Annotated in this window: 49 protein-coding genes (2 of these 49 cut by a window edge); 26 read left to right on the top strand and 23 right to left on the bottom strand. The window is 66.5% G+C overall.

Annotated elements, in window-relative coordinates:
* Together chrR and SGCZBJ_RS06305 are read right to left on the bottom strand one after the other, a co-directional pair.
* On the bottom strand, window positions 1–291 hold the start of the coding sequence (gene chrR / locus SGCZBJ_RS06310; protein ID WP_101717155.1) for a cadmium/peroxide/UV radiation responsive anti-sigma factor ChrR. It extends 345 nt beyond the left edge of the window; the window shows 291 of its 636 coding nt (coding positions 1–291); the start codon lies at window positions 289–291; the stop codon falls past the left edge of the window.
* Window positions 288–848, bottom strand: a complete 561-nt coding sequence (locus SGCZBJ_RS06305) for a sigma-70 family RNA polymerase sigma factor (protein ID WP_240621427.1) — start codon at window positions 846–848, stop codon at window positions 288–290. Before SGCZBJ_RS06305 ends, chrR begins: the two co-directional genes overlap by 4 nt.
* Window positions 849–1050: 202 nt before the next feature.
* Here SGCZBJ_RS06305 and SGCZBJ_RS06300 point away from each other — a divergent pair, with 202 nt between their 5' ends.
* Complete coding sequence (locus SGCZBJ_RS06300) at window positions 1051–2280, top strand: SAM-dependent methyltransferase (RefSeq protein WP_101717153.1); 1230 nt, start codon at window positions 1051–1053, stop codon at window positions 2278–2280.
* Window positions 2281–2424: 144 nt separating this feature from the next.
* On the opposite strand, the gene SGCZBJ_RS06295 is transcribed toward SGCZBJ_RS06300, so the two are convergent.
* Window positions 2425–3468 (bottom strand): sensor histidine kinase, encoded by a 1044-nt coding sequence (locus SGCZBJ_RS06295; protein WP_101717152.1) that lies wholly within the window; start codon window positions 3466–3468, stop codon window positions 2425–2427.
* Between the two features lie 247 nt (window positions 3469–3715).
* On the opposite strand from SGCZBJ_RS06295, the gene SGCZBJ_RS06290 reads away from it, so the two are divergent.
* Window positions 3716–4012: a hypothetical protein gene (locus tag SGCZBJ_RS06290; protein ID WP_101717151.1), complete on the top strand. Its 297-nt coding sequence runs from the start codon at window positions 3716–3718 to the stop codon at window positions 4010–4012.
* 196 nt (window positions 4013–4208) lie between these two features.
* Here the strand turns inward: SGCZBJ_RS06290 and SGCZBJ_RS06285 are convergent, their stop codons facing one another.
* Window positions 4209–4865 (bottom strand): response regulator transcription factor, encoded by a 657-nt coding sequence (locus SGCZBJ_RS06285; RefSeq protein WP_165799256.1) that lies wholly within the window; start codon window positions 4863–4865, stop codon window positions 4209–4211.
* Between the two features lie 655 nt (window positions 4866–5520).
* Here SGCZBJ_RS06285 and SGCZBJ_RS06280 point away from each other — a divergent pair.
* The 5 genes from SGCZBJ_RS06280 (at window position 5521) to SGCZBJ_RS06260 (ending at window position 11279) form a co-directional block, all read left to right on the top strand.
* Window positions 5521–6111, top strand: coding sequence for a hypothetical protein (locus tag SGCZBJ_RS06280; RefSeq protein WP_101717149.1), 591 nt, complete (start codon window positions 5521–5523; stop codon window positions 6109–6111).
* Between the two features lie 118 nt (window positions 6112–6229).
* Window positions 6230–6922: a fimbrial biogenesis chaperone gene (locus tag SGCZBJ_RS06275; protein WP_476695733.1), complete on the top strand. Its 693-nt coding sequence runs from the start codon at window positions 6230–6232 to the stop codon at window positions 6920–6922.
* Window positions 6923–7019: 97 nt separating this feature from the next.
* On the top strand, window positions 7020–9506 hold the full coding sequence (locus SGCZBJ_RS06270; RefSeq protein ID WP_165799254.1) for a fimbria/pilus outer membrane usher protein: 2487 nt from the start codon (window positions 7020–7022) through the stop codon (window positions 9504–9506).
* A complete protein-coding gene (locus SGCZBJ_RS06265) occupies window positions 9469–10401 on the top strand; it encodes a hypothetical protein (RefSeq protein ID WP_133149201.1) in 933 nt (310 codons plus the stop codon). The genes SGCZBJ_RS06270 and SGCZBJ_RS06265 overlap by 38 nt, the downstream gene beginning before the upstream one ends.
* A gap of 233 nt (window positions 10402–10634) precedes the next feature.
* Window positions 10635–11279 (top strand): helix-turn-helix transcriptional regulator, encoded by a 645-nt coding sequence (locus tag SGCZBJ_RS06260; RefSeq protein WP_101717145.1) that lies wholly within the window; start codon window positions 10635–10637, stop codon window positions 11277–11279.
* Between the two features lie 196 nt (window positions 11280–11475).
* On the opposite strand, the gene SGCZBJ_RS06255 is transcribed toward SGCZBJ_RS06260, so the two are convergent.
* From SGCZBJ_RS06255 to SGCZBJ_RS06230, 6 genes are all read right to left on the bottom strand, one after another.
* Complete coding sequence (locus SGCZBJ_RS06255) at window positions 11476–14007, bottom strand: CheR family methyltransferase (RefSeq protein ID WP_101717144.1); 2532 nt, start codon at window positions 14005–14007, stop codon at window positions 11476–11478.
* 407 nt (window positions 14008–14414) lie between these two features.
* On the bottom strand, window positions 14415–15431 hold the full coding sequence (locus tag SGCZBJ_RS06250; RefSeq protein ID WP_240621426.1) for a glycine zipper 2TM domain-containing protein: 1017 nt from the start codon (window positions 15429–15431) through the stop codon (window positions 14415–14417).
* Between the two features lie 230 nt (window positions 15432–15661).
* A complete protein-coding gene (locus SGCZBJ_RS06245; RefSeq protein ID WP_101717142.1) occupies window positions 15662–16897 on the bottom strand; it encodes an extracellular catalytic domain type 1 short-chain-length polyhydroxyalkanoate depolymerase in 1236 nt (411 codons plus the stop codon).
* 65 nt (window positions 16898–16962) lie between these two features.
* On the bottom strand, window positions 16963–17706 hold the full coding sequence (locus tag SGCZBJ_RS06240; RefSeq protein WP_101717141.1) for a hypothetical protein: 744 nt from the start codon (window positions 17704–17706) through the stop codon (window positions 16963–16965).
* A gap of 51 nt (window positions 17707–17757) precedes the next feature.
* Complete coding sequence (locus SGCZBJ_RS06235) at window positions 17758–18108, bottom strand: hypothetical protein (protein WP_240621425.1); 351 nt, start codon at window positions 18106–18108, stop codon at window positions 17758–17760.
* Window positions 18109–18259: 151 nt separating this feature from the next.
* Complete coding sequence (locus SGCZBJ_RS06230) at window positions 18260–19051, bottom strand: SDR family NAD(P)-dependent oxidoreductase (protein WP_101717140.1); 792 nt, start codon at window positions 19049–19051, stop codon at window positions 18260–18262.
* A gap of 257 nt (window positions 19052–19308) precedes the next feature.
* Between SGCZBJ_RS06230 and SGCZBJ_RS06225 the strand changes: the two genes are divergently transcribed.
* The 4 genes from SGCZBJ_RS06225 to SGCZBJ_RS06210 are packed head-to-tail and all read left to right on the top strand — an operon-like array spanning window position 19309 to window position 22316.
* Window positions 19309–19881, top strand: a complete 573-nt coding sequence (locus tag SGCZBJ_RS06225; protein WP_101717139.1) for a ferritin-like domain-containing protein — start codon at window positions 19309–19311, stop codon at window positions 19879–19881.
* A gap of 1 nt (window position 19882) precedes the next feature.
* Window positions 19883–20986: an acyl-CoA dehydrogenase family protein gene (locus tag SGCZBJ_RS06220; RefSeq protein ID WP_133149200.1), complete on the top strand. Its 1104-nt coding sequence runs from the start codon at window positions 19883–19885 to the stop codon at window positions 20984–20986.
* The gene (locus SGCZBJ_RS06215; RefSeq protein ID WP_101717137.1) at window positions 20962–21738 is read left to right on the top strand and encodes a PIG-L deacetylase family protein; all 777 of its coding nucleotides are present in this window, start codon (window positions 20962–20964) and stop codon (window positions 21736–21738) included. Before SGCZBJ_RS06220 ends, SGCZBJ_RS06215 begins: the two co-directional genes overlap by 25 nt.
* Window positions 21735–22316 (top strand): SAM-dependent methyltransferase, encoded by a 582-nt coding sequence (locus SGCZBJ_RS06210; protein ID WP_101717263.1) that lies wholly within the window; start codon window positions 21735–21737, stop codon window positions 22314–22316. The genes SGCZBJ_RS06215 and SGCZBJ_RS06210 overlap by 4 nt, the downstream gene beginning before the upstream one ends.
* Here the strand turns inward: SGCZBJ_RS06210 and SGCZBJ_RS06205 are convergent.
* Window positions 22313–23236, bottom strand: a complete 924-nt coding sequence (locus tag SGCZBJ_RS06205; protein ID WP_101717136.1) for a glycosyltransferase — start codon at window positions 23234–23236, stop codon at window positions 22313–22315. The genes SGCZBJ_RS06210 and SGCZBJ_RS06205 overlap by 4 nt on opposite strands.
* Window positions 23237–23425: 189 nt before the next feature.
* Between SGCZBJ_RS06205 and SGCZBJ_RS06200 the strand changes: the two genes are divergently transcribed.
* Both SGCZBJ_RS06200 and SGCZBJ_RS06195 read left to right on the top strand, forming a co-directional pair.
* Window positions 23426–25621 carry a catalase gene (locus SGCZBJ_RS06200; RefSeq protein ID WP_101717135.1) on the top strand — a complete coding sequence of 732 codons (2196 nt, stop codon included), beginning with the start codon at window positions 23426–23428 and terminating at the stop codon, window positions 25619–25621.
* Between the two features lie 13 nt (window positions 25622–25634).
* Window positions 25635–26552 (top strand): NAD(P)/FAD-dependent oxidoreductase, encoded by a 918-nt coding sequence (locus SGCZBJ_RS06195; RefSeq protein ID WP_101717134.1) that lies wholly within the window; start codon window positions 25635–25637, stop codon window positions 26550–26552.
* Window positions 26553–26600: 48 nt separating this feature from the next.
* Here SGCZBJ_RS06195 and SGCZBJ_RS06190 read toward each other — a convergent pair whose 3' ends face one another.
* From SGCZBJ_RS06190 to SGCZBJ_RS25590, 3 genes are all read right to left on the bottom strand, one after another.
* Window positions 26601–26945 carry a CsbD family protein gene (locus SGCZBJ_RS06190; protein WP_101717133.1) on the bottom strand — a complete coding sequence of 115 codons (345 nt, stop codon included), beginning with the start codon at window positions 26943–26945 and terminating at the stop codon, window positions 26601–26603.
* 97 nt (window positions 26946–27042) lie between these two features.
* Entirely contained in the window at window positions 27043–27333 is a 291-nt protein-coding gene (locus tag SGCZBJ_RS06185; RefSeq protein ID WP_133149199.1) for a hypothetical protein, read from the bottom strand.
* 645 nt (window positions 27334–27978) lie between these two features.
* Window positions 27979–28146 carry a hypothetical protein gene (locus SGCZBJ_RS25590; RefSeq protein ID WP_165799253.1) on the bottom strand — a complete coding sequence of 56 codons (168 nt, stop codon included), beginning with the start codon at window positions 28144–28146 and terminating at the stop codon, window positions 27979–27981.
* Window positions 28147–28441: 295 nt separating this feature from the next.
* Between SGCZBJ_RS25590 and SGCZBJ_RS06180 the strand changes: the two genes are divergently transcribed.
* Window positions 28442–28648, top strand: coding sequence for a hypothetical protein (locus tag SGCZBJ_RS06180; protein ID WP_133149198.1), 207 nt, complete (start codon window positions 28442–28444; stop codon window positions 28646–28648).
* Window positions 28649–28778: 130 nt separating this feature from the next.
* Here SGCZBJ_RS06180 and SGCZBJ_RS06175 read toward each other — a convergent pair whose 3' ends face one another.
* Both SGCZBJ_RS06175 and SGCZBJ_RS06170 read right to left on the bottom strand, forming a co-directional pair.
* Window positions 28779–29084, bottom strand: a complete 306-nt coding sequence (locus SGCZBJ_RS06175; protein ID WP_240621424.1) for a DUF2958 domain-containing protein — start codon at window positions 29082–29084, stop codon at window positions 28779–28781.
* The gene (locus SGCZBJ_RS06170; RefSeq protein ID WP_240621423.1) at window positions 29069–29296 is read right to left on the bottom strand and encodes a zincin-like metallopeptidase domain-containing protein; all 228 of its coding nucleotides are present in this window, start codon (window positions 29294–29296) and stop codon (window positions 29069–29071) included. Before SGCZBJ_RS06170 ends, SGCZBJ_RS06175 begins: the two co-directional genes overlap by 16 nt.
* A gap of 328 nt (window positions 29297–29624) precedes the next feature.
* On the opposite strand from SGCZBJ_RS06170, the gene SGCZBJ_RS06165 reads away from it, so the two are divergent.
* A complete protein-coding gene (locus SGCZBJ_RS06165; RefSeq protein ID WP_133149197.1) occupies window positions 29625–31412 on the top strand; it encodes a sensor histidine kinase in 1788 nt (595 codons plus the stop codon).
* Window positions 31413–31652: 240 nt separating this feature from the next.
* Here the strand turns inward: SGCZBJ_RS06165 and SGCZBJ_RS06160 are convergent, their stop codons facing one another.
* Window positions 31653–33086 carry an efflux transporter outer membrane subunit gene (locus SGCZBJ_RS06160; RefSeq protein ID WP_101717128.1) on the bottom strand — a complete coding sequence of 478 codons (1434 nt, stop codon included), beginning with the start codon at window positions 33084–33086 and terminating at the stop codon, window positions 31653–31655.
* Between the two features lie 90 nt (window positions 33087–33176).
* On the opposite strand from SGCZBJ_RS06160, the gene SGCZBJ_RS06155 reads away from it, so the two are divergent.
* The 5 genes from SGCZBJ_RS06155 to SGCZBJ_RS06135 all read left to right on the top strand — a co-directional run bounded on the left by SGCZBJ_RS06155 (window position 33177) and on the right by SGCZBJ_RS06135 (window position 39312).
* The gene (locus SGCZBJ_RS06155) at window positions 33177–33800 is read left to right on the top strand and encodes a TetR/AcrR family transcriptional regulator (RefSeq protein WP_101717127.1); all 624 of its coding nucleotides are present in this window, start codon (window positions 33177–33179) and stop codon (window positions 33798–33800) included.
* Between the two features lie 90 nt (window positions 33801–33890).
* Window positions 33891–34979 carry an efflux RND transporter periplasmic adaptor subunit gene (locus tag SGCZBJ_RS06150; protein ID WP_101717126.1) on the top strand — a complete coding sequence of 363 codons (1089 nt, stop codon included), beginning with the start codon at window positions 33891–33893 and terminating at the stop codon, window positions 34977–34979.
* A complete protein-coding gene (locus SGCZBJ_RS06145) occupies window positions 34976–38068 on the top strand; it encodes an efflux RND transporter permease subunit (protein WP_101717125.1) in 3093 nt (1030 codons plus the stop codon). The genes SGCZBJ_RS06150 and SGCZBJ_RS06145 overlap by 4 nt, the downstream gene beginning before the upstream one ends.
* A gap of 55 nt (window positions 38069–38123) precedes the next feature.
* Complete coding sequence (locus SGCZBJ_RS06140; RefSeq protein WP_101717124.1) at window positions 38124–38588, top strand: PaaI family thioesterase; 465 nt, start codon at window positions 38124–38126, stop codon at window positions 38586–38588.
* A 304-nt stretch (window positions 38589–38892) separates the two neighbouring features.
* The gene (locus SGCZBJ_RS06135; protein ID WP_133149196.1) at window positions 38893–39312 is read left to right on the top strand and encodes a hypothetical protein; all 420 of its coding nucleotides are present in this window, start codon (window positions 38893–38895) and stop codon (window positions 39310–39312) included.
* A 113-nt stretch (window positions 39313–39425) separates the two neighbouring features.
* Here SGCZBJ_RS06135 and SGCZBJ_RS06130 read toward each other — a convergent pair whose 3' ends face one another.
* Complete coding sequence (locus tag SGCZBJ_RS06130; protein ID WP_101717122.1) at window positions 39426–40451, bottom strand: zinc-binding dehydrogenase; 1026 nt, start codon at window positions 40449–40451, stop codon at window positions 39426–39428.
* A 39-nt stretch (window positions 40452–40490) separates the two neighbouring features.
* Complete coding sequence (locus SGCZBJ_RS06125; RefSeq protein WP_101717121.1) at window positions 40491–41306, bottom strand: oxidoreductase; 816 nt, start codon at window positions 41304–41306, stop codon at window positions 40491–40493.
* A 104-nt stretch (window positions 41307–41410) separates the two neighbouring features.
* On the opposite strand from SGCZBJ_RS06125, the gene SGCZBJ_RS06120 reads away from it, so the two are divergent.
* The gene (locus tag SGCZBJ_RS06120; RefSeq protein WP_101717120.1) at window positions 41411–41995 is read left to right on the top strand and encodes a TetR/AcrR family transcriptional regulator; all 585 of its coding nucleotides are present in this window, start codon (window positions 41411–41413) and stop codon (window positions 41993–41995) included.
* 189 nt (window positions 41996–42184) lie between these two features.
* The gene (locus tag SGCZBJ_RS06115) at window positions 42185–42886 is read left to right on the top strand and encodes a LamG domain-containing protein (protein WP_101717119.1); all 702 of its coding nucleotides are present in this window, start codon (window positions 42185–42187) and stop codon (window positions 42884–42886) included.
* 286 nt (window positions 42887–43172) lie between these two features.
* On the opposite strand, the gene SGCZBJ_RS06110 is transcribed toward SGCZBJ_RS06115, so the two are convergent.
* On the bottom strand, window positions 43173–46145 hold the full coding sequence (locus tag SGCZBJ_RS06110; RefSeq protein WP_205685323.1) for a PAS domain-containing protein: 2973 nt from the start codon (window positions 46143–46145) through the stop codon (window positions 43173–43175).
* Between the two features lie 414 nt (window positions 46146–46559).
* The gene (locus tag SGCZBJ_RS06105; RefSeq protein ID WP_101717118.1) at window positions 46560–46820 is read right to left on the bottom strand and encodes a hypothetical protein; all 261 of its coding nucleotides are present in this window, start codon (window positions 46818–46820) and stop codon (window positions 46560–46562) included.
* A 188-nt stretch (window positions 46821–47008) separates the two neighbouring features.
* On the opposite strand from SGCZBJ_RS06105, the gene lov reads away from it, so the two are divergent.
* Complete coding sequence (gene lov / locus SGCZBJ_RS06100) at window positions 47009–48046, top strand: blue-light-activated histidine kinase (RefSeq protein WP_101717117.1); 1038 nt, start codon at window positions 47009–47011, stop codon at window positions 48044–48046.
* A gap of 224 nt (window positions 48047–48270) precedes the next feature.
* Complete coding sequence (locus tag SGCZBJ_RS06095) at window positions 48271–48792, top strand: pyridoxamine 5'-phosphate oxidase family protein (RefSeq protein WP_101717116.1); 522 nt, start codon at window positions 48271–48273, stop codon at window positions 48790–48792.
* Between the two features lie 428 nt (window positions 48793–49220).
* Here the strand turns inward: SGCZBJ_RS06095 and SGCZBJ_RS06090 are convergent, their stop codons facing one another.
* A complete protein-coding gene (locus tag SGCZBJ_RS06090) occupies window positions 49221–51263 on the bottom strand; it encodes a hybrid sensor histidine kinase/response regulator (protein ID WP_101717115.1) in 2043 nt (680 codons plus the stop codon).
* Entirely contained in the window at window positions 51256–52758 is a 1503-nt protein-coding gene (locus SGCZBJ_RS06085) for an ATPase domain-containing protein (protein WP_101717114.1), read from the bottom strand. The genes SGCZBJ_RS06090 and SGCZBJ_RS06085 overlap by 8 nt, the downstream gene beginning before the upstream one ends.
* 1120 nt (window positions 52759–53878) lie before the next feature.
* Between SGCZBJ_RS06085 and SGCZBJ_RS06075 the strand changes: the two genes are divergently transcribed.
* Complete coding sequence (locus SGCZBJ_RS06075) at window positions 53879–56371, top strand: TonB-dependent receptor plug domain-containing protein (RefSeq protein ID WP_205685322.1); 2493 nt, start codon at window positions 53879–53881, stop codon at window positions 56369–56371.
* Between the two features lie 647 nt (window positions 56372–57018).
* Window positions 57019–57230: the 5' portion of a CZB domain-containing protein gene (locus tag SGCZBJ_RS06070; protein WP_101717112.1), read on the top strand. Its footprint extends 151 nt past the window's final position; 212 of the gene's 363 nt are visible here — the first part of the coding sequence; it begins with the start codon at window positions 57019–57021; the stop codon falls past the right edge of the window.

The following is a 57230-nucleotide window of genomic DNA, read 5'->3' as shown; positions in this document are numbered from 1 at the left end:
CTGGTCGAGGGGCGCGGGCAGGACAGGGTCGGCCGAGGGCGGCCTCGGCTCGGCCGCGGGCTCGTCGGCGTCCAGGCGCGCCATGACGTCGCGCCGGGCGTCCAGGCTGATCGCCTCGGGCGCCTGGTCGTCCAGCAGCACGCCGCCCACGGCCGCGCCGAGCTCGGCCCACGGGCGCGTGGCCGGCCGCAGGCTGAGGTGCGCGGCCACGACGACGGCTTCGGGGAAGCTCAGGGTTCCCGCGGCGAAGGCCAGCAGCCTTTCCTCGCTGGGCTGACGGCGAAGGCTCATTGCGCGTCTCCCCTGTCCCTTTCGATGCAGGCCCGCAGCTTCATCATGCCGAACCGGATGCGCGCCTTGACCGTGCCGAGCGGCACGCCGAGCGTCCTGGATATCTCCGTATGGGTCTGCTCCTGGAAGAAGGCCATTTCGATGGCGGCGGCCTGGTCGGCGTTGAGGCTGAGCATCGCCGCCCTCACCCGCTGGGCGTCCTGCGCGCCGCTGAGGATGGCGTCGGGCTGGGCCGGCTCCTCCGCCTCCAGGTGAAAATCGAGCTCATGCAGGGTGACCGAGCCGCGCCTGAAATGGTCGATGCGCAGGTTTCGGGCGATGGTGAAGATCCACGCCGCCGCCGAGGCGCGCGCGGGATCGAAGAGGTGCGCCTTGCGCCAGACGACCAGCAGGGTTTCCTGGGCCAGTTCCTCGGCCGCCGAGGCGCTGGCGCCGCCGCGCATCAGCAGCGCCTTGATCCTGGGTGCATAGTGGTCGAACAGCCCCGCGAAGGCGTCGCGGTCGCGGCTCGCGCCGACACGCACGACGAGGTCGTCCAGCGCGCGCGAGGAACTCACGGCGTGACGGCCTGCAGGGTGTGCGGATAGGGCCCGAGTCGCATGCATGCCGATGATACGGCACGGCTGCGCTACCGGATCACCGGAAACGAAAAATAGCGCGCGCGGCCATCCGATCGGCGACCTCGGCCGTAGGACCTCGGGACATGTCCAGCCTCGCCCCGCGGCGCGGCGGACGCCACCCTGACGAGGGCCGCCTCAGATGAGCGACACATCCCTGGACCTGCGCATCGCCGGCGCATCGCGCGGCTCGCCCCTGTTCGACCTGGTCATGCGGCTGCTCTCGGCGCGCTGGACCTGGGGAGAGCTGACGATCGTCACGCCGGGCGGCGAGCGCCGTCACCTCGCGGGCGCCGCCCCGGGCCTTGCCGCCACCATCGTCGTGCGCGACTTCCGCTTCGCCGCGCGGGTGCTGGCCAACGGCGACATCGGCTTCGCCGAAGGGTTCATGGCGGGGGAATGGGACAGCCCCGACCTCGCGGGGCTGCTGACGACCCTGGCCAACAACTACGACCACATCCGGCGCCTGTTCGACGGCGGCCTGCCGATGAAGCTCGCCAACTGGGCGTTCCATCGCTTGCGCGCCAACAGCAAGGCCGGGTCGCGGCGCAACATCCACGCCCACTACGACCTCGGGAACGCCTTCTACGGAGCCTGGCTGGACGAGACCATGACCTACTCCTCGGCCCGGTTCGAGCATCCGGGCCAGTCGCTGGAAGCCGCCCAGACGGCCAAGTACGAGAGTCTGGCCGCCCTTATCGACCTCAGGCCCGGCCACAGCGTCGTCGAGATCGGCTGCGGCTGGGGCGGGTTCGCGGAATTCGCGGCTGCCAGGATCGGCGCGCGGGTCACCGCCGTGACCATCTCGCGGGAACAGCACGACTTCGCGCGCCGCCGGATCTTCGAAGCCGGGCTGGCCGAGCGGGTCGACATCCGCCTGCTCGACTATCGCGACCTGACGGGCCAGTTCGACCGCGTGGCGTCCATCGAGATGCTGGAAGCGGTGGGGCGCGACTACTGGGGCGTCTATTTCGACAAGCTGGGCTCGCTGCTGAAGCCCGGCGGCCGCGCCGGGCTACAGGTGATCACCATCCAGGACGCGCTGTTCGACGAGTACGACGCCCGCACCGACTTCATCCAGCGCTACGTGTTCCCGGGCGGGTCGCTGCCCTCCGAGAACCGTCTGGCCCCGCTGATCGCCGCCCGGGGCCTACGCTGGCGCAGAACCGAGCGGTTCGGCCAGGACTACGCCCAGACCCTGGCGCTGTGGGCCCAGCGGTTCGAACGCGCCTACCCCTCCATAGCCGAGGGCTCGAAGAGCTTCGACGCGCGCTTCCGCAGGCTTTGGCTCTTCTATCTCGCCTATTGCGAGGCAGGCTTTAGAACCGGCCGCACCGACGTCATCCAGATGGCGATCGACAAGCACGGCTGAACGCCCTGCGACTGCGAGGCGGTTGAGCGCGCATTGAGCCAAATTGCAGGTCGGTTGTTGACGATAAAGCCCGCTGAGCGGTCTTCGTCCCAGGCGAAGATGTCGCGCCATCAGCTGCGCCTGGGCTTTGCCCTGACGCGAATTTCACGCGTTCTGAGCCTGCAGTTGCGGCGGGTGGACAATGGCGACGCGGGCGCCAGGCCCCGAACCATCCACGACGATCTCGGCCCTCAACTGCTTGGCCAGGGCCTGGATGATGCTCGAGCCGAGGCCAACCCTGACGGATACGCTTGCGGGCGGCATGCCCACGCCGTCGTCGGCGACCGACAGCGTCCAGCCGCCTTCCGAGGCGCTGTACTCCACCCAGATATGCCCGCTCTCGCGACCTGGAAATGCGTGCTTGAGGGCGTTGATGACCAGCTCGGTGACGATCAGCCCCATGCTTACCGAAACCTCCGCGGCCACCCAGTGCTCGTCACTGACGACGGAAAGGGTCAACTTCTCGGGGTTGGAGACCATCGAGGCGGCGATACCGTCGCACAGCGCCCTGAAGTAGGCCTTCAATTCCACCTCACCCGCACCCGACTCCACCAGTTGGCGCTGGAGAGCGGCGACCGACATCACGCGGCTGTGGGCGTCGGCGACATGGGCGCGGATCTCGGGGGACGTCGCGTTGCGAGCCGACTGCATCAGGATGCTGGCGATGATCTGCAGGCTGTTGGCGATCCTGTGCTGCAGTTCGTCGAACAGCACGGCCTTCTCGCGCACCAGGTCGTCCTTGACGCGGTCGGCGAGGCGCGCGTCCGTCACGTCGAAGATGGTCAGAAGCAGAAGCGGGTTGGCAGGATCGCCGTAGTCGAGCCGGCGCGCCCTGATCACCAGCCGCCTGGCGTCCTCGCCAGCTCGGACCAGATCCATCTCACCGGCCTCGACGGCGCCGCCCCCCTTCAGCGCGGCGGCGAGCAAGTCGCGCAACGACGGCGCGTTCCATTCGCCTTGGCCAAGGACGAACGCCGACAGGCCGACCGCCTCCTCCACGTCGATGCGAAAAGCTTGGGCGAAGGACTCGCTCGCCGCGACGATCCTGATGTCGCCGTCGAGCAGAAGTATGGGCGCGTCCGACGAGCCCACCAGGGCCTGGGCCAGGGCGTCGATGGGCGACGGAACGGGGCGAGCCTCATCGAGCATAGGGGATCCACGACCCGAAGGCTCTCGAAACGATAGCCGTTCCCGGGCGAGAGATCGGCGCGTGCGCCGGACTCTCAACGCGGCGCCGAAGCTTTAGTTCTAGCACAAATCGGGATCGGCTCCGACGCCCAGACCCAAGCGACGAAACCGCGCAGCCGGGAACCCGAACCATAGCGGCGCCGGAACGTTTTATCAGAACGGCTTTCGCTGGCGCTCACCCCGGCTCGGGGTTTCGAAAGGGCCCGCCATGTCACCGACCTTCGAAGATGCGCTGGAAGTGGTTCTCAGCCACCTCGACAATCCGCCGGCCGAGGGAACGCCGGAGGACGAGGCCTTTCTGGCCGCCCTCGGCGAGGTTCTCGTCGCCTCCCAAGGCGGTCTGGACAACGACGACGGTGCCAAGCAGGCCATCGTCATCGATGATGATCTACGAACCCGGCTTGAGGCCATCGCCCATCGCCGTCGCCTCAACCCGTTCGGCGAACACCCCGACGGCATCGGCCCGACGCTCGGCATGGACTTGAGGGTGAAGCCGCCGCAGTGAACATCGGCCCATCCGATAGCAACGACGCCCCCAGAACACTAGAAAAAAGCACGAGGATAAATAGCCATCCACGAGCTTAGATGAAATACAACAATCCGCCCAAGCCATATAAATTTGTCGCAATGATGAGCATCGCGCACATATTTTTACCGCCCTTCTCGTGGGTGAATACGAGTTATTATTTTATGGTAGAGGATTAGAATCCCGCAAAATCGACAGCCTTCGCAAAGAGTTCTCCGCGACTCCTGACATCTAGCTTTCGATAGGCGTGCTTGATGTGGGTGCGCAGGGTTTCGATCGAGATATCCTGCTTCTGGGCGATCTTTCCCGTCTCCAGCCCCGTCAGCATCATCGAAACGATTTGCGCCTCGCAAGGCGTGAGGTGATGGATCTGAAGCATCGCCTCGTAGGAAACCGGCCCGGCCATACGATGAGCGGCGAAGCCGATGCTGGCGTCGTCACCAATAATCAGTTGCTGCGCCCATAATAGCCATTGCTGACCAGCGCCTGCTGGCGTGATGGCATAGAGCGCCACGTCCAGCCCGACCTCCTGAAGCAATCGCGCGAGGATCGCGGCCGTCGCAGGATCCCCTGAAACCAAGTTGTCCTCGAAGGCCCTGAAGCTGCCGCCATCACGGACCATCCGGTAGGCGGCGTCGTTGGCCCAATGGATACGCCCGGATCGCGAGAGCAACATCTTGGCCCGGGGATCGGTATTGACCCAGGCCGTGATCGCGCGTGACCAGGCGGGGAGTATTCCGAACTCATCTTCGAACATGAAGACCGTCTGCTCCGAATCCAGATCGTCGGCCTCATCGCCCATGGCGACAAAGCCCGAGACGCCCACCCTCATCGCTTCCTCCCTCGTCGGCCGCGTCGCTTGATACGACTTCGACCCATGCATCGAGCATAAGAACTCGCGCACCAGCCCTACGATCCACTCTAACCATTAATAATCGAATTGGCATACCCGATCCGGGTGATACATCACCAAGTCAAAATAAATACAAGAATACAAAAATCTGGATTTTTAACAATTAGACTAGGCCGACACCCAGCCATGATCACATGACGCAAACTCAATTAATATTGCGAGATACGAATGAAAATGCGCCGAATATTTCTCTCTCGAAAGCAAAAATACAACCCCAGGGCGATCACTAGAAAGTCGCCCCTCCCAGCTAAAGAGCGAGCCCGCACGAAGTCGCGCCAACCAGTAGCGCCAGCCCCCACGAGCCGCTGCGCCGCTCGACCAAGCCCCCCCGAGGAGGGAGTTCACGCAGCAAACCATCATCCGGCGCGTTACTTCAAACGCGAAAATTATACTGGCCGCCTTATAAATATTACCTCCGCCTGAACCTCTACAAAATTTGACTAGGCGATAACAACTACCGCCTTCGACGATGCGGAGAACGCTCGACATTGAATAGATGCCATCGCCGCGATCGAAGTCGCGACCTCCTGCATTCAATCATTGAGGCGGGGCACCTAAATATTCGGAGAACATGATGCGTACCTACATCGTTGCGGCGGCAACCGCCGTCGCGGCCCTGCTGGCCATCCCGGCCGTGTCGAGCGCTCAGACCAACGTGACCGTCTCGACCAGCGTGACCAACTTCTGCGGCATCGGGCTGGCCAACGTCGCCGGCGGCAACGTCGCCGTCGCCAACGGCGCCCGCCAGAAGGTCACGACCCTGCGGATGTCGTGTAACGCCGCCACCGGCGCCAAACTGACGTCCAGCGCCGCCAACGGCGACTTCAAGTCCCCGGGCGGCGTGCTGATCAACTACGACTGGGACCTGTCGGTGCCGGAAATCCCCAGCCTGGGCTTCGCCGCGGTCGATACCTGGCCGGGCAGCCCGGCGATCATCACCAATTCGGGCGGCTACAGCCAGAAGCTCGCCGACGGCATCTACGGCGATCTGTTCCTGAACCTCTGCTACAACGTCCCGGGCGGCCCCGGCGTCGGCGGCACCCAGGGCGACCCGACCAACCCCGGCTCCTCGGGCTGCGCGGCGTCGCCGTCCGGTCCTGGCGCGGCCTCCGCTCCGGCCGGCACCTACACCGAAACCTTCACTTTCTCGCTCGATCCCGCCTGATCGAACCGGACGGGGGAGCGGCCCTTGGCCGCCTCCCCGACTTTTCCGAAATTTTCGCAGGGGGAGCGACATGCAAAGTCGAAGATCAGCAGCCACATTCCTGACGACCGCGGCCTTGATGATCTGCGCGACAGCGCCGGCCCGGGCCATGGACGTCTCACCGATGGTGTCCAAGATCACGCCAGCAGGCGCCGGATCCGCCTACCGGATGACCGTCAGGAACACCAGCGCCGTCCCGGCCACGGTTGAGATCGAGGTGTATCGCATGCAGGTCGATTCCGCCGGCGCGCGCAGCCTGGTGGAAGAAGACAACGACATCGTCACCTTTCCGGTCCAGTCGGTCATTCCGCCCAACCGCGAGCAGGTCATCCAGGTCCGCTATATGGGCGACCCGGTCGAAGAAGGCCGAATGTACCTGGTTCGGGCGGCACAGTTGCCGATCAACATGCAGACGACTCCGACCGACGGGGGCGCGGGCGCCGACGTCCAGGTCGCCTTCACGATCAACACCTATGTTTTCGTGGCGCCGTCCAAGGCCCGCGCCGCCGTCGAGGTAACCGCCGTGTCGCGCATGCCGAACGGCGACCTCGTCCTGTCGGCCCGAAACTCGGGGACCGGCTTTGCCTACCTGCGCGAAGCCAGGATCACCCTGACCACGGCGGACGGCCGAGCCCACGAAGTGCCGGCCGCGGACGTCGATGTTGGTCAGGTCAGCGTCATGGCAGCCGGCGCCACGCGCCAGATCCGGATACCGGCGCGTCTGATCTCGACCGTCGACGGCCAAATCACCGCTTCGATCGCGCTGCTGTGAGGACGAGACAATGGCACGCAAAGCGCGCGCCGGCGGGCGGTCCGGCGCACGAGGCGCGTTTCGCCGGCTGAGCGCGGTCGCCTGCCTAGGCGGCGGCTTGGCTTCCGTCGTCGACGCCGGCGCATTCCAGATGGCCGACGGGGCCATACAGACAGCGCCGTTCCACCTCATCGCCGCTGCCGACACGCCTCCCGGGGTGGGCCCCTCCCTCTTCGCTGGCGGCCAGGATCAGTCCCCCTCGACCAGACCCACGCCAGTGCTGAATCCTATCCAGGGTCCATTGACGCTGGACGGCAAATACCTGGGCGACGTCAGCGGGGAGGTCGATGCCCAGGGCGAAGGTCTCATCGACGCCAGCGCACTTATGGATCTGCTAGGCCCCCAACTGTCGCCCGCCATGCGCGAGACCCTTTCCAGCCGGATCGCCGCCCAGGCCAAGGTCGCCATGGCCGATCTTAGAAGCCCGACCTTCTCCCTGTCGTTCGATCCGCTGGCGCTAACATTCGTGGCGGCTCTAAGCCCCCAGGACCGCGCCCAGCGCAGGGTCAGCTTCTCCCAGAACGAGAACGTCGACCCCAAGGCCTTCGACCAGCCGAGGCGCTTCGCCGCTGGCGCCAACATCACTCTGGCCCAACTCTATTCCCACACTGACAGCCGCTTCTCGCCGCTACAGGGCGGCGTCGATATGTTCGCCAACTTCGGAGGCTTCGACGGCGTCACCCTGACGACGGGCGTCGACTACGACGGCGGCAGTTCCCAGCAGCGCTGGCGACGACGCGAGATCCGGCTGACCAAGGACGTCTTCCAGTCGGCCGTGCGCATCACCGCCGGCGAGTTCGCCCCGCCTGTGGAGAGCTTTCAAGGCTCTCGACGCTTTCTGGGAGTCTCTGTTGCGAGAGCCTACTCCACGATCCGCCCTTTCCAGAACGTCCGCCCGGCGGGGCGTCGCCAGTTCATTCTAGAACGACCCGCGCTGGTCGTCGTCGAGGTCAACGGTATCGTCACCGAGCGCATCCGCCTGGATGCGGGCCCCTACTCGCTGGGCGACTTTCCATTCGGCCAAGGCGCCAACACGGTCCGCCTTCTGGTCGAGGACGACAACGGCCAGCGCGAGATCGCCGTGTTCGATCTCTTCGGCGGAACAGGATTGCTCGATCCCGGCGTGGTTGATTTCGGCGTTTCGGTCGGCGTACTGGAACGCGACCAGCTCGAATACGGCTCGGCGCCCGCCATGACCGGCTTCGTACGCAAGGGCCTCAGCGACGTGCTGACCGTCGGCGCCAACGCTCAGGCGGCCAACGGCCGCGGCCAGGTCGGCGGCCTGGCGACCTGGGGGTCTCCGGCCGGCCTGATCCAGCTCAGCGGGGCGGCCAGCCATAACGGCGACACGGGCAGGAGCGGCCATGTCGCATCGGTCGACTACCTGCGCGAGGTCGCCTTCCGCAGGAAGGTGGACGCCCGTTTCGTCGCCTCGGCCCAGGCGACCAGCCGCTTTTTCCAGAGCGCCTTTGACACGTCGGCTGTCAACAGCGAACGATGGCGCGCCGCGACCAGGCTGCTGGTGAGATCCGGGCGTTACTCCGTCAACGCCGGCGTGGCCTTCGTGAAAGGGCGTGAACGGCCGGATCGCACGGACTACAGCCTGGCCTTCGGTCGCAGCTTCCAGCGCTTCGCCGTCAATCTGGCCTGGCAGCGCGGCTCCGCGAACGACGGACAGAAAGAAGACCGTGTCGGCGTAACCCTGACCTCGCGCTTTGGCGGGCGCTGGAGCACGGCGGCGCGCTATGACAGTGCGAACCGTTTCCGGGAAGTCGGCGTGTCCCGTGCATCTTCGGGCCGCTTGAACGATGTCAGCGGCGATCTGCGGCTCTCGCAGGACCGCGACAACAAGACCATCGCGGCCGACGTCCGCTATATCAACAATCGCTTCGACGCCGAACTCGTGTCCAACCGCCTGGTGTCGTCGGCCCCAGGCGGGACGACACGGCAGGAGTCGCTGTGGCGACTGTCGACCATGATCGGCTACACGGATGGCGCCTTCGGCGTCGGGCGGACCGCGCGCGAAGGCTTCATTCTGGCCACCCCGCACCCGACCCTGGCCAGATCACGGATCAGCCTCACCGACGCCAGCGGCCATCCCGTGGCGCATAGCGGCTGGCTAGGCCCCGCCCTTGCGGGCATCGATCGTGGCTATGGCGTACGGCGCTATGAGATCGAAGCCAACCCGCTCCCTCCTGGCTACGATCTCGGCGCCGGCGTGGTCAGCACCTTTCCCGGTTTCGGCAATGGATATCGCATCGTCGTCGGCAGCGACGCCTCGCGTACCGCGCGTGGCGTCCTGACATCCCCGTCGGGACCCGTTGGCCTGATGGGCGGCATGATCGAAGCCGTCGGCGGCGCGCCGGGCGCGGCGGGACGCCCCTTCTTCACCAATCGCAACGGCCGCTTCGTCGCCGACGGCCTGTCTCCCGGTCGCTACCGGCTGCTGATCCGCGGCCAGATCGTGGGCGAAATCAACATTCCGGCGAATGTGGAAGGAACAGTCGATGTCGGCGAAATCCGCATACCTCAGCCCATGCCTTGATCAACCGGACCGACGGCCTCGCCTGGCTTTGCTGATCGCCGCGCTGGTTCTAGCCGCCGCCCCGGGAGCTCAAGCCTGCGCCTTGGCGCTGGCCGGCGATCCTGGCACGGTCATCATCGACTACAATCCATTCGCCTCCGGCCCCTCGACAGGCGCGCTGGACTTGAAATTCAAAAACCAGGGCGGCGCCGACTGCGACCTGCGCCTTACACTCACCAGCGAAAACGGCGCCATCGCCGACGACCTGTCGCTCGGTGGAGTCGGCATACGGCTGCGGCCACGCGAGCTGTCGGGATTGAGAGCCTCCGACGTCAAGCCAGGCGCGTTCATCTTTCTCGTCCCGAAGGACTCGACGGCCGAGGCCCAGTTCGACGCCGCCATCACTGCTGACGCCGTGCCGGAGGCCGGGACCTATACCAGCGACCTCAAACTCCTGGTCGAGGATGTCGACGGCAACACCCTGTTGCCGTCGATCCCCATTCGCGTGCAGTTGGTGTCGACGCCGCGCGCGCAGTTGAACCTCGCCGGCGCCGCAGGCGTGTTCGGATCGGGCTCGAGCGTCGAGGTGGTGGATTTCGGCGAGGCGGTCACCGGCGCGACGCGGAACATCTTCGTTCAGGTGCGCGCCAACGCCCCTTCCACCCTGACCATCAAGTCCCAGCATGGCGGGATCATGCGACGCCTGGGAGACGTGGTGACGGACTCGACCGTCCCCTACGCTATCGAATTGGAAGGCGCGCCGATCGACTTGGCCGATACCTGGTCACGCGCGATCGACCCGCCGCGCACCCTGGCTGGCGCATCGCTGCCGATGCTCTTCAAGCTTGGAACGGTCACCGGACAGATGGCCGGACGATATCAGGACGTGGTCACTATCGATATCTCGCCAAATTGAGCCGGCATCCCCAAACTGGGGTAACTAATCATATCGGTTACCCCGCCAGACGCGACGTAGTACCAATCGTGGCGGGATTTGGCTGTTCAACCTCCACCACAGATCACGTCTGCTTCCCGAATATTTCGGGCGACGTTCCCTGTTCTGGGAGGCGATTGCGTAAACTCGGAGACCATACCGGTGCGACGCGCCTCGCCGAACCCGGTCGAAATCACGTGTTCGGAGGGGCACCTATGTACGAACAAGATATCGCGCCGACGCTCGATCAATGCGCCCCCACGGCTGCGGACCGGATCGCGGTCGAGCCCTGTTCGCTTGAAGCCCCAGCGCCTCAGGAAGACTGCGCCAACTGGTTCGAACACGACAGCATCGCGCGATACGTGCTCGATCATCAGGGAAACATTCTGCGCGCCAATGGTGCGGCCAGGCTTCTGACGGCGGCGGGCGTCCTCGGCTCGGGCGGCGTCTTCATCTGCCCTTCGCATCGCAATCGCGCCGAGTTCGACGTCCTGATCGCCCGCCTCGCCGACGACCGTCAAACGAACGGCCGCATGCTGTTCCGCGCCGGAGACGACGCCTGGTGCCTGCTGGACCTCGTCACTCTTCCAGGCTTGGACGCAAGAGTGTTCGCCACCGCCCGCCCCGCACGGTCCATCAGCGCCGAGGCGATCGAACCCTTGAGAGCCGTCTTCGGCCTGACACGCGCCGAAACCTCGGTGCTGTCCCATCTTACCTGCGGTGAGGCGCCAAAGGACATAGGGCGCAAGATGGACATGTCGATCCACACGGTACGCGCGCACCTACGTGCGATTTGCATGCGCATGGGGGTCAAAGGGATAAACGGCGCGCTGAGACTGAGCTTCCAGCTTGCCAATTGAACCGATCCGGCCCCGCTGCGGGCCGCAAGCTAGGCGCCGTCCCATACCCCCGTGTACGGCGTCGGGGCTGTCGCCCTCCCCCAAGGGCGGCGGCTGGACGGTGGAGTGGTCAGGTGACCCGCGTCTCGCCAAAAGCCGGTCAGCATCTGGCTGCTCCACCGTCGCAGTTACGGTTTCACCTCAGCGCGCCCAGCGTCTAGCCACGGGTGATGGAACGAACGTCCAGGAAAGTGGCCACGACACCGCTCGGTCGCTGCAGTTGGTTCCGGTAGGGGGCCAAGCGCATCAGATAGTCCGCATCCTGTTCCTCGTCGCGCACGCGGCGCTCGATCACCCGCGCATCGGCGAACACGGCCGTGACGTCGGCCGCCAAGGTCGGCAGCGCCACCCGGCTGGTGAGGTCGGTTATCGGCCTGCCCTTGTCCGTAGGCAGGATGTTGAACAGCTGCGCCATCGCAGGCGTGAAGCTGCGGATCACCATCCCCTCGCCGAGAAAGACCGTGGCGATCTGGCTGCTCTCGAACAGGTTCTGCAGGTCGGCATGCGCCTCATCCAGCGCCTCGACCTTGGCGTTTAGCTCGAGGTTGACGGTCTGCAATTCTTCATTGAGCGACTGGAGCTCCTCCTTGGAGGCCTCAAGTTCCTCGTTCGAGGACTGGCACTCCTCGTTGACCGACATCAGCTCCTCGTTGGAGGACTTCAACTCCTCCAGGGCGGTCTCGTACTCCTCGATCAGGGCCTGAAGTCGTTCGCGCGTATCACGCAACTCATGCTCAAGGTGGACGACTCCGGCCCGGTCGATACGAACCACGCCCGTCTCGGCCTTCAGGTCAAATGGATCGCCTTGATCGGTGAACATCACCAGCAGCAGAGGTTCGCTCGAGGCGCGCCCCGCGAGCGGTTCCACATCGATCCTGACGCGTTGAGCGCGACCGTCTCCGCTTTCCAGGACCATGCCTTCCCGCAGGGTGGGCTGCCCAGTTTCCTGAACCTGTCGCAACACTGTGCGAAGGTCCAGGCGCAAGCCTTTACGAGCCATGGCCAGCAACTGGCGATTGGGGGCGCCCATGGCCGCCTCCAGATACTTTCCGGTCTTGGCGGAATAGTAGACGACATCACCGTCACGATTGACCACGACATGGGCCGGAGCGAACCGCTCGAGCACCTGGCTCTCCACCGACTGGCGCAGGGCAAGACCCGCAGCAGAACCCGACTTGGCACGCTGGTCGTCGATGTAATAGCCCGGCTTACGGTCAACGATCATCAGCGGCCCCCGCACGGGAGCGGCGATCCCCTCGCGAGCCTGGAAGATGCGATGTTTTTTGTCGATGGGCGTGAAAAGTTCGCCGAACTGGCTGGCGTTTTCGGACATGCCCAGGAAGAGGAAGCCTCCAGGGCGAAGAGCATAGTGGAACGTCGGGATCACTCGGCCCTGAATCTCTGGGCCAAAATAGATGAGCAGATTGCGGCAGGAGACCATGTCCATCCGCGAGAATGGAGGGTCGCGTACGACGCTATGGGGTGAAAATACGCAGAGCTCGCGCACCTCCTTGGCCACCGCGTAGAGGTCCCCTTCAGCGAGGAAGAACCTGTTGCGTCGCTCCGGCGAGACGCCGTCCAAAAATGTATCCGGATAGCGGCCGGCCCGAGCGACGGCCAGGGCGCGCTCGTCGATGTCGGTGGCGAAGATCTGGACGCGCGGACTGACGCTGGCCCGGTCCATGTACTCGCAGATCAGCATCGCGATCGAGTAGACTTCCTCGCCGGTGGCGCAGGCCGGGATCCAAACGCGCACGGTTTCGTCTGCCCCGCGCCCCTCGAACAGACGCGGTATCACCTTGTCCTCCAGGGCGGCGAAAGCCGCCGCGTCGCGGAAAAAACTGGTGACGTTGATCAAAAGATCGCGAAAGAGCGCATGGACTTCCTTGGGGTCGTCCTTGATGCCTTCCACATACTCCCCCAGAGACGCCGAGTAACGGATCTGCATCCGACGCTGTACGCGACGCAGAAACGTCTTGGCCTTGTAGCCGGAGAAGTCGTGGCCGACCTGGGTGCGCAGGGTGGCGCAAATGTCCTGACGGGCCTCCTCCAGCGCCCCGGCGGGCTCGGCGTCGCCCAAGGCGGGAAATCCCTCCATCAGCGAGAAGCTGCGAGCGAAATTGGCAAGGTGCCGCCCCATCGCCTCGACGGGAACGGCCAGATCGACCAACCCGGTGGCGATGGCGCTTTCGGGCATGCTTGGATGACGGGGCCCGTGCCCGCCGGGAGCCTGGGCCAATGTCAGGCCCGCGGCCTCCTTGACAGCCTTGACGCCCAGCGCCCCGTCGCCGTCGCCGCCTGACAGGATCACGGCCGCGGCGTACTCGCCTTGGTCCTCGGCTAGGGCCGCCAGGAAAACATCGATCGGCTTGCGCTCTCGACCAGCTTGGCTTTCCTTCAAGGAGACGAGGCGACCGTCATGAATGCCCAGCAACATGTCAGCCGGCATGACGTAGACATGGTCAGGACGGACCTGCGCGCCATCGCAGGCGATCTCGACCGGTAGGGCGGTATAGCGGGCGATGACCTGATGCAGCAGGCTCTGCCGCTCGGGATTGAGGTGAGTGACCACGACATAGGCTACGCCGGCCTCGGCTTGGATGCCCTGGAAGAACCCCTCCAACGCCTCGATTCCCCCGGCGGACGCACCAAGGCCGGCGATCGGAAAGCGGGCGGCCGGTGCGGACATGGACGGACTTTCCTTATGAGCGCCCAAAGGTTCGGCGCCGCATCGGCGGACAGGACCCACGCCCTTGCCGGGAGTCGCCCAAGGAGACGATCTGAAATCCGCCAGGACAACCATAACAGATCACCCCTGGCGGTCAGCCCCTCACAAGCCGCGGTGTCGCGCTTACCCAGCAGCCACCTCACTGCCCGTATCGATGGGAGCCTTCTCAGGCGGCAACGCGCGGACTTGGCGCCGTGTTGTCAGGCCGCGCTTAGGCAGAATCCGAAAGACAAGGGGAAGCGCCAGCGCCAGGGTGGCGCATGAAGCGGCTGCGATGAAGAGATAAGGCATGCTTCGTCTCCGACCGGCGTACGATGCGATTCCGGGCGACCTTCCAAGGAACGTCGCCCGGCGCTGTATTGCGGATCTCAGCGATCGTCGCGGAAATCGCCGCTGATGCTGTCGCTCAACCGATCGAGCCGAGCGGTGATGATCGCCCGCCCTCTGGGACCAAGATCGCCTTGACGGTTGCGCAAGGATCGCTCCTGACGCTCGATCGCGGCCAGGGTTCGTGTCGCCTGGCCGGCCTCGGCCCGGCTCAGGCGTCCGCTATAGGCGCCGCGATTGATGCGCTCGGCCAGTTGCGCCTGACGATCGTCGATGCTGAGCCTGCCGCGGCCGTCGGGATATTGACCGGCGGGATAGTCGGCGCGCGGGCGGCGAGCATCCGTCGAGACCCAGCCGCCACGGGCGTCGTAGTAACCGACCGTCTCGCCACGCACCCAGCGCCCGTTGGCGTAATAGCCCGGCTGAGGATCAGCGATCCAGGCTCCGTTGGCGGCGCGCCGTCCGCTCGGCTGGCCCGGCATCCAGCGTCCGTTGGCGTCGTAGCGACCGCTGGCTGCGCCTGCGATCCAGCGACCGGACCTGTCATAGTAACCGGAAGCGGCCGAGACCCAGCGACCGTCCTGGGCGTAGTAGCCGGTGGCCGAGGCTGGAACCCACAGACCGTTGGCATAGTAGCCGGACGCCTCGACGTCGGTGCTCGCCTGCATCCAGCGCCCGTCGGACGCGTAGTAGCCGCGTGGAGCCCCGTCGACCCAGTCGCCGTTGCGATCGAAATAGCCGGAAGCCTCGCTTCGCGAGACGGCGTTGGCGTGCCAGGCGCCCTGATTATCGTAGAAGCCATAGGCGCGGGCGCAGTCGGGACGCCCCTTGGCGACCTGATTACCGATCAGGGCGCCAGCGATGCCGCCGATAACGGCCCCTTCGCCACGATCGCCGCGGCCCGCCACGGCGCTGCCTGCCGCCGCCCCGACACCCGCGCCGAGGAGGGTTCCGGCCACACGATTGCTCTGTCGCTGCTCGCAGGTCTGTTGCGCGAGCGCGACGGCGGGAATGAGGGCCGCGGCGCAGACGCCGGCGACCAGGAGTTGGATACGCATTTTGTGGGATTCCTTGGGATGAGACATACTCCTCCCGACCCACATCAAATGGTGATCAAGTTAGCAATATTCAAGGGCAAATCAAAATATAAATCACAAAAACGAACTAATTTAATTCAGTAATTACGGAACAAACTCGCCCCTATCAGCAGCAATTATATTTTCATAATTCAAAATAATTATCCACCCCCCACCAAGCGTAAGCGCGGCGCCTGCTCAGCCGCAGCTGGTTACTTCAGGAGACCAGCCGCGCGCAGCGCCTTGGCGATTACGTCTTGGACGCCTGCGGGCACGTGGCTGACAGCTTTCATGACCCCCTCTCCCAGACCGCCGATCTCGGGACGTTCCGGCTGGGCTGCAGGCTGCGTCGGCGCGATCGTTTCCAGCGCACGCTCGGCCCCTCCATCGCCGCTCCGCTCGCCGCGCCCTTCGTCGATCTTCCAGAACCTGACGATCTCCAGGGACGAGGAAATCCCCGCCTCAAGCAAGAAGGGCCCCGCCTTGCCGACATCGCCGGCGCGCTTCATGGAAAGCGGGGCGCCATGGCCAAGGCCGCGAACGATGTTCAACTCGACGAGCGGCTCCCCCCCGGCGGACCGCCAGGTCGAGCGGGTTCCATGCGCCAGCGGCTCCACCCGATGCGGCGCGATGGGCAGCCCTTGCAGTGCGACCCACTGCTGGGCCAAGTCATGAGCGTTCTGGACATGCACGGTGCGGTCGGCGTCGCCGTGCCAGATCGACAGCCGGGGCCGGGAGCCGCCCTGGTGGAAGGCGGGAACCAGAGCGGCGAAATCCGCGCCTGAACGAGCAGCGGGCCGGTTCATGACCTGCATCGCGCTCTGGACGTTGCGGGCCACGCCATAAGGCAGGCCCGCAATCACGGCGCCGCCCGCGAAGAGGTCGGGATAGACAGCCAGCATCACCCCCGCCATCGCCCCGCCCGCCGACAATCCCGTGACGAAGACCCGCTGCGGATCAAGATCATGAGCGTCGAGTAGATGACCGACCATCGCCGCGATGGAAGCGCCCTCTCCCTTGCCTCGCCGGATGTCGCCCGCCAGGAACCAGTTGAAGCAGCGATTGGGATTGTTGCTCTGAGCTTGCTGCGGCGCGAGGATCATGAAGCCCATGCGGTCGGCCAGGTCTAGCCAGCCGGCGCCTTCGGCATAGGCCGCAGCGGTCTGGGTGCAGCCATGCAGGACGACCACGAGCGGCGATCCCGACGCCAAGCCTTCGGGCCGATAGCTCAGCATCGTCAGGTGACCAGGATTGACGCCGAAATCGTCCGTGCGCTCCAGGCGCCCGATCGCGTCTGGAGCGGAGAACGAGGCGCGACGCAGGCGCGCCAGCATAGCGGTGGTGTCGCCGAGGCTCGGCATGGTGATGTCCTGAAAACAGCGAGGCGGAAAAGCCGCCGCCCAGTTCAAATGCTGCAACGCAGCAAAGGCGCCATCACGCTCGATCACGTCTTTCGGCGAAAACGGAAAAGGCGCCCCGACCACCGGGCATGCCGAGGTCGGGGCGATAGCTTCTAATACTCTCGACGGACCGGATCGGCGACGCCGCGATCCTCGGGTCGGACCACCTCGTCATCGATCAGCAGGTCGTCGCCCCGGCGCGTCGCAAACGAGCGATCCTCGCCGTAGAGGGTGCGCTCGCGACCGATCTGCTCGGCGCTATAGGGAGCTGCCGAGGGATCAAAGCCCGTCCAGCCATCCTGGCGGTAGGCCCCGCCGCGACGCTCGGCGTCCACGCCTCGCCCTTCGTTAAGAATCCGCTCGACAGAGGCGATCTCGTCGTCCTGCGCCCTGACGCTGACCAGGGCGCCGCCGCGCCGCACGCCCTCGGTATAGACGTTGGCCTCGTCATCGCTGTGACCGGCCTCCTTCAGAGCGCCTAGCAGCCCGCCCGTGGCGCCGCCGGCCGCCGCGCCGACGGCCGCTCCGACCGCCGTGGCCGCGAGCCAGCCGGCCGCGACGACGGGTCCCAGGCCGGGAATGGCCAGCATGCCGAGGCCGGCCAACAGGCCCGCGCCGCCGCCGACCAGTCCGCCCGCGGCCGCCCCCTTGCCGGCGCCGTCGGCGACGTCGTTGTCACCGTCGCCATCGTGATCTCCCAGCGGACCACCGGCCCTGCGGCCGTCGCCATGCCAGTTGTCGGTGTTGTCGGAGACCAGGCTTATACGGTCTTCGGCGACGCCGTAGTCCTTGAGGTCCGCAATCGCGGCGAGCGCGTCGGTGTGACTGTCGAACAGCCGGGTAATGGTCTTGCTCATGTGGTTTTTCCCAGAAAGATTGTGATTTGAGGCGAGCAAGGGCGGCCGAGCCTAGAGCTCGGTGATCGCACCCTTGTAGTCGATGGAGACATTGACCTTGCGGCCGTCCTTGGTGGCTTGCCCCTGCCAAAGGCCGTTGGCGTTCTGGTTGAGAGGGCCCAGTTCGCTGTAGCCGGCCTTTTGAATGGCGGCCCGCGCCTGGTCGGCGGTGTAGGAACTGGCGCCCGGCGTCGGACCGGTCTCGCCGGTCGTCGGCGCGGTGTCGACCGCCGCATTGCCCGGAGCAGCCGGCGCGGACACGGCCGGCCCCTCGACCTTCTCGTGGTCGGCGTTCTTCTGGCCGCAAGCAGCCAGCAGCATCGCGGCGATCGCAACGCCAATCGTGGTTTTCAGCATGTTCATGGATCTCCGAGAGGTCAGGGGATAAGCCTTCCGGACCGAACACGGTTGCATCACGATTATAAATTCACACCGAAGCTAGATAATTAGCCATGCAGAAAGCCAAAAAAGATCGAAATAAAATTGACATGCCAATTTTGGCACTAAAATACATTTAGTTCTTTCTGGAATTCGGCAATATTGCTTTCAGATTTTGCTCATCAAGAGCAACCAGCCTCGCCGCTTCGGCGAGGGCCGACTGGAGCCTGGTCTTGAAGCCGGCGACCACATCGCCCTCGCCCTTCTGCATGGCCCGATATCCCGCCAGGGCCACGTGCGCCGGATCGGTCCTGCCGGAATGTCGTCGCCGCGCGGCGTCCAGAGGGTCGGCATCGGCGAAGACGCCTTCATCCGTCGGGCCTGGCATCAGGCAACTCACCGTGACGCTGGTGTCCTTTAGTTCGTTGCGCAATGACCAGGCGAAACTGTCGAGGAACGCCTTGCTGCCATTATAGACGGCCTGGAACGAGCCCGGCATGAAGGCGGCGATGGACCCCGTGATCAGGATCCTGCCTCGGTCGCGCTCGCGCATGTCCCTGGCCAGATGCTGGATCAGATAGACGGCGCCGATAACGTTGGCGTCGATCACCAGTCGCGCCTCGGTCCAGTCCTGATCCAGAAAGCCGTAGCCCAGACCACGGTCAGCATTGATCATCAGAGCGTCGACAGGACGATCGGCGACCAGCTCGACGAGTTCATCCACGCCCTGAATCGTCGAAAGGTCGACCTGCAGCGCATAGACCCGTCCTCCGTACTGGTCGAGCCCAGCCTTGGCTTCGACGATCGAGGACAGGTCCGCGACGATGACGAGGTCATAGCCGTCCTCGGCAGCCAGACGGGCCAGTTCATATCCCACGCCAGAAGCAGCGCCGGTGACGACGGCCAGCGGCCTGAGGTCATCGATCATCTGGCGTCCATTCGCGGAGGAGGCTTGCGAGCAGGCGCGGGCGACGCGCCGCCTTTCAGCCGGCAAGCGAGGGTTTCGTTTTTCATGAGATATCTCCCGCTCAGATAACCACCCTGTCCTCCTGGCGTTCCCCCTTTCAAACCAAACACTTGCTATGTCGGGCAATCGACATTCCACCGGAAACGCAAGGTTGGCTTCCCTCCCGGATCAACAGTCGCCACGGCGCGTTGGATGCTCGGACCATTAAGGGACGCATCATGAACGACCAGGCCGCCGACAAGCCCTTCCTCAGCGACGTGCAGACCTTGCGCGCCAGGGCGCGGGAACACCTCGAGGACGGCGCTCTGACGCCCGCCTATGGCGGCGACGTCAACAAGACCATCGAGATCCTGCAGACCGTGCTGGCCACCGAACTGGTGTGCGTGTTGCGCTACACCCTGCACTCGATCATCGCCTCGGGCATCTCAAGCCAGGGCCCCAAGGCCGAATTCGCCGAGCACGCCAAGGAAGAGCACGCGCACGCCCTGGCCGTCGCCGAGCGCATCACCCAGTTGGGCGGCACGCCGAACTTCAGTCCGGAAGGCCTGGCCACCCGTTCGGCCTCGCAATATGTCGAGGGCGAGAACCTGATCGACATGATCAAGGAGAACCTGATCGCCGAACGGATCGCCGTGGAGCACTATCGCGAGCTGATCCGCTATTTCGGCGACGACGATCCGACCACGCGGGTGATGCTGGAGGGCATCCTCGCCGTCGAGGAAGAGCATGCCGACGACATGCACGACCTCTTGGTCGCGCATGAAGGCACGCCGATGCTCGAGGACGCCTGAGTTGTCCGCACAGGCCGCGCTCGCGACGTCATCACCCCCGCTGTCGGCCGCAAAGGTGCTGGCCGCCCTTCGCAAGGCCGTTCCCGTCATTCGGTCCCGCGCCGCCGACCTGGACGCCCACAGCGCCTTCCCCGCCGCGGACGTCGATTTCCTGGCCCAGATCGGCGCCCTTGAGGTGATGGCTGGCGCCACGCCCTCCCCCCGCGAATTGATGGAGGCGCTGCGCCTTGTCGGACGGGCCAACCTCAGCCTGGGCCGGATCTTCGAGGGCCACGTCAACGGCGCCCGCCTGATCGCCTGGCACGGCTCGGCCGAACAGAGACGGACCCTGGACGCAGACCTGGCCGCGGGAAAGGTCCTGGGCGTCTGGAACACCGAGCCTGCGCCTGGCGTGACGATCGCCGAAGGCGGACTTCGAGGCGCCAAGTCCTACGCCACAGGCGCGGGTCACATAGACATCGCCGTGGTGACCGCCGCCACGTCGGAGGGCAAGCAGATGGTGCTGACGCACGCCGCAGATCCGGCCCGCGCCGATCCATCGGCCTGGCGGGTGCGGGGCATGAGGGCGACGGTCAGCGGGACTTACGACCTCACCGGCCTGCCCGTGAATGCGGCGACGCGACTGGGCGCGCCAGGCGATTACGAATGCGAGCCGCGCTTCTCGGCCGGCGCATGGCGCTTTACGGCGGTGCAGCTTGGCGGGGTGGAGCACGTGCTGACCCTGCTGCGCGATCACCTGGCGGCCTCGCCTGCCGGCCAGGACCCTATTCACCGCGCCCGCTTCGGCAAGGCCCTGGCGGCCGCCCGATCGGCCTATCTGTGGGTGCGCGAGGCCGCCGATCGGGCCGAGGCCCCGAACGCGGGACCCGAAACGATCAGCTTCGTCCTGATGACCCGAGGCGTCGTCGAGGAGGCAGGCCTTGCCGTTATGGAAGCGGCTGCGCGCAGCGTCGGGACGCGAGCCTTCTTCGTTGACAACCCCCTGGATCAGGCCTGCCGCGATCTGGCGCTCTATCTGCGCCAACCGGTTCCGGACCAGGCGCTGGACCGCGCGGCGGCGGCTTTCCTGGCGCAGGACGCATGGGCGGACGATCCCCTGTGGTGACGGCGCTTGGCGAACCGGCCTGGGCCGCCCTGGTCAACCAGGCCTTCAATCTTGAGGCCAAGGTGCTGGACGGCCTGTCACCGTTCCTGATCCTGGCGCCGCATCCCGACGACGAGACGCTTGGCTGCGGCGGCCTGATCGCCCGTGCGAGCAAGCTGGGCCTGAAACCTCGCGTGGTCTACCTCACCGACGGCGAGGGGTCGCACAGGGGCTCGGCCACCTGGCCGCCGAGGCGGCTGGCTCGCGCCCGGCGGCAAGAGGCCCTGGCGGCCCTCGACATTCTTGGCGTTCCGCCCGACGACGTCCACTTCGTGGGCTGGCCGGACGGTGCGCCCCTCCCCCGCGATCAGGCCGCCTATGCCGACACGCTGCGCGACCTGCGCGAATGGTCCGACCGCTTCAAGCCGTGGAGCGTCTGGGCGCCGTGGCGTCATGAACAGCATTGCGACCATGTCGCAGCCAATGTTCTGGCTTCGGACTACATCGCCTCGATCGACACCCGCGAGCCGGTGAAGATGGAGTACCTGGTCTGGGGTTGGGCCGATCCGGACCTGGCTCACCGCCACGGGGCCAAAGGCGTCTGGGGCCTGATGTGCGGCGACGAGATCGCTCGGCGTCGACGGGCCCTGGCCTGCCACGAAACCCAGATGACGCCGCTGATCCAGGACGCCGCCGAGAGTTTCAGGGTGTCGCCCGAACTGGCGGCTCTGACCGAGCGGCCGGTCGAGATCTTTCTGGAGTGCCGCCGTTGAGGAAGACCCGCTCGCTCGAGCCCGGCTATTTCGAGGGCCTCTACGCGGCCAATCCCGACCCATGGGGTTTCGAAACCAGCGATTACGAGCGCGAGAAGTATGAAGCCACCCTCGCCGCCCTTGGCGGCGAGCAAGCCACGCGGGGCCTGGAGGTCGGCTGCTCGATCGGCGTCCTGACCCGGCGGCTGGCCGCGCGCTGCGACCACCTGCTGGCGCTCGACGTCTCGGCGACTGCGCTCAAACAAGCCCGTCGGCGCTGCACGGATCTGGCCAATGTGCAGTTCGCCCAGCTTCAGATTCCCCAAGATGACGTCGCCGGCGCCTTCGACCTGATCGTGTTGTCGGAGGTCGCCTATTATTGGGACGACGCCGATCTGGCCCTGGCGGCCAAGGCCTTTGGCGCAGCGCGCGTTCCGCACGGCCGCATCCTGCTGGTCCACTGGCTGGGCGAGACCGACTATCCCAAGACCGCCGACGAGGCCGTCGAGACCCTCCGAGCCCACCTGGGCGAGGCCATCAGCGTCGAGACGGCGCAACGCAACGCCGACTATCGCCTTGACCTGTGGCGCTGGATCTAGCCGGCTTTCGCCAGCATCAGCCGCTCGCGCCCGATCCGCACGAGGGCGCGCGCCCTGTCGACCTCGGTCGGAAGATCCGCGAAGGTCAGGGCCGGTCCGCATGTCGCCAGGCCGAGCGCGACATTGAGCGGCGGCGCCTCATGAATGGGTTCGTCGATGGCCTGGCGTCCCCACAAGTCCAGCGTATCGGAAGTTCCTCCAACGGCGCGACCGGCCAGGCGACAGGAGGTAAAGACCTTGACGTCGATCGGATGGCGCACCCTCCCGCCGGCGGCCCGCACGGCTTCGAACAGCGCCTTGTCCTCCCCGACCGGCGGGGCGGGCGCGCCGCCGATCCGGGCGTACACGCCCAGGGTCAGGGCCATGCTGGCGCCCCCTTCATAGGAATGGTGCGGCCAAGCCTCGCCGCTCCGCCCCGCTCGCAAGGCGTCGAGGGCGGCATAGTAGCGGCGAAGCAGGGCCAGGCGCGCGCGATGCTGGCGATCCAGCCCGCGAAGCTCCGTCCCCTTCAGCCGCGCCAGCCCAGCCACCGCGTCGTAGCCGGCGTCGACATGGTCCAGCGTCCGTAACAGCCAGTCGCCGGCGACCTGGGTGTCGGCGTCGGTGGTCGCCAGCAGGTCTTCGGGCGATATGAGAAAGGCCGAGGCGGCCTCAAGCGCCGCTCGCCTGGCGCCGCCGGCATGCGCCTGGTCCGAAGCCAACCGCATCTCGACGACCTCGACGTCTGCGCCCATCCGTCGGGCAAGCGCGGCGGTTTCGTCCGAGCAGTTGTTGGCCAGCACCACAATGCGGAGCGAGGCGATCCGTTCGTCGCGCTCCATCGCCAGCAAACGTCCAAGGCAGACCTCTATCCAGGCCGCCTCGTTCTGCGCAGGCACGGCCACCGCCACGTGTCGCCTCACGACCAGATCCGTGCGCATCGCGTTCCGCTCCTTCACGTCCGGCGAAAGCGCGCGGCGGGTTGCAAACTCTTCGAAGCCAAGAAGGTTCGAACCGAGGCGCCGACTAAATAAATAAATATTTCAATCTCTTATGTCGGATTGGCGACAGCAACTTCGATGGCGCCGAGACGTTGAAGCAGCCAACTGCTCACAACCGAAAGACGTCCCATGGCCACCCCGGCTAAGACCAAGGCCAAGACGGCCGGCGCGAATTCCACGCCCCCGACCAACGCCCCGCCCCCGCGTCCGGCGGGCCCCTCGACCGAAGGCGAGACCCTGATCCTTCCCGGCGGCGAGACCCATCAGCAGGCCGACGCCCCGGCCACGCAGCTGACCACCAACCAGGGCGTGCCGATCGCCGACAACCAGAACTCGCTCAAGGCCGGCGCGCGCGGTCCGGTGCTGCTGCAGGACTTCATCCTGCGCGAGAAGATCATGCACTTCGATCACGAGCGCATTCCTGAGCGCGTGGTCCACGCCCGCGGTTCGGCCGCGCACGGCTTCTTTGAGTGCCTGGAATCCTGCGCCGACGTCACCATCGCCGACTTCCTGCAGCGACCCGGCGAGCGCATTCCGGTGTTCACGCGCTTCTCGACCGTGGCCGGCAACAAGGGCTCGGCCGACCTGCCGCGCGACGTACGCGGCTTTGCGGTGAAGTTCTATACTCAGGCAGGCAACTTCGATCTCGTCGGCAACAACATGCCGGTGTTCTTCATCCAGGACGCCATCAAGTTTCCCGACCTGATCCACGCGGCCAAGCAGGACCCCGACCGCGAGTTCCCGCAGGCGGCCACGGCGCACGACACGTTCTGGGACTTCATCTCGCTGACGCCCGAGAGCATGCACATGATCATGTGGGCGATGAGCGACCGGGCCATCCCGCGCTCATTGCGCATGATGGAGGGCTTTGGCGTTCACACCTTCCGCCTGATCAACGCGGCGGGCCAGAGCACCTTCGTCAAGTTCCACTGGCGGCCCAAGCTCGGCTCGCAATCGGTGGTCTGGGACGAGGCGCTGAAGATCAACGGCGCCGATCCCGACTTCCATCGGCGCGACCTGTGGGAGGCCATCGAGGGCGGAGATTTCCCAGAGTGGGAGTTTTGCCTGCAGACCTTCACCCAGGAACAGGCCGACGGTTTCGACTTCGACGTGCTGGACGCCACCAAGCTGATCCCCGAGGAAGATGCGCCCCTGCGCGTCGTCGGGCGCATGGTGCTGGATCGCAACCCCGACAACTTCTTCGCCGAGACCGAACAAGTAGCCTACTGCGCCGCGCACGTAGTTCCGGGCATCGACTTCACCAATGACCCGCTGCTGCAGGGGCGCCTCTTTTCCTACCAGGACACCCAGCTCAAGCGCCTGGGCGGCCCCAACTTCCACCAGATTCCGATCAACCAGCCCAAGTGCCCGTTCCACAATCTGCAGCGTGACGGCCACATGCAGATGGGCGCGCCCAAGGGCCAGGTGAACTACGAGCCCTCGACCCTGGGGTCGGACGTGGCGCGCGAGTCCCAGGAGCGCGGCTTTACGTCCTTCCCCAATCCCGAGGCCGGCGAGCAGATGCGGATCCGACCCGAGAGCTTCGCCGACCACTACACCCAGGCCCGATTGTTCTTCGCCAGCCAGACCAAGCCCGAGCAGGATCACATCGTCGCGGCCCTGGTCTTCGAGCTCAGCAAGTGCGTCACGCCAAGGGTGCGCGAGGCGGTGCTGTCGCGCCTGATCCACATCGACGAATTCCTGGCCCAGTCGGTGGCCGAGGGCCTGGGCTTCACGGGAAAGATCGTTCCGGCCGCCGCGCCGATCCTGGCCAAGGACATGACCCCGTCGCCCATGCTCAGCCTGCTGGCCAAGGCGCGGCCCACGCTGGAAGGCCGCAAGGTCGGCGTCCTGGTCAGCGACGGCGCCGACGACAAGCTCCTGGCCAAGCTGAAGACGGCCGTCGAGACGGCCGGCGCGCGGCTGCAGATCATCGCCCCGACCATCTATGGCGTCACGACGGCCGGCGGCGCCCTGCTGCCTGCCGACCACAAGATCGACGGCGGCCCTTCGGTGCTGTTCGACGCGGTGGCGATCCTGCCGTCAGACGAGGGCGGTACGCAGCTGGCCCTGGAAGCGGCGGCCGTCAACTTCCTGCGCGACGCCTACGGCCACCTCAAGGTCATCGCCTACCTGCCCTCGGCCGCCCCCCTGTTCGCCAAGGGCGGGATCACCGAGGTGGGGCCGGACGACGACGAAGGCCTGATCGATCTCGAAGCCTCCAGCGTCGACGACTTCGTCGCCACGGCTTCCACGGGCCGGGTCTGGGCCCGCGAGCCTCTCGTGCGTCCGCCTCCCAAGCCGCTGCTCGCCGATCCTGCATGAGCGATCGGCGCACATGAGCGACGAGAGGATTGACTGCCTGATCGTCGGCGGCGGACCCGCAGGCCTGACCGCCGCGATCTATCTGGCGCGCTTCCGGCTGTCGGTGGTGGTCGTCGACGCCGGCCACAGCCGCGCCGCCCTGATCGCGCTAACCCGCAACCATGCGGGCTTTCCCGAAGGCATATCGGGCAAGGCCCTGCTGGCGCGTATGCGTCGGCAGGCTGAGCTCCATGGCGCACGGATCATCTTGGGCCGGGTCGAAGAACTGAACGTCGCGCCCGAAGGCTTTATCGTCCGCAGTTCGACCGGCGAGCTTCGGGCTGGCGCCGTATTGCTCGCGACCGGGGTGACCAATCTTCGCCCCCCGATGGACGAGACGCTTCACATGCGGGCGCTGGAGCAAGGCCGCCTGCGTTACTGCCCGGTCTGCGACGGATACGAAGTGACAGACCAAAGGGTGGCGGTGATAGGCGCTGGCGCCCGCGCGGCGGGCGAGGCAGAATTCCTGCGCGCCTATACAGCGAGCGTCACGCTGATCGCGCTGGAGGCCGATGACGGGCTCGACGACAGCCAGCGCCGGCGTCTCGATGAGATCGGGGTCAGGCGCATCGCCGGCCCGGCTGGAGACTTCGCATTGGAGGACGACAGCATCAGCCTGGCCTGCTCCAAGGGACGCCTGCGCTTCGATGCGATCTATCCCGCGCTCGGATCGGCGGTTCACTCCGACCTGGCGCACGGCCTGGGCGCGGCGGTGACGCAAGACGGCTGCATCAGGGTGGACGCCCATCAACGGACAAGCATCGACGGCCTGTACGCCGCCGGCGACGTCGTGCTGGGCCTGGACCAGATCAGCCACGCCATGGGCGAGGCCGGCGTCGCCGCCACGTCCCTGCGCAACGATCTGGCCAAGCAGGCGCCGTTCCTGCGCTGACCAGGGGAGGCTGCGGGAAACGCCCCGAAGCCCCCCTGCCCGACAGGCCTAGCGCGGATCGCGCAGATAGACGGTCCTGCTGCGGCCGCGCAGAAGCAGTCCCAGTACGATGCCGACGGCCGCCGCGATGGCCACGGCCGGAAGGGGCTTATCCTTCACATAGGTCTCGACGGTGTCGAGGCGTTCGTGCACCCCGCCGCGCACCGTATCCAGCGCGCCCTCGAGCCGGTCGCGCACATCGTCGGTGAGCTTGCCGTAAGCCCGCTGGGCGCCGCCGGCGGCTTGGTTGAGCTTGCCCTTGATCTGGGTGGCGCTGTCGCCGGTCAATCCGCCGACGGCGTCCTGGACCCGGCCGACGCCCTGGCGGGCGACGCCTGTGACTTGATCGTCCATCGGTCTGTCCTTTGCTTGCCGCCGAACGCGGCGACAGACCAATCCGCCAACCCGCATGGGTGTTCCGGGGAATGTTCGCCGGCGTTCGATTGGCGTTCTATTTCTGCTCCCGATCGATCAGCCGGCGCTCCGCCCGGCGCGCCCGACGGTTCCTGCGCGCCAGACGCAGATATCCGCCGCAGACGAGAACGAAGCCGCCCGCGACAAGGATCAGCGCCAGTCCGATGTGATCTCGCACAGGCCAGCCATAGAAGCGCGCCGCGACGATGAAGCCCAATAGAGCGAGCGCGGCGCCGCAGACACCGGCCATAAAGGCTCCGCCAACGGGCTTTGGCGCATACGCCTCGGCCCGATCCTCAGCCAGCATCTCGCGTTCGGTCTCGTTCATTTCGTAGTCTAACATGGTCACGACGCTAGGCCCCGCGATCATCGCCTCCGCGCGAACGGAGCAGTTCCAGAATTCCCGAAAGCGACACCCGCTACGACAAGTTGGCAGCAAACATCCCTCGAGCGTGCTCATCGCCGCCCTCTACGCATAAAGGCTCAATTGAATCCGGACGCGAACGATTAGCGCCGGAGCTATCCTGCGCCGACCTTGAACATTGCCGAGGTCGGCGCGCTGGCTTTTAGGAAATTCCGGATTCGGTCTGGCGCGGCGTCCGTCGGCGAATGCGTTCGCCCCGCTTGCAAGGTGCCTAGCGGCAAACCGCGCCGCCAGCCAATTCATGCTGTCGCCCGCCCCATGCCGCCCGCACAGTCGAGGACGTCCAAACGCGAGCCGCATATGGGGGTTTTCTGGGGCTTGCTTCAGATGCTGGGTTTGTTCCCCTGGCAGGGAGTCGAACCAGAGACCTCTAGGTTCGGCGATGGGGCGCTCGTCAACATCGCGGCATGCTCAAAGGGGCGTCGGCGTCGCCGAGCACATCTAACGCGATGTGTTGAATGCTAGGCTGGGTCGCGAACTGGACTTAGCGCAACGCGTTGCGCGCCGCCGACTGGTGGTCGGGACGATGATGCCCGTAGTGCTTCTCGATCATGGCCCGTGGAGGATCGCCCCGACCAGCAGGCTGTGGCTGGTCTTCTCCCAATGCGAGCGACGCTCGAGCGCGCCTTCGATGTCGCAACGGAAGTTGAGGGTGCGCAGCGGGCCCTTGAAGGCGCCGTTTTCGAGTTGGGTGACGTGGCCGAGGGTGGCGGTCATGGCGGGGTTCCTTTGCCTGCTTCGTCGGGGCCGATCCCCGGCGACAGGCGCCCCGTCTGGCCGCCCCGGCCCGCCTTGACCCGCAGGGCCGCAAGGCCCGGAGGGCCGGAGCGGAGCGGAGGACCCGAGCGGCGGGCTTTTTTGAAGCGAAGCGGCGCGAGGAGCCCCGCCCCTCTTGTCTTGGGGCGCGGCGGGGAAAAAGTTCGCCGCGACGGTTCAAGGCGGCCCGGGGCGGCCACAGGGTCCAAGCCATCGTCGTGGGTTGGTCCTCGACGCAGCGGCGAGGACCCCCGCCATGACCGCCGCCCTCGACCACGGCGCCGTCCTTGATCGTCTCCAGCACCAGCAGGGGCACGAGGACGCCGCGTCGGCCGATGGAGGGCCGGATGTCGGCGACGTCCGGGCGGGCCTGCCGTGGTGCATGTTCAGCGGCGAGATCGTCATGTTGCGGGGGTCTGCGAAAGCGAGTTTCATCGGAGCACTCCTTGTCTCCAGGGGGTGAACCGGCCGCGCCGCTTCAGGCTGTCCAGGCGGGAGGGCGGGGCCGGGATGCGCCAGGAGCGGCGCGGCGACCGGCGCCGGGCGAGCCCGGCGCGCGGAAGGGGGATCGCCAGGGGCGGCCGGACGCGATGTCAGGACGGCGGCGCGTCGGCGGCGGCCATCAGCCGGACCATGCCTTCGGCGAACACCGAGCCCAGCGGCAGGCGCACGGCGGCCAGTTCCGACAGGCTGACATAGCCCAGTTCCGGCGCGCCCTGGTCGAGGTCGCAGAGCCCAAACAGGGTGTCTTCGTCGGGCAGCATCTCGCAGATCAGCCAGCGCCCCGGACCGACCGGGTTGAAGAGCTTGACGAGGGGGACGCGGTCGCCCGCGTCGGGCCGGTGGCCGTTGGCCAGCAAGGCCGCGCGGAGATCGTCGGGGATCAGCGGCGGAGGCAAGGCGGGCGGCCGGATGATGACGCGCCCTCCCCCTTGCCGCGCGCCGCACCCGCCTCGTCCGCCCCGAAGGCCAGCAGGAAGTCGGCCGCCTTGGAGGCCGCCGAGGCGGCCTTGAAGACGGCGCGATTGTCCTCGCGCAGGATCTCCAGCCACGCGCCCAGATAGTCGGCGTGGCGCACGGTCGGGACGAGCGCATGGGGGGCCTCCTTCACCACCCCAAGCCCGCATCCTTTCGCCGGAAAAAAGGGGGGGGGGGGCGGCGAAGGGCGACGGGAAGGCCCGCGTGAGCGGGCGTCGGCACCCGAAGGGCCGCAACGTAGTGGAGGACCGGCCGCAAGGCCGGTTGCCGGCGGCCGCGGCGGGCCTAGACCGGCGCGCCGCCCACCCCCGTTTCAGGGGAAAGGAAAAACAAAGGAGCCATCGCGCGCAGCGCGATGACCTAATGGAGAGCGTCCTGGCGCCCTGGCGTCTTGGCGCATCGACCGCGCCAGCCAGGTGGGCGCCTTCCATTGATCAGGGAACGCCAAGGCGCAGTTAGCGTTGGCCGCTGTATCGGCCAGGCGTCGCGAGACAGTTGCAGGGGGCAGGGTTATTCGGGCGGACATCTTCACACGTCTCGCCACACGAGATTGGCCTTGGCTGGTTCGGCTCGTCGGCGGCGGCCTGGCGGCGCTGGCGGCGCTGGCGCTCCATGCGCTGATGGACCGGGCCTGGCCCGGCAGCGCCCGCTTCGCGCTGGTCTTTCCCACCATCCTTATCAGTTGCCTGGTGTTTGGGCGGCTGGGCGGGACCAGCACGCTCCTGACTGGCCTGATGGGAATCTGGCTGCTGATCCTGCCCAGTCACGGCGATCTGTCGACGATGAAGGCCGCCGAGGCTGTCAGCCTCCTGACCTACCTGGCTTCTGGTTGCCTGGTCATCGTCGTGACCGAAGGCTACCGGGCGATCAGCCGGCAGTTGCTGGAGGAGCGCGACGCGGCGGCGTTGCACAAGGCCGCCGAGGACGCCCGCTTCGCGGAGCTGTTTCGCAACGCGCCGGGCTTGGTCGCCATCTACCGCGGACGCGAACTGATCATCGAATTCGCCAGCCGCAGCCTCGTGGCTTACCTCGGCCGAGGGGCGCTGGTCGGGCGCGCGTTCGAGGAGGCCGCGCCCGAAACCGCGCCGTCCGTCCTGGCGCTGATGCGGCGCGTCCTGGACGACGGCGAGACGTTCGAGGGTCGCCAGGTCAGCAGCCCCTTGCGACGGCCCGACGGGACGACCGAGGAGCGATACTTCGACCTGCTGTTTCGCCGCATCGAACCGGGTCCGGCCGGTGAACCGCGGCTGCTGGTGCAATCGGTCGACGTCACCGAGGAGGTCGTGCGACGCCAGGAGAGCGAGCGGGCGCGAGAACAGATCAAGGCGGTGCTGGAAGAGATGCCGGTGGGGGTCGCGCTCCTGTCGCCTGAAACCCACGAAGTCATGCTCTACAATCGCGCCGCGGTCGAAATACTCGGACACGGGAGCCTCGGCGGCCTGCCGGAAGACTACGGCGCCTACGGCGCGATCCACCCCGATGGGCGCGCCTATGAGCCGCACGAATATCCGGCCGCGCGGGCCTTGCAGAACGGCGAGGTCATCGTCAGGGAGGCAATGACCTATCTGCGCCCGGATGGAGAACAGGTTCAGTTGACGGTCGATTGCAAACGGGTCGCCGATGTCACAGGCCGACCGCTCGTCGTCTGCACCTTCACCGACGTCACGGCCCTGCAAAAGGCCCTGGATGGCAAGACCCTGCTGATCAACGAGCTCAATCACCGGGTCAAGAACACCCTGGCGACGGTGCAGTCCCTCGCCAGGCAGGCCTTCTCTCACGATCGGCCGGCCGCCTCGGCGCACGAAGCTTTCGAGGGGCGACTGCACGCCTTGTCGCGGGCCCATAACGTGCTGACCAACGCCGATTGGAGAGCCGCCAGCCTGCGCCGCCTGATCGAAGGCGCCATCGCCCCGTTCGGCCCCGAACGCTTCACGGTCCGCGGCGGCGATGCGCATCTGCGGCCAGAAAAGGCCCTGGCCGTCGCGATGGCGCTGCATGAACTGGCCACCAATGCGGTGAAATACGGCGCGCTCTCAAGCGATGTGGGGCATGTCGACATCGATTGCACCCAGAGCGACGCGGCGACGCGCTTGACCTGGCGAGAGCGCGGAGGCCCCACCGTCGCGCCGCCGGCCACGACAGGGTTCGGCGCGCGTCTTCTGCGCCGGGCGCTGGCCCGCGAAGTCGGCGGCCAGATCCGACTGGATTTCGCGCCAGAAGGCGTGGTCTGCATTATCGACGGGCTATGATCGACCGGGCGCTGAGCGGTCGCCGGGCGCGCGGTGGAGGGCTATAGCGGACGGGCTGCGTCAAGAGTTACGGGCGTTCAATATCAGCGCCAACCTCGAGCCGGTGGCCAACCCGCAGCGTCTTGGACAGTAACGCCACGCTCCCGATCAGCACGGCTGGCCCGCCAGGCGCTGGAGATCCAACAGGGTCGGGAGAAGCAAGGTCGGCCCACCCGCACGGGCCTGGCGCCGCGCGCGCCGTCAGGATGCGCTCCAGCCCCCGCCCAGGGCCTGGAAGGATCGGATCGCCGCGCGCGCGGCCTCGGTCCTGGCCTGCGCCTGGGCGTCGCGCACGGAAAGCAGCCGGGCGTCGGCGTCGAGCACTTCGACGAGGCTAACCGCGCCGGCCTCGTAGGCCGCCTGCGAGGCGCTCCTGGCCTTGGCCAGCGACGCTTGGCCATCCCAGAGCGCTTGCGCCTGGCGCTCGCGCTTTACCAGGCTGACGAAGGCGTTCTCGACATCCTCGCTCGCCCGCAGCACCGCCTGCTCGTATGCCGCCAAGGCCTCGGCCTTGCGTCCGCGCGCGGCCTTCACCTCGGCCCTGACGCGGCCGAAGTCGAAAAGCCGCCAGCGCAGACCAACCACGCCCTGGGCCTGGTTCGCGGGGTTCTCGAACAGCGTGTCGCGACTGGTCGTCGCCGTGCCGGCCAGACCGCTCAGGGAAAACTTCGGGAAGTATTGCGAGAGGGCCGAGCCGACCTCGGCGTTGCTGGCCCGCAGGCGCTGCTCGGCGACCACCAGGTCGGGACGGCGGCGCAGCAGTTCGGCGGGCCCGCCTGCGTCCGCCAGGCCCGGCGCGATAGGGATCGGCGTCGCCTCCCCGAGCTCGCCGCGATAGGTTCCGGGCTGGACGCCCTGGATGACATCCATGGCGTTGAGCGCCGCTTCCAGGCCCTCCTCGAGCACGGGAATGCTGGCGCGGGTCTGGGCCAGGGCGCCTTGGGCCTGTTGCAGCTGCAGGTCGGCGGCCGCGCCATTATCGTATTGAAGGCGTACGGTGTCGACGAGCCGCGCCTGGGTCTCCACCTGGTCGCGGGCGACGGCCAGCCGCGCCTGCAGGCCGCGCACCAGGACGTAGGTGTCGGCGGTCTGAGCGGCCACAGCCAGCCTTGCCGCCCCCATCCCGGCCTTGGCCGCGTCATAGCGGGCCAGCGCGGCCTCCCGGTCGCGCCGTGTCCCGCCAAAGACGTCCAATTCCCAGCCAGCGACGAGATTGCCTTCATAGAGGGACCCGTCCCGGTCGAAACCTGGCGTTGCGGCTAGAAGGCGTCCCGTCGGCGTCTGGGTCGAGGCGTGAACGGCCGCCGCTTGGGCCTGGACCGAGGCGGACGGCAGCAGCGCGGCCGTGGCCGCGCCAAGACCCGCCCGCGCCTGGTTTACGCGCGCGGCGGCCCCAGCCAGGTCCAGGTTCTGCGCCAGGGCGCGATCAACAATGCGGTCGAGGACGGGGTCGTTGAACCCCTTCCACCAGGCGTCGGCCGGCGTCGCGGCGAGCCCGCGCGCGTTCACCGCCGCCTGCCCCATGAAGGCGCTCGCCTTGGGCGGCGTCGGCGCGGCGTAGTCGGGACCGATGGCGCATCCGGCGGCGAGGACGGCGCTGGCGGCCAGCAGGGCGTATAGACTGACAGAGCGCATGGGTAACTCACTGAGCGCGATTGGATCGTGACCAAATGCCAATGTCGTCACTCGTTTGTCAATCACCGGCCCGAATGCTAGCTTTGCGCCATGAGCATGATCGACCTTTCCCCTCCCGCGGCCGGCCAGCGCGGCCCCGTCGAACACGGCGTTCGCGACCAGATCGTCGATGCGGCCAGGGCGCATTTCAGCCGCTTCGGCTATGGCAAGACCACGGTGGCCGATCTGGCCAAGGCCATCGGCTTCTCCAAGGCCTACATCTACAAGTTCTTCGATTCCAAGCAGGCCATCGGCCAGGCCATCTGCGCCCAGTGCCTGGACAAGGTGCTGGCGGGCGGCGAAGCGGGCGTGGTGGAAGGCAAATCCGCGGCCGACAAGTTCAGGCGATATTTCAATGGCTTGATATCGACCAGCGCCGAGCTCTTCTTCGAGGACAAGATGCTCTACGACATCGCCGCCCATGCGGCCGAAGAGCACTGGCCCCCGGCGGTGGCCTATATGACCAGCGCCGAGGACCGCCTGAAGGCGATCATCCTCCTGGGCCGCGAGACCGGCGAGTTCGAGCGCAAGACGCCGATCGACGAGACCTGCGAAGCCATCCTCCTGGTCATGCAGAGCTTCATGAACCCCTTGATGCTCAAGCACAATCTGGACGGCCTGCCCGAGGCGCCGACCAAGGCGATCAATCTCGTCCTGCGCAGCCTCGCGCCATAGGCGGGGCAAACGACGCGATGTGACGAGTTGACAATTTAGTCACTGGATATCAGCCTAGGTTCCTCCCCTCCCGGCAGGATCCCCTAAGCCATGTCGTCTCGAACTCTCGCCGCCGCCCTGCTCATCGGCGGCCTTGCCCCCCTGGCAGCCTGTGGCGGCAAAGCCGGCGCCGACGATCCGCGCACCGCGCCGCCCATCGTCCGGGTCGCCACCGCGGGCCCGGCCGGGGGCGGCGAGCGGCGCTTCAGCGGCGTGGTCACCGCCCGCGTGCAGAGCGATCTGGGCTTTCGGGTCGGCGGCAAGGTGGTTGCTCGCCTGGTCGACGCGGGTCAGACCGTGCGACGCGGCCAACCGCTGATGCGGATCGACGCCACCGACTACGCCCTGAGCGTCACGGCCCAGAACGAGCTGGTGGCGGCCGCACGGGCCCGGGCCTCGCAGACGGCGTCGGACGAGCGGCGGCTTCGGGGTCTGGTCGCGGCGGGCGCCATCTCGGCCCTGGCCTATGACCAGGCCAAGGCCGCCGCCGACGCCGCCAAGGCCCAACTCGACGCCGCCGAAGCCCAGGCTCGCCTGTCGAAGAACACTGCCGGCTACGCGGTTCTGACCGCCGACGCCGACGGCGTCGTGGTCGAGACCCTGGCCGAACCCGGCCAGGTCGTGGCCGCGGGCCAGCCGGTCGTTCGCCTGGCCCAGGCAGGCCCTCGCGAGGCCACGATCACCCTGCCCGAGACGGTCCGTCCCGCCCTGGGGTCGCCCGCCACGGCCTACGGCTTCAGCGGCCTGGCGGTCGGCCAGGCCCGCCTTCGCCAGCTCTCGGATGCGGCCGACCCACGCACCCGCACCTTCGAGGCCAGGTACGTGCTGAGCGGCGCCGGGGCCCAGGCGCCGCTCGGCTCGACCATGGTCGTGGCCCTGCCCGCCCAACCGGACGCGGCGAGCAAAGGCCTCGATGTCCCCATCGGCGCCCTGTACGACGCCGGCAAGGGGGCGGGCGTCTGGGTGGTCAAGCCTGGAACCTCGAGCGTCGACTGGCGTCCCGTCCAGGTCGCCGGCGTGGGCGCCGAGACCGTGACGATCATCGGGGGCCTGCGCGGCGGCGAGCGGTTCGTGGCGCTGGGCGCTCACATGCTCCACCAGGGCCAGCGCGTGCGCGTCCAGACCGGAGCGGCGCAATGAACTTCAATCTCTCCGCCCTGGCGGTGCGCGAGCGATCGATCACCCTCTTCCTGATCATCGCCATGACCTTTGCCGGCGCCTTCGCCTTCCTGAAGCTGGGACGCGCCGAGGACCCGAGCTTCTCGATCAAGGTCATGACCATCGTCAGCGCCTGGCCTGGCGCCACGGCCCAGGAGATGCAGGACCAGGTGGCCGAGCCGCTGGAAAAGCGGATGCAGGAACTGAAGTGGTACGACCGGTCGGAGACCTTCACACGGCCCGGCCTGGCCTTCACCACCCTGACCCTGAAGGATCAGATCCCGGCCAAGGAGGTCCCAGAGCAGTTCTACCAGACCCGCAAGAAGATGGCCGACGAGGCCGCCAACCTGCCGCGCGGCGTGCTGGGTCCGTTCGTCAACGACGAGTACGGCGACGTGACCTTCGCGCTCTATGCGCTCAAGGCCAGGGGCGAGCCGCAGCGCCTGCTGGCGCGCCAGGCCGAGATCCTGCGCCAGCGCCTGTTGCACGTGCCTGGCGTCAAGAAGGTCCAGATCATCGGCGAGCAGCCGCAGAAGATCTTCGTGGAGTTCAGCCAGGCGCGCATTGCGACGCTCGGCGTCAGCCCGCGCGACCTTTTCGCCGCGCTGAATGATCGCAACCTGGTCACCCCCGCCGGGGCGATCGAGACCCAAGGTCCCCAGGTGCAGATCCGCCTCGACGGCGCGATCGACAGCCTGGAGACGATCAAGGAGACGCCGATCGTGGTCGGCGGCCGCACGCTCAAGCTTGGCGACATCGCCGAGGTCAAGCGCGGCTACGAAGACCCCGCCACCTTCATGATCCGCAGCAGCGGCGAGCCGGCAATCGTGCTGGGCGTGGTGATGAAGGACCGCTTCAACGGGCTGGAGCTGGGCAAGAACCTCGACAGGGAAGCCAAGGCTATTTCGGCCGAGATGCCGCTGGGCATGAGCTTCGACAAGATCACCGACCAGTCGGTGAACATCGTCGAGGCCTATGACGAGTTCATGCTGAAGTTTTTCGTGGCCCTGGCCGTGGTCATCGTCGTCAGCCTGATCAGCCTGGGCTTCAGGGTCGGGGTGGTGGTGGCCATGGCTGTGCCGCTGACCCTGGCAGGCGTCTTCGTGATCATGCTGATCACCGGCCGCGATTTCGACCGCATCACCCTGGGCGCGCTGATCCTGTCGCTGGGTCTGCTGGTCGACGACGCCATCATCATCATCGAGACGATCGTGGTGAAGATGGAGGAGGGCAAGGACCGGATCTCGGCGGCGACCTATGCCTGGGGTCATACGGCCGCCCCGATGCTGGCCGGCACCCTGGTGACGATCATCGGCCTTATGCCTGTGGGCTTCGCCAAGTCCACGGCCGGCGAATACGCCGGCAACATCTTCTGGGTGGTGGCCTTCGCCCTGATCACCTCCTGGTTCGTGGCGGTGATCTTCACGCCCTATCTGGGCGTCCTGATGATCCCCAAGATCAAGCCGATCAAGGGCGGGCACGCGGCGATCTACGATACGCCGCGCTATCGCAAGCTGCGCTCGATGGTCGTCTGGACGGTGGAAAACCGCTTCAAGGTGGCGGCCGGCGTCGGCGCGGCCATGGTGGCGGCCGTACTGATGATGGGCGGCGTCAAGCAGCAGTTCTTCCCCGGCTCGGATCGCCCCGAGGTTCTGATCGAGGTGCAGATGCCGCCAGGCCAGAGCATCGCCTCCACCAGCCAGGCCGTGGCCAAGGTCGAGGCGTGGCTTGCCAAGCAGCCCGAGGCCAAGATCGTCACCAGCTATATCGGCCAGGGCGCGCCGCGCTTCTTCCTGGCCATCTCGCCCGAGCTGCCCGATCCGTCCTTCGCCAAGATCGTGGTGCTGACGCCCGATGAAAAGGCGCGCGACGCCCTCAAGAAGCGCCTGCGCCAGTTCGCGGCCGCCGGCTCGGTTCCGGGCGCCAGGATCCGCGCCACCCAGATCGTGTTCGGCCCGCCCTCGCCTTTCCCGGTGGCCTTCAGGGTCATGGGCCCGGACGCCGATCGCGTTCGCGACATCGCCGAGGAGGTCAAGGGCGTGATGCTGCGCAACGACGGCATGCGCCAGGTCAACACCGACTGGGGCGAGCGCGCGCCGACCGTGCATTTCGTGCTCGACCAGGACCGGCTGCGCGCCTTTGGCCTCAGCTCCGCCGACGCCTCCCAGCAGTTGCAGTTCCTGCTGACGGGCGTGCCGGTCACCCAGGTTCGCGAGGACATCCGCTCGGTCGAAGTGGTCGCGCGCACCACCGGCCAGGAGCGACTCGATCCGGCCAAGCTCGGCGCCTTCACCCTGGTGGGCGCGGCGGGCGAGCGCATCCCGCTCGACCAGATCGGCAAGGCCGAGATCCGCATGGAGGACCCCATCCTGCGCCGTCGCGATCGCCTGACGACGATCACCGTTCGCGGCGACATCGACGAGGCCCTGCAGCCGCCGGACGTCTCGACCCAGGTCCAAAAGTCGCTGCAGCCGATCATCAAGGCGCTGCCGGCCGGCTACCGGATCGAGATGGGCGGTTCGATCGAGGAGGCGGGCAAGGCCAATGTCGCCCTGGCCGCGGTCTTCCCGCTGATGTTCATCCTGATGATGGTGGTGATCATCTTCCAGGTTCGCTCGCTGTCGGCGATGTGGATGGTGCTGCTGACCGCGCCGCTGGCCCTGGTGGGGGTGGCGCCCACCCTGCTGATCTTCAACCAGCCGTTCGGCTTCAACGCGATCCTGGGCCTGATCGCCCTGGCCGGCATCATCATGCGCAACAGCCTGATCCTGATCGGCCAGATCCAGATCAACCAGGAAGAGGGCCTGGATCCTTTCCACGCCGTCGTCGAGGCCACCGTCCAGCGCGCAAGGCCGGTCATCCTGACCGCGCTTGCGGCGGTGTTCGCCTTCATCCCCCTGACCCTGTCGGTGTTCTGGTCGTCGATGGCCTACACCCTGATCGGGGGCACCATCGGCGGCACCATCCTGACGCTTGTCTTTCTGCCGCCGCTCTACGCCATGTGGTTTCGGATCAAGACCCCCCGCAGCGACGCGGCATCCACCAACGCCCCCGAGCCGCTGGCGACATGACGATCAAGATTCGCCAGCGCCCCCGCCCTAAGCCGCATCGATCTGGAGACAAACCATGAGCGCCCCCGAACCCAAACTGGCCGACCAGATCGCTCCTGGGGCGTCGGGCCTGGAGCAACTCCAGGCGATGATCGCCGCCGGTGGACGAGCGCCCATCGGCGAGACCCTGGAATTCTCGCTCACCGAGGCCGGCGACGGCTGGGCGGCGTTCGAGGGCCTGCCAGGGCGCCACGCCTATAATCCGATCGGCACGGTCCACGGCGGCTATGCGGCGACCTTGCTGGACTCCGCCTGCGGCTGCGCCGTGCACTCCAAGCTCAGCGCCAAGCAGGCCTACACGACCCTGGACCTGAAGGTGTCCTATCACCGCCCCCTGACGGACAAGACGGGCCTGGTGCGCGCAGAGGGCCGTGTGGCGACCTTCGGCCGCCGCGCCGCCTTCGCTGAAGCCACGATCAAGGACGCCAGGGGACGGATCTACGCCACGGCGACCTCGAGCCTGCTGGTGTTCGAGCGTTGAAAAGAAGCCGTTCGATCGTCGGAGGGCCCGTTGATGCAGCCGCGCGCCGCCAGGCGCTGGCCCGGCCCGCCAGACGACGCCGTCCAGACATGACCCGCGCCCGCGCGGCGCCGCGCCAAGGCCGGCGAGCCGAAAGCCCTTGATCACCAGCCTGGTGGTGGGCTCGGCGCCATCGTCCCCCCCAAAGGGGCGCGCCCAGGCCGGCCGCCACCCCGCGCGGTAAAGATAAGGACGCACTTGCAAGAAGTTTGCGTTTTCTACACCGCTGCAAGGTCCATCTCGCGGCCTGCAACCGGAGATGGACATGACGAAACGTTTTGATGTTTGGTGGAGCGAGGCGAAGTTCTACGTCCCCATCGCGCTGCAGGCCGTCTTGAGCGCGATCTTTTACTGGGTCGGCTGGAGCGGCTCGTCCGCGACGGACTCCATGCCTCTAGCCCGAGCCGGAGCGCTAGCCACGGCTGTCTCGATTGGCTTCACGGTCTGGCGCTACAACGCCATTCTGGCTGCTGGCGCCGCGCGGGGAAAAGCGGCCTTTGCCAAGGCTGTCGACGCGATGAACCTGCAGTACGTCAACAAGGAGCAAGCCAAGAAGAACTTCGACGACAAGCTCGATAGCGCCACCGCCCGGATCGACCAAGTCATCACCGCGGTGAGCGTGGCTCTGCTGATCCTGGCTACCCTGGTCTGGGGGTTTGGCGATCTGGCCAAGGCCTATCGCTAGGCCAAGGCCCGTCTGCAGAGGGAGAGGCTGAACGCAGCCGCCACGCGGCAGGTGCTGAAGGGGTCAAATAGCCGCCATTGGCCTCCAGGAGGCTCGACGCTTGCTCGGCGCAGTCAGTCGTTCAGGAGCACGATCTTGCCGGTCACCGCTCGGGCCTCGAGCGCGCGATGAGCCTCCGCCGCCGCCCGCAGCGGATAGGTCGCGCCGACCTCAGGGGTCACGACGCCATCCGCCACCAACTTCAGCACGGTGGCCAGGTCGTTTTGATAGGCGCTGGGCCGTCCATCGCGCCAGGGCTCGCTGGAGTAGGCGACCACGCCCTGCCCCTTGGCGAACAGGCCAAGGCTGGAGAACCGCGCGTTCAGGAGCAGATCGGCCACCGCCAGCGGATTGACCTTGCCGCCTCGACTGACATCGTAGGCGCCGTAGAACACGCCAACGCCGCCAGGACGCAGCGCCGGCATCGAGACCGTCTTGAAGTGCTTTCCGCCAAGGTGGTCGAACGCCGCGGCCACGCCGCCGCCGCTGAGGGCCATGGCCCGGGCGACGACGTCCTCCCGCGCGTAGTCGATCGGTTCGCCGCCGCGCTGGGCGACGGCGTCGGCCTTGCCGCCCGAGGCGGTTCCGATGGCGCGCACGCCGGCGATGCGCGCCATGTCGAGCAGCAGACCGCCCACGCCGCCGCCGGCCCCATGCACCAGAACCCATTCGCCCGGCGCGGGGTTGGCGATGCGATGGAGCATTTGCCAAGCCGTCACCCCGTTCAGGACCGCCGCCACCAGCCGGCCCGCATCTACCCCCTCGGGCGCGGGGACCAGCCATTGCGCCGCGACGTTTCGGCGGGTCGCGTAGGAGCCGAAGACGGTGATCCCGGCAACGCGCTGGCCGATGGCCAGGTCCTTGACCCCTGGTCCGATCGCCTCGACCCGGCCGACCAGGTCATAACCCGGCGTGATCGGCGGCTTGTGTCCCGCGTAGACGCCCTGCCGCATCATGATGTCGGCATAGGCCACGCCGACCGCTTCGATCGCGACCCGGACCTCACCGGCGGCCGGTGGCGGCAGGCGGCGCTCGACAGCGGTCAGCACCATCGCCAATCCCTTGCGAGGGATGTGCATTTCGAGAGCTTGGTCGGTCATTTCGGCAGTCCTGCGGTTCGGGGGTCTCAAAGCGCGAGCCTATGCGGGCAGTCGCATCTGCTTGCGCAGACTCTTGTCGAAGGCCTTGGCCGGCGCGAACCGGCGCAACAGCGCGATCTGCTTGGCCAGCTTGCCGGCCGGGTAGCGCAGGCGCGGCTGCGGATCGACCGCGGCCGCGCGAACCACCGCAGCCACCACCTCGGGCAACTCGGCGGTCGGCATGACCTCGTCCAAAAGCGCCCGCACGCCCGCCCGCGCCTGATCGTAGACGGCGATCTGGGCGTCCGCCTCTACGGCGTTCTGGTCGAAGGTGCTGCGGATGTAGCCCGGCTCGATCAGGGAGACGCGGACATTGAAGGCCCGAACCTCATGGTCGAGCGACTCCGAATAGCCCTCCAGGGCATGCTTGGTGGCTGCGTAATGGGCGGAATAGGGCGCGGGGATCAGTCCAAGAACCGAGCTGATGTTGAGAATTCGACCTTGGCGCCGGGCGCGCATCGACGGCAGCACGGCGTTGGTCATCCGCATGACGCCGAACAGGTTGACGTCGAACAGGGCCTGGACCTGACCGATCGAGCTTTCCTCGGCCCCGCCCGTCAGGCCAAGACCCGCATTGTTGACCAGCACGTCGATCTGGCCTGCCTCGGCCAGCACTTCGGCGACCAGTTCGCGGACGGACGCCTCGTCGGTGACGTCGCACACCACCATACGAACCCCTTTGGGCGCGGCGACGGTCGGTCGGCGGCTGGTCCCATAGACCGTGTAACCGCTCGCGGCCAGAGCTTGGGCGCTGGCCAGGCCGATCCCGGCGGACGCTCCGGTCACCAGGGCGATCTTCTTGCGTTGAATGGTCATGGGCCTTCCCGTAGGCAGCAGGCGCAAGAGCGACGCTGCTCATTGCATTACGATCATAATGTGGAAGTATGATCGTAATGCAATGAGAATTTCGGAGGCAGGACATGCGCTATGAAAAAGGTCATCGGGACGCGTCGCGCGAGCGCATCCTGCAGGCGGCTTCGGAACGCTTCCGGGCCGACGGCATCGCCGCCTCCGGCCTGGCGCGCGTCATGAAGGATGCTGGCCTGACGAACGGCGCCTTCTATCCACACTTCGAGTCCAAGGCCGAACTGGTGCGCGAAAGCCTGGTCGCCGCCCTCGACGCGCAGGCCGACCAAATGCGACAGATCCTTGCCGCTGACGGTCTCGAAGGGCTGATTGCGGCCTATCTCTCCCCAAGGCACCGCGACAATCCGCAGGACGGCTGCGCCACCTCCGCGCTTGCCGCCGAGATTGCGCGCGAGCCCCAGGAAACCAGGTCCGCCTATACCGAGCGCGTCGCTGCGTTCGCCGAGCTGGTCGCTGCTTACCTTCCGCCACACACCACAGACCGGGAAGCCGCCGCCACGGCGCTCCTGGCGACCTGCATCGGCACGCTGCAAATCGCGCGCGCCGTCGACGGCACGGAGATGTCCGATCGCATTCTCGCGGCGGGTCAAGAAGCGGCGCGGACGCTTTTGAGAACTAGCGCATCGTCAGCGACCTAGGCGGCGTCTGACCAACTTAGTCTTTGGCGAGGTCGCGCCGATGGCCGAATTAGCAGGGGGTCACGTCAGGCGGACAGTGGTGAAGTCGTCTTCTCATCCACGCTCAGTCGGGGTTCCCCCGCAAAGCATGGCCTTGATCCGGACGTGCGCGACGATGAAAGTGGCTTCGTCTACCACCAAGAGTGTCCAATGTCCGGCAACGATCAAACTCGTCGGGCCGCGATCGGCGGCGCAGCGCTGACAGTGGCCTCAGCCAGTTCCCTGGCGGCTCTCGCCGCACCACGCTCCGTCGGCGGGACGGGACTGGAGACTGGAGCGATCCGGGCCATCGGCGTTGACACGGTGCGGACGCATTATATGGGCCGTCCGGCCCTACGCGCGACGGCATTGGAAAACGTCCCGGAGCTAGATCGGCTGGTGGTGCTCGACACGCCCGCCTTCGGCGACGGCGTCATCGAAGCCTGGATAAGCGGCGCCCCGAGCGCTACAGCCAGCGCCACGGCGCGAGGCTTCGTGGGCCTGGCTTTCCGGGTGCGTGACGAAGCTCAGCTGGAGGCCATCTATCTGCGCCCAACCAACGGCCGGTCCGACGACCAGTTACGCCGCAACCATGCCGTCCAGTACATCTCTCACCCAGACTATCCTTGGGAGCGGCTGCGCGCCGAAACCCCGTCCAGGTATGAGACCTACGTCGATCTCGAACCTGGGCGGTGGACGCACGTGCGGATTGTGGTGGCGGATTCCAAGGCTCGGCTGCATGTTGACGGCGCAGAGCAGCCGACCCTGATCGTTGGCGACCTCAAGCACGGCGCCGACGCCAAGGGCGCCGTAGCGCTCTGGATCGGCCCGGGCACGCTGGCCCATTTCAGCGGCGTGAGGATCACGTCCTAGGTGTCGTGAGATCCAAACGCCGGATCGAGACACGGCTCAGCCTCGAAGGCTTGTTCGCAAAGTTCGCGCTGCTGGCCTCCGAGCGCTGGGAAAGCCCTACACAGCGGCGCCCGCCACTCGCCTGAGCCACTCCTTCCCTGACGGTCAGGCCGTCCGTTTTTGCGGCGTGGTTGCGCCAACAGCCGACCTTCGGCCATCTTCGGAACTCCAACAGTTAGGCCCGAAACCGCGTATCGCCCCCGCCGTTGATCGAACTGTCGAGTTGGGAGTGGACGTCCTCTGCGTCCTAGAGGCCAAGATCAGCGATGGCGTCGGACAGCTCCTGAGAGCGGAAAGGCTTGGTCAGACGCGGTAGATCCGGCGCGATGCCATGCTCCTCCGCATAGCCGGATATGATCAGGGCCGGCATGGAGGGGCGAGAGAATCTGACGGCGCGCACGAGCTGGGCGCCGTCCATGCCGGGCATCAAGTGGTCGGTCACCAGCAAGGCGAGGTCGTCGCGTTCCCTCATCAGCATCAGAGCGCGCTCGGCTGATCCAACTTCAATGACCTCGAACCCCAAGTCCTCCAGCATCCGGGCGGTGCTCTCGCGTACGATCTCCTCGTCATCGACTAGGAGGACAACGCCGTGCCGATCGCCTGCCGCTCGCGGCTCACCCTGCCCTTCGATAGGCGCCGCGCTCAGCTTTTGGCTAACCGGCAACCAGAGCGTCACCCGGGTGCCGACACCCATCCGGCTCGCAATATCGAGCGCACCGCCGAGCTGCAGGGCCAGGCCATGAACCATCGACAACCCAAGTCCCGTGCCCTTGCCGATACCCTTGGTTGAGAAGAACGGCTCGATCGCCCGCTCCATGGTCGCCGCATCCATGCCAGCGCCGGTGTCAGCCACCGTGATCTTGATATAGCGCCCGTCCGTGAGGCCCTGAGGCTTGGCTTCATCCAAGGCCGACATACCCACCGAGATCCTCAATTCGCCGCCGTCAGCCATGGCGTCGCGTGCGTTAACGCTGAGATTGAGAATGGCCATCTCGAGCTGGTTGAGATCGCCGTGGGCCATGGGCAAGTCTGGCGCGATGTCGGTCACCACCCGCACCTGCGGCCCTGTCGTGCTCGACACCAGGTCGGCCATGCCCGCCACGAGGCTCGCCGTGTCGACAGCGGTCGGCTGCAGGGGCTGTCGCCGGGCGAAGGCGAGCAAACGCTGAACGAGCGTCTTGGCCCGTTCGGCCGATTGCAGGGCGCCGTCGATCAGGCGCTGCTCGCGATCGGTGTTCAGCGCCTTTCGGCTCAACATGTCGAGTGAGCCGATGATCGGGGTCAGAAGATTGTTGAAGTCGTGGGCCACGCCACCGGTCAGTTGGCCAAGCTGCTCGACCTTTTGGGACTGGCGCAATTGCTCCTCGGCGTCGGCCAGGCGGCGCTGTTCGGCGACCCTGGAGGTGACGTCGTAGACGAACTGATAGGCGCCGGCGATCTGGCCCGAGGCGTCGCGGTAGTTGCGGAACGTCATCTCGAACCACCGGCGCTCATACCCCGCGCTCCCGAACTCGCGAATGTCGGTGTATTCCTCACCGGCGAGCGCGCGATCCCAAGAGGCCCTGACATCGGCGACGTCTCCTCGTCGCTCGCCAAGCAGCGTGATCATGTTGTCGCCAACCTGCGGGCGGGCGCCGTAGACCCGCTCGAAGGCGTCCATGCCGGCTCGATTGATCGCCAGCACCTGGTAGTCCCGGTCCATGACAATGATGATGGCGTCGGTGTTCTCCACGAGGTCGACGAGCAGACGCCGCTCGGCGATCCCCTCGGCGATCCGGCGCTCCAGGTGCTGGTTCAGCTCCCGCAAGGCTTGATCATTGGCTTTGCGCGCGGTGATATCAATCGCCGTGCCGATAACCCGCAGGCAGCGGTCGCCTTCGAAGAGGCCTCGGCCCTTGGCCGCGACCCAGCGCAGGATCCCGTCTTCCAGACCTATGGTGCGGTATTCGACATCGTAGACGTCACGCACGGCGGGATCGGCCGCCGCGGCGAAGGCCCGCGCCGTCGCTTCGAGGTCATCGGGATGAAGACCGGCGTAGAAGTCGGCCAGGGTGACGGTACGGTCCGTCAGCAGGCCGAACATCGCCCTCACGCGCGGCGGCCAATAGAGGGTGTCGTTGACGACGTCGACGTCCCAAAGACCGATCTCGGCGGCGTCAGTCGCTAGCCGCAGCTGTTCTTCGCGCCGGCGCAGGGCCGCCTCGGCGCCGGCGCGTTCGATGTGGGCCCATGAGCGCTCGGTCACCGCGCGAATGATGGCCAGTTCGTCGTCGGTCCAGGCGTGAGGGACCTTGTCGTGAATGGCCATCAGGGCCACCAGGCGCCCGGCCTTGATCAGCGGCATGCAGATCGTCGCGGCGACACCGATGTCCTGGAACGTCTGGGCTTCGTGCGGCGCAAGTTCGGCGAGGTGATCGTTGACGATCAGCGGACGCCCCGCCCCAAGCTCCCGAACGGCCAAGACCCCGAAGTCGGCTAGACGGTAGTGGCCGACGATCGAGCGCGAGCCAGGTTCGTGCCAGTCGCCGCGGATCGTGAAGCCGTCCTCGTCCGCGTCCATATCGGCATAGGCGCAGTTGGAGACGCCCAGATGCTCGCCGACCATGCGCGTCGTAACCTGAAGGATTTCGTCAGCGGTGCTGTAGGCGCTGAGCGCCAGCCCAAGATGGTCGAGAAACTGGAAGACCCCCGCGCTGGTGGCCAGTTTCCGCTCCGCCACGACGCGCGTGGTGATGTCGAAGACCATAGCCAGGATGCCGACCGGGCGGCCCGCGTCGTCGCGAATAGGTGTGTACTCAAGGTCCATCCAGACCTGCTCGGCGCGACCAAGCCGCCAGAGCTCGAGGGGTTGGGCGGCGTAGTGGAGCGCCTCGCCCGCCAGGCCCTTTTCGAGGACGTTGCGGTTGAACCCCTCGGCTTCGGGCCAGATCTCCAGGAGCTTGCCGCCTAGGGACGCCGGGTGCCTGGGACCGCAAACCTCGGCATAGCCGTCATTGTAGATCAGGCGCCCCTCGGCTCCCCAAAGCACCACCATTGGCACGCGCGAGGACAGTACTGTCTGCACGGCGAAGAAAAGCTCCGCCGGCCAGGCTGCGATCGGCCCCAGGTCGGTCGCGCTCCATTCATGGGCGCGGATCAGATCGCCGACCGCGCCGCCCCCCTGCAACTGGCGAGGAACCGCAAGCCTCGGGACTTGAGCATCGGCTTTGAAATCGTCCACGGCCCACTCTCTTTGAGCCGTAGCGATAGCCGAACAGTTCGGGCTCGAAAAGTCGATCGACGAGATCAAATCGATCGCGAGTCTCCCCCTCGTGGCGGCCCGTCTGGCCGGGGTCGACCTCGAAGGCTCGGCAGAAGCTGGCGCTGGCGGCGATGACGATCAGATCGTCACCTAGAAGCAGGGTCGGTTCGGACGCGCTGGCGATGATCGCCATCGCCAAGCCATGGCCGGCGTCGACGTGCAGAATGGGGTGGGCAGCCATGGCTGTCCTTCGCCGACCAGAGGCTCGCGAAGCGAAAGCCATACCTAGCTTGGAATATCTTGGAGACCGCCCGTGAACTCGATGCGGATGAGGCCAGCACCCTATCACGTCCGGCTTGGAAGGGCGGGCCTCTTATTCGGCCCTACGAGAATTCACGCGTCGACTATCGGCGTCGGCGCCATCATGGCGATGACCAGATCAAGAAGCGCCGAAGGCCGGTAGGGCTTGGGAAGATATCGACCGTTCGCCGGCAGATCGACGGGCTTTGGGACAGCCGCCCCCGGGGTGGCGATGATCGGTAGTTTGGGCCAACGCAGAGCCGCCAGACGCGCAAGCCCCAGGCCGTTGATTTCGCCGGGCATGTCCACGTCGGTGAACATCAAGGCGATGTCGGGTCGGGCGTCCAGCAGCACGAGCGCCTCGCGGGCGTCGTCGCCGTTGGATAATCATGCCCAGGCCCGGGCTTCGGCGCCATGGCCAAAAGCCACCCCGTGCACCTTCGGAGACACGGCCCCTTTGTCTCGCGAACAGATCGCAACCCTCACCAAACCCTGGCGTTGTCCTGCCCCGGGGAAAGCGCTGAGCGGGTTGGAGATTTGTTTTGAGCGACGCGACCTTGTCCTTGGAGGACCAAGGCCCGATCGATCGGCGGGACCTGGTGTTCGTCGCCGTGGATCGTACGCGCACGCCGATGGTCATCTGCGATCCGCGGCAGATCGACAACCCGATCATCTTGGCCAACCAGGCCTTCTTGGATCTGACAGGCTATGCGCTCGCCGAGGTGATCGGCCGCAACTGCCGTCTGCTGCAAGGCCCCCAGACGGCCCGCGCGGCGATCGACGCCATTGGCCAAGCCGTGCGGGAGGCGCGCGACGTCGAGGTGGAGATCCTCAACTACCGCAAGGACGGTTCGACCTTCTGGAACCGGGTCAGCCTCAGCCCCGTGCACGACGAGGCCGGCGGGCTGATCTACTTCTTCGGCTCGCAGGTCAACGTCACGCAACATCGCTTTGCGCAGGCCAGCGAGGCCGAGGAAAACCGCATCCTGCTGCGTGAGATCGACCATCGGGCGATGAACGCCCTGGCGATCGTCGAGGGCATCGTGCGGCTCAGCCGCGCCCAGGACATCCAGCAATACGCCGCGGCGGTGCAGCAACGGGTGCAGGCCCTGGCCAGGGCCCATGCCTTTCTCTCCGAGAGACGTTGGCAGGCCGCCCCGCTGGAAGACGTCCTGCGGCTGCAAATCGAGCCCTATGGCCTGGGCCGTGCGACTCTGGACGGGCCCAACATTCAGGTCAGGGCGACGCTGATCCAGCCTCTGGCTCTGGTATTCCATGAGATGATCGCCAACGCCGCGATCCATGGCTGCCTGTCGGCGCCGGCCGGCGGCTTGGCCGTGCGTTGGGCCCCGCACAATGATGCCAGCGGCTTTCACTTGGTCTGGGAAGAGACTGGCGGGCCGCCGCCGCGGCAGCAACGCACGGCGGGCTTCGGTTCGGCCATGGTCGCCGCAATCATCGAGCGCCAATTGCGCGGCCAGACGCGTCTGGACTGGCCGCCCACAGGCCTGCGGGCGGAATTCACCGTGCCGGACGCAGCCGGCGAGCCCGCGCCGTTTCGGGTCGCCGACGGCGGTTGATCGCACATCGGACACGTGAATTCGGATCTAGGGCGCTACTCTTGGATGGCGCTCAGGCGTGCAGTCGTCGTCCAGGCCCACAACCAAGCCTCCACGGCTCGTCCGGTTCTGACATTGCCTTGGCCGGCGCAGCCTTAAGGTTCTGCACGCATTAGCATTGAGCGGCTGCGATGTCCGTGCGCTGGCGGCGGCCGCATTAACCCCCAGCGACCAGGAACAACGCCATGCCCACCGACAGCCTCAGCTGCTCTGGAGGGGAAGCAGGTAAGATCTCCGCCGAGCAAAGACGACGCATAAACGCTATTCTCGACGACAACCAAGTCATGACGCTGGCCACGAACCGTCCCGACGGTTGGCCTCAGGCCACGCCGGTAAACTACCTCCATAATGGCGGCCTGTTGTATTTCGTCGTCGCCCGCAACAGCCAAAAGCTGGCGAATATCCAGCAGGATGGCCGGGTGTCGATCACGGTTGGTGGCGCGAGGAAATCTCAAACCTCGGGCCTCTCGATAGCGGCCATGGTCACGGAAGTGACCGAGGGTGAGCAGATCGCGCAGCTGAACACCTTGTTGTGGAACACTCCCGCCGGGAAGGCGTATTCACCTCACCCGGGCGCCAACAGCATAGCCGTGCTGAAGGCAACGCCACGGATCATCTCGCTTATCGACTACGCATTGCCGCCAGGCCAAGCCCAGACGATCTTGATCGAGGAGCCCGGGTCCAGAGGCGCGATATCGGGTTGGTGAGCTTCTGGCCAGCGACCTCCGCTTGCCGCGCTTGCCCACCCTTGCGGGCAAACTTGCGCCATCTTCAGCCAGCGTCGTGACGCTGACCGAAGTGTAAGGATCGCTTGCAGCCTAGCTAAGCGCCACGCCTGGTCTGCTGCCCGACCGCTCCCGAAACTCCAAGGACTGGCCGGGCCGCGCCAAGCAAGGGCTGCGCGCCATGATGCCTGCCTACGGCTCCTTCCTGGGCCAGCAGAGGGACCTTTCCCCGGCTTCGAACTGGCCCCCAAGAAGTATATGATCAGCGAGCGCACGGGGTGGGGGCAGCGGCGCTTTTGCCGCCCCCTGGACAGCTGCCTGCGCAACAACAGGATCGAAGACCTCTATGTGATGGGCTTCGCGCTTAGGCAGTGCGTCGATTCGACCGTGCGCAAAGCTCCCGACCTCGGCTAGGCGCCCATGGTGCCGATCCGCTCGCCCAGCGCCTTGCGGACGGCGACGGCCAGGTCACTGACCTTGAAAGGCTTGCGCAGGACGGCTTCGGAATCCACCAGTTCTCGAATGGCGCTCGCATCGGCGTAGCCGGTGATCAGCAGCATGCCGAGGCCGGGAATGACTTGCCGCGCCCGTCTGGCGACCTGGGCGCCGTCCATGCCCGGCATGGCGAAGTCGACCACCATCAGGTCGGGCCGATCCTCGACCAGGCGCGCAAGTCCATCCTGGCCGCTCGCCGCTTCGGTGACGCGGTAGCCCAGCGATCTCAGGCACTGGACCAGGAACCGGCGCACGCTGGGGTCGTCGTCGATCACCAGGACGCGCTCGCCCGCGCTGAGGGGGGCCTCGTCTGGCGGGATGTCGCTGGGCCGGACGCGATCGTCCGCCTCGGTGATCGGCAGCCAGATCTCGATCTTTGACCCGACGCCGACGGTGCTGTCGATCCGCACCGCGCCGCCTGACTGGGTGGCGATGCCGTACACCTGGCTTAGGCCCAGCCCTGTTCCCTTACCCACGCTCTTGGTCGTGAAGAAGGGGTCGAACACCTTCTGGAGCAGATCCTCGGGGATGCCATGGCCCGTGTCGCTGACGGCGATCACGACGTGGTCGCTGGGCTGCAGCCCCTCGTGCCACTCGTCGGAAATGCGACTGGAGATGTTCACCGTGCCGCCGTCGCCCATGGCGTCGCGGGCGTTGATGGCCAGGTTCAGCACCGCCAGTTCCAGCTGGTTAGCGTCGGCCTTGGCCCGCGCCGTTCCAGCACTCAGCGCCATGCGGACCTCGACTGTGTGGCCCAGGGTCCGGGTCAGCAGATCGTGCATGCCGGTTATCAGCGCATCGACTTCCACCGGCTGTAGGTCCAGTTGCTGGCTGCGCGAGAAGGCCAGCAATTGCGCGGTCAGCTTGGTGGCGCGCTCGACGCCTTCGCGGGCGTTGGCGGCCATGCGCTTGACCCGCTCGTCGTCGCTGCGCCGCTCGATCATGTCGATATTGCCGACGATGGCGGTCAGCAGGTTGTTGAAGTCGTGGGCTATCCCGCCGGTCAGCTGGCCGATGGCGTCCATCTTCTGGGCCTGGACCAGGGCGGCCTGGGCCTGCTCGCGCTCGCTGATCTCGGCCAGCAGGCGCTCGTTGGCGCGCTGAAGCTCGCCAACGCTGTCGGCGATGCGCTGCTCGAGGGTCTCGTTGAGCAGCCGCAGCTGCGCCTCGGCGGTCTTGCGAGCGGTAATGTCGAGGCTGATCCCCGACATTCGCCGCGGCTTGCCGGGTTGGATTCGGTTGAGCCGTCCCCGCACCTGCACCCAGTGCAGCGCGCCGTCCGGCCAGAAAATCCGGTACTCGACATCGTAGTCTTCGGCGCGGGCGATCGAGGCGTTCAGCGCACCCGCGCGCAGGGCCATGTCCTCGGGGTGGACGGCCGCCTCGATGCTGGCCAGCGTCAGAGGCTGGTCGGGTGAGTGGCCAAAATGCGCGCGCGCCACCGTCGAGGTGATCAGGGCCCCGCTGTCGAGATCCAGATCCCACGCCCCTAGCTTGCCGGCCTCCAGGGCGAAACGCAGCTGCTCCTCGGCCTTGGTCTGGGCGAGCAGGTGATCGCGCGCGCCATACTGGCGATGCCGGGCGCGGACCGCCGAATGCGCCGCGCTGACCAGCGTCTCGGCGTTGATCGGTCGCTCCAGCAGCACGACGTTGCCGATCGCCCGCAGGCGTTCGGCGTCGGCCTGGGTGCGCTTGCCGGGCTGCTTGGTGACCAGCACGATGAACGGGAAGTCCGACCAGGTCGGTTGCTGGGCCAGCCAGTCGGTCAGGGCGTCGGTGGCGCCCTGGGCCAGGGCCTCTTCGGTGAGGATCGCCGCGCCCGCCTCGTCGCCCAGCGCCTGGGTCAGCCCGCCGAGGTCGCCGCAGATCTGCGAGGCGTGACCGACATGGGCCAGGGTCTCGGCGATGACCGTCGCGTCGCGCCCCCGCGGCGCAAGGATGAGGATCGGCTTAGGCATTCGTCGGCCGGTTGTTCTCCTCGCCCAGCATGTCGATCGTGCCCTGGTAGGACGGCAAGCCGGACATCACGCCCTGGAAGTCGGTCAGCGCCTGGCCCACCTCGATGCCGTGCTCGGTCAGGCGGATCTCGCGGATGGTCTTCTCATGCGCGGCGGTGCGGCTCTTGACCGCCGAGATCGCCGTCAGCACCGAACCGGCGGCCTCGAAGAAGCGAAACAGCAGGATGCCGTCGCTGAGATAGCTGAGGTCGATGTCGCTGCGGACCTCGCCGATGAATCCGTGCTGGCCAAGGATCAGCAGGGTGACCACGCCCTGCTGATTGAGATAGGTCAGCAGCTCGTGCATCTGCAGCAGCAGGAACTTCTGCCCGGGCATGGCCTGGAGGTAGGCGTTGAGGCTGTCGATCACGGCCGTCTGTACGCCCAGACGCTCGACCGCGTCGCGGACGTGGAAGGCGAACTCGCCCGGCGACAGCTCGGCCGGGTCGATCGCGCGCACGAGCAGACGGCCGCTATCGATATGGGGTTGCAGATCCATGCCCAACGCCTTGGAGCGCGTCAGCAGGGTCGTGAGGCCTTCGTCGAACAGGTAGTAGGCGACCATCTCGCCGCGCTCCAGGGCGGTCAGGGCGCAGCGGACCGAAGTTGTTGTCTTGCCCACGCCCGATGGACCGCTGATCAAGGTATTGGTGCCGCGCGTAAGCCCGCCGCCCAACAGCGCGTCGATACCCGGCGCGCCGGTCGACACCATTTCCTGATTGAAGGTCGCGGGATGGTCGGCCGCCACCAGACGCTCGAAGACCCGGATGCCGCCCGTGTCGAGCGAAAAGTCGTGGAAGCCGCCGCGGAACTTGATGCCCCGCATCTTGACCACTTCGAGCTGGCGGCGCTGCGCGCCATACTCGTGGGTCATCCGCCGCAGGCTGATCACCCCGTGGGCGATGCTATGCAGCTGCAGGTCGCCGTCCTCTGCGGTCTGGTCGTCAAGCAGCAGCACCGTGCAACGGCGCGTGGCGAAGAAGTGCTTCAGCGCCAGAATTTGGCGGCGGTGGCGCAGCGGATTCTGGGCCAGCAGCCGCATCTCCGACAGGCTATCGAAGACGACGCGGAGCGGCTTGGTCTCCTCGACCTGCTTCATTACCCCGCGCGTCGTCTCTCCCAGTTCAACATCGGACGGGTGCAGAACCGACTGCTCGCTGTCGGGATCCAGGCCCTCTTCGCTGACCAGTTCGAACAGGTCGATGCCGTCCAACGACCAGCCGTGGCTGGCGGCGGCGGCCTTGAGCTCGGGCTCGGTCTCCGAGAGGGTGATGTAGAGCCCGCTCTCGCCCAACTCCCGTCCCTTGAGCAGGAACTGCAGCGCCAGTGTGGTCTTGCCCGAGCCGGGCGTGCCCTCGACCAGATAGATGCGATCGCGCGTCAGGCCGCCGCCCAGGATGTCGTCAAGCCCCGGCACTCCGGTGCTGACACGGCTCTCGACCCTGGCTTCAGACATGCTCGCTCCGCAAACGACGCGCCTGCCCCCTTATGCGGCGCACAGCCGGAGTAACGCTGAAGACAAGGCTAAGTTCAGTTCCCAGGCGGCGAACCGGGGCGCAGTCTGGCGGCGCATCGGATACCGGTCTTCTTGTAGATCATCGCAACCTTGGTCCGCTTGAGACTACGGGCGCCGTAAGCCCTCGGTTCGAGCTCGATCATCGACACCCGTTTATCGACGAACCTGCCCATAGTACGAAGCTCTTGAGCGTCGCCACGAGAGGGGCATCGATCAGGTTAATAGCGACTGCAAGAACACCCATTCCCCAGAAACCACCCGCGATACTCTCAAGCTCGACGACACGCCCTGACCCGGTCGGCGACTTCGTCAACATCATCGGCATAGAGGTAGAGACCCGACGGTTTGTCTTCGACCCGGCCCGGCCACGCACCGGTCGTGAGATGCAGATGCCAGCGCGCCCGTCCGCCAAGATCAGGTGGTGGCCGTGGTCGCTCGTCACCTTGAAGCCGAGGCGCGCGTAGAACGCCTCGCTAACCCTCAGGTCCCGATGGTCAAGTCGGTCGACATCCGCCGCGAGCGCCGACAGCGCTCCGTACGCTTCGGCGTAGGCTAAGCTTTAGGCCTCGCCTAGGCGTGCCAGAGCCCGCGACAGGGACCGATTGTCCTTCGACGCCCTCCCCCACGTGAGGGCGCCGCAATCATGATCATCGCGCTGCAAAAAATCACGGCGGGCGCCGCCCAAAGGGGCGCCCGCACGTCGGAAAACGCCGTTACGACAACATGACGGCAAGGCCTGTTGCGAAAGCGACAGAGTTGAAGAAATGTTTCGTCGGCGAAATTCGACAAATATTCCGCCACACATCCAGTACCTAACAATAAAAATAACCCGGGAAGCCCGACGGAGAAAGCAAACGCGCGCGTCTATCGCCACGAGGGGATATGAATGAATAAGTGCTCACGTAATATTCTGCTTTCTGGAATTTCAACTCTTTCTATCAGCTTTGCTTGCACTGGCCTGGCTCAGGCCACGGACGCGCCGGCCGAGCCGGTTCAGCCGACCGCGACCGAACTCGAAGCCGTCATCGTTCTGGGCACGCGAAGAACCGACCGGTCGGTGGTGGATTCGCCGTCCCCGATCGATGTGTTCGGCGGCGAGGAACTCGCCCGCCAGCCGGCCGCCGACATGCTGGACGTGGTCAAGAACCTCGTCCCGTCGTTCTACGTGCCCCAGAACACCATCTCCGACGCCTCGACCTTCGTGCGCGCGCCGTCCCTGCGCGGACTCGGCGCCGACCAGGTGCTCGTGATGATCAACGGCAAGCGCTACAATCGGTCGGCGCTGGTGCAGGTGGTCACGGGCGGCGACACAGCGCTGTCACTGGGCGCGCAGGCCGTCGACCTGTCGATGATCCCATCGATCGCGGTGAAGAACCTGCAGATCCTGCGCGACGGCGCCACCGCCCAGTACGGCTCGGACGCGATCGGGGGCGTCATCAACTACGGCCTGCGCGACGCCGACAGCGGCTTCGAGGCCCAGGCGCGCTATGGCCAGACCTACGCCGGCGACGGCGACAGCTACCAGTTCGCCGTCAATGGCGGCTTCAAGCTGTTCGACGCGGGCTTCGTCAACGTGTCGGCCGAGTATTTCGACGACGGCCAGACCAGCCGCGGCGCCACCCGGCCCATCGCGGCCGTGTTCGCAGCCAACAATCCCACGCTCGCCAACCAGCTGCCCAACTATCCCGGCCCGGCGCAGATCTGGGGCTCGTCGCCGACCAATGGCTACAAGCTGTTCGTCAACTCCTCCTACGACGTCAACGACAACACCAGCATCTACCTGACGGCCAATGTCGGGCATCGCGAGGCCGACCAGAGCTTCAACTACCGCTCGCCGATCTCGGCGCCGACGCCGCTGGCGATCGACAACGGCACCGGCACGCCGGCCACGGGCTCGCCGGGGCGCAATGGGGCCTTCGCGCCGATCTACCTGACGCCTTGCCCGACCGGCAACGCCACCTGCCCGACGGGCGGCTTCGTCAAGGACGGCAACGTCTTCAACTTCACGTCCGTCTATCCGGCGGGCTTCACGCCGCGCTTCCAGGGCGAGGTCGAGCAGTTCTATGGGACGATGGGCGTCAGGGGTAAGGCCGACAGCGGCCTGACCTATGATCTGTCGGCGACCGTGGCTAAGAATTCCCTCGACCTGGCGATGACCCACTCGCTCAACGCCTCCTTCGGCCCGACCAGCCAGAAGGAGTTCAAGTTCGGCAAGCTGATCCAGCGCGAAACCAACCTGAACCTAGACCTGACCTATCCGCTGGAAGTCGGCTTCGCGAGCCCGGTCACCCTGTCGGGCGGCGCCGAGTTCCGGCACGAGGAGTACGAAGCGACCGCCGGCGACCTTCAGTCCTACGCCGCGGGTCCCTATGCGGTGGAGCCGCTGTACGTGCAGGTTTCGCCCGGCGTCTACACCCGCTCGATCGTGAACGGAAATCCCGAGACGGCTTCCCAGTCGCCCGGCGCCAGCGGCTACGGCGGCACCAGCCCAGCCTCGGCCAAGACCTCGACCCAGAGCAACTACGGCGTCTATCTCGGCGCCGAGACCGACGTCACCGAGGCTTTCACGGTCGGCGTCGCGGGACGCTACGAGGACTACGACACCTTCGGCGACACCTTCGTGGGCAAGGTCAACGGCCTCTACGAGTTCTCCGACATGTTCTCCGTGCGCGGCACCGTGGGCACCGGCTTCCACGCCCCGTCTCCGGGGCAAAGCAACACCGAGATCCTGACGACGGCGTTCGCCCCCGGCGGCGAGCAGGTCCAGACCGGCACCTATCCGGTGACCAGCGCCATCGCGCAGTATTTCGGCGCCAAGACCCTGACGCCTGAGAAGTCCACCAACTACGGCGTCGGGTTCATCTTCAACCCGATCAGCAACTTCACGCTCACTGTCGACGGCTACTTCATCAAGGTGAAGGACCGCATCAGCATCACCAGCACCTTCGACGTGGATGCGGCCGACATCGCCGCCCAGCCTGCGCTGGCTGCGGTCGGCGTCGGCGGCGCCGTGGCCTACTTCACCAACGGCTTCGACACCGAGACCAAGGGCATCGACGCGGTCGCCAGCTATCGCACCGAACTGCTGGACAATCCGCTGAGCCTGACGTTCGCCTACAGCTACAACAAGAGCGAGGTCACCAAGTTCGATCCCATCGCCATCGGCGCCGATCGGATCTACGACATCGAGAACATCACGCCCAAGCACCGGGCCAATGTCTCGGCCGGTTACGAGGTCTCCGGCTTCACGATCAACGCCCGCGGCAACTACTACAGCAGCTGGAGCACCAACCAGGACTATCCGGGCCAGAAGTTCGGCTCGAAGGTCACCGCCGACCTCGACGTCAGCTACACGGTCGCGGAGAAGTACACCCTGACCGTCGGCGCCAACAATCTGTTCGACGAGTACCCGGACAAGCTGGCCCCGACCACGGCCAACCCGATCTACGCGATCACCGGCAGCACGGCCGACGGCCAGATCTATCCGCGCTCGGGCGGTCCGTTCGGCATGAACGGCGGCTTCTGGTACGCGCGCCTGAAGGTGAAGTACTAGGCCCTCACACGGCCTTGTCGCCTCCTCGCGAGACGGCGGCGAATTGGGAAACGGCCAGGGCCTTCCTGGCCGTTTTTCCATCCAGCCCGACTACATCGCCACTGGGCGGCTAATCCGCACGAAGCCGCCTCAATCGCTCGTCATCCGCAGCCGCGACGTCGCAGCCACCGGAAAGGACGATGTCAGCGACGCACGCAAAGCCTACCGCTACGTCCCGCAACCCTCGCCGTCAGCGCCTTCCGACCCGTCACCAAGCGCTCATCCAGAAGCTTGAGCGCCAGGGGCGGTCGCCCGTCCGCGCCGCCCAAGCGCCGTAGAGGGCCGACAGCATCGGCTGCCCAGATACGCCTCAGCCTGGTTGAGATAGAACAACAAAGTAGCCCGATCATCCCAGGGCTCGAGCCGATAGCCGAACGGCCGCGGATCAGGCGTGGTCGCGCCAGTCGCTGACATTGGCGCATCTCCCGGAACTGGACCTTCCGCCCACATCTGACAGCGCGACGGTTCGCGAGGAAGAAACGCGGTGCGAACGCTTGAAAGGCCGTGCATCAGACCTATCAAACTGTGGACATCGATCCAGCGAAAACCAACCGGAAACCATCCTGCGCGACAACCCGGCCCTTGGATTAAGCCGTGAGGTTTGGTCAATGGATTTTCAGGAACACGCACACCACCACCACCACATTCGCGAAGCGCTCGCCGCGGCCCTCAACGAGCGCCGCCCCGTCGATCCCGCCGCCTTGCGATCGGATCGACATTGCCCCCTAGGTTGCTGGATCCACGGCGAGGGCGCCCGGCGTTGGGCCGGCAACCATGCCTTCCTAGGCTTGCTGGAAAGCCATCGCGCCTTCCACCAGCA

The sequence above is a fragment of the Caulobacter zeae genome (genome assembly GCF_002858925.1).
Lineage (GTDB): Bacteria > Pseudomonadota > Alphaproteobacteria > Caulobacterales > Caulobacteraceae > Caulobacter > Caulobacter zeae.
This window is presented reverse-complemented; position numbering and strand designations above follow the sequence as displayed.

Coding starts and splice junctions, on each gene's coding strand:
- SGCZBJ_RS06300 (WP_101717153.1), top strand. CDS start 1,051: ATGAGCGACACATCCCTGGACCTGCGCATCGCCGGCGCATCGCGCGGC.
- SGCZBJ_RS06295 (WP_101717152.1), bottom strand. CDS start 3,468: ATGCTCGATGAGGCTCGCCCCGTTCCGTCGCCCATCGACGCCCTGGCC.
- SGCZBJ_RS06290 (WP_101717151.1), top strand. CDS start 3,716: ATGTCACCGACCTTCGAAGATGCGCTGGAAGTGGTTCTCAGCCACCTC.
- SGCZBJ_RS06285 (WP_165799256.1), bottom strand. CDS start 4,865: ATGAGGGTGGGCGTCTCGGGCTTTGTCGCCATGGGCGATGAGGCCGAC.
- SGCZBJ_RS06280 (WP_101717149.1), top strand. CDS start 5,521: ATGCGTACCTACATCGTTGCGGCGGCAACCGCCGTCGCGGCCCTGCTG.
- SGCZBJ_RS06275 (WP_476695733.1), top strand. CDS start 6,230: ATGATCTGCGCGACAGCGCCGGCCCGGGCCATGGACGTCTCACCGATG.
- SGCZBJ_RS06265 (WP_133149201.1), top strand. CDS start 9,469: ATGTCGGCGAAATCCGCATACCTCAGCCCATGCCTTGATCAACCGGAC.
- SGCZBJ_RS06260 (WP_101717145.1), top strand. CDS start 10,635: ATGTACGAACAAGATATCGCGCCGACGCTCGATCAATGCGCCCCCACG.
- SGCZBJ_RS06255 (WP_101717144.1), bottom strand. CDS start 14,007: ATGTCCGCACCGGCCGCCCGCTTTCCGATCGCCGGCCTTGGTGCGTCC.
- SGCZBJ_RS06250 (WP_240621426.1), bottom strand. CDS start 15,431: ATGCGTATCCAACTCCTGGTCGCCGGCGTCTGCGCCGCGGCCCTCATT.
- SGCZBJ_RS06240 (WP_101717141.1), bottom strand. CDS start 17,706: ATGAGCAAGACCATTACCCGGCTGTTCGACAGTCACACCGACGCGCTC.
- SGCZBJ_RS06235 (WP_240621425.1), bottom strand. CDS start 18,108: ATGAACATGCTGAAAACCACGATTGGCGTTGCGATCGCCGCGATGCTG.
- SGCZBJ_RS06230 (WP_101717140.1), bottom strand. CDS start 19,051: ATGATCGATGACCTCAGGCCGCTGGCCGTCGTCACCGGCGCTGCTTCT.
- SGCZBJ_RS06225 (WP_101717139.1), top strand. CDS start 19,309: ATGAACGACCAGGCCGCCGACAAGCCCTTCCTCAGCGACGTGCAGACC.
- SGCZBJ_RS06215 (WP_101717137.1), top strand. CDS start 20,962: ATGGGCGGACGATCCCCTGTGGTGACGGCGCTTGGCGAACCGGCCTGG.
- SGCZBJ_RS06205 (WP_101717136.1), bottom strand. CDS start 23,236: ATGCGCACGGATCTGGTCGTGAGGCGACACGTGGCGGTGGCCGTGCCT.
- SGCZBJ_RS06200 (WP_101717135.1), top strand. CDS start 23,426: ATGGCCACCCCGGCTAAGACCAAGGCCAAGACGGCCGGCGCGAATTCC.
- SGCZBJ_RS06195 (WP_101717134.1), top strand. CDS start 25,635: ATGAGCGACGAGAGGATTGACTGCCTGATCGTCGGCGGCGGACCCGCA.
- SGCZBJ_RS06190 (WP_101717133.1), bottom strand. CDS start 26,945: ATGGACGATCAAGTCACAGGCGTCGCCCGCCAGGGCGTCGGCCGGGTC.
- SGCZBJ_RS06185 (WP_133149199.1), bottom strand. CDS start 27,333: ATGAACGAGACCGAACGCGAGATGCTGGCTGAGGATCGGGCCGAGGCG.
- SGCZBJ_RS25590 (WP_165799253.1), bottom strand. CDS start 28,146: ATGACCGCCACCCTCGGCCACGTCACCCAACTCGAAAACGGCGCCTTC.
- SGCZBJ_RS06180 (WP_133149198.1), top strand. CDS start 28,442: ATGACCGCCGCCCTCGACCACGGCGCCGTCCTTGATCGTCTCCAGCAC.
- SGCZBJ_RS06160 (WP_101717128.1), bottom strand. CDS start 33,086: ATGCGCTCTGTCAGTCTATACGCCCTGCTGGCCGCCAGCGCCGTCCTC.
- SGCZBJ_RS06155 (WP_101717127.1), top strand. CDS start 33,177: ATGAGCATGATCGACCTTTCCCCTCCCGCGGCCGGCCAGCGCGGCCCC.
- SGCZBJ_RS06150 (WP_101717126.1), top strand. CDS start 33,891: ATGTCGTCTCGAACTCTCGCCGCCGCCCTGCTCATCGGCGGCCTTGCC.
- SGCZBJ_RS06145 (WP_101717125.1), top strand. CDS start 34,976: ATGAACTTCAATCTCTCCGCCCTGGCGGTGCGCGAGCGATCGATCACC.
- SGCZBJ_RS06140 (WP_101717124.1), top strand. CDS start 38,124: ATGAGCGCCCCCGAACCCAAACTGGCCGACCAGATCGCTCCTGGGGCG.
- SGCZBJ_RS06135 (WP_133149196.1), top strand. CDS start 38,893: ATGACGAAACGTTTTGATGTTTGGTGGAGCGAGGCGAAGTTCTACGTC.
- SGCZBJ_RS06130 (WP_101717122.1), bottom strand. CDS start 40,451: ATGACCGACCAAGCTCTCGAAATGCACATCCCTCGCAAGGGATTGGCG.
- SGCZBJ_RS06125 (WP_101717121.1), bottom strand. CDS start 41,306: ATGACCATTCAACGCAAGAAGATCGCCCTGGTGACCGGAGCGTCCGCC.
- SGCZBJ_RS06120 (WP_101717120.1), top strand. CDS start 41,411: ATGCGCTATGAAAAAGGTCATCGGGACGCGTCGCGCGAGCGCATCCTG.
- SGCZBJ_RS06115 (WP_101717119.1), top strand. CDS start 42,185: ATGTCCGGCAACGATCAAACTCGTCGGGCCGCGATCGGCGGCGCAGCG.
- SGCZBJ_RS06095 (WP_101717116.1), top strand. CDS start 48,271: ATGCCCACCGACAGCCTCAGCTGCTCTGGAGGGGAAGCAGGTAAGATC.
- SGCZBJ_RS06090 (WP_101717115.1), bottom strand. CDS start 51,263: ATGCCTAAGCCGATCCTCATCCTTGCGCCGCGGGGGCGCGACGCGACG.
- SGCZBJ_RS06085 (WP_101717114.1), bottom strand. CDS start 52,758: ATGTCTGAAGCCAGGGTCGAGAGCCGTGTCAGCACCGGAGTGCCGGGG.